The organism is Rhodopirellula europaea 6C, from assembly GCF_000338295.1.
Taxonomy (GTDB): domain Bacteria; phylum Planctomycetota; class Planctomycetia; order Pirellulales; family Pirellulaceae; genus Rhodopirellula; species Rhodopirellula europaea.
Window position 1 is genome coordinate 1 of record NZ_ANMO01000120.1, and the last position, 57,671, is coordinate 57,671.

Here is a 57,671-nt window from a genome sequence, read left to right on the forward strand (position 1 = left end):
GGGCATGCGACGCGGACCTCGAATCACTTGCCGTGCTTGCCGTACAAAGGCAAGTGTCGGTAGTAGACCTCCAAGCAATAGATCGACAAGCAGGTCACATACAGACGTCCTGCCCGGCGGCCCCACTCATCGGCTTGAGGCGACCAGCTGCCCGCCTCGGCACCACGTTTGAGCTGCAATCGAGGCAGCTCGACTCGCATCACGCCATTCCATTTTTGCCACTGTTCTCCGCCGTAGTGGTGCATCGCCTGGGTTGCGTAGTACCAGTAGTAAACGTTGGGGTTGTTGGGATCCAACATTCCGCCATGGACCAAGTCATTGATGCCCTGAGTCATCGCTTCTTCGTCTTGCGGCCATCCCAGGTACTGCCGGCACAGCAACCCTTCCGCAGTCATCGCGTAACTGGCTGGTCGATTGGGTTGATAACTGTACGCCGAACCGTCGTACATCTGGACGGTGTCCAAGTACGTGTTGGCCATCTGCAATGTCGACGAGGGAACTTCCAAACCAGCGGAATGCGCACTGGTGAGAGCCATCACGTACCAACCCGTCACCGACAAATCAGAATCCAACCGAGGCCGATAGCGCCAACCGCCCGCCGCTGACTGAGCGTTCACGCAGTAGTCGACGGCCGCTTGAGCCGGACCACGCAGGGCAGAGTCGTCGGTCATTGCGAACAGTTCACACAACGCGATCGTCGCTTGAGCGTGTCCGTAGGCTTGTTGGTCATCGCCTCGAACGTTCGTCGCCAAAAATCCATCGCGACGCTGTCCCTTCAGCAACGTTCGAAGTCCACGTTCGACGTTCTTTGCGTAGGGGCCTACGAGGTGCGTGTTGCCATCGCCTTGAAATGCCAGCATCGCCATGGCCGTGGCGGCACATCGGTTTTCAGAGAACGGAGCGGCGTCGGAGTAGGGTCCCGCCATGCTCCACGATCCCGATCGTTCCTGATTCTTCGCGAGCCACTGCAAACCGCGTTCGACCGCGTTCAATGTTTCTTGCGTGCCACCATAAGCCGCGATCAATGCACTCTTCATCGCCCCGGATCGACCGCCAAACATTGGCTTGACCGCATCATTCGCCGGACCAACACCAGTGTCGACCTGAACCATCTCCAGCGTCTTCGACGGCAACTCGATCGTCTCCATCAACGACTGAATGTCAGTGTCGACGACCACTTCGCTGTCCAGGTCGCTGGTTGAATCCATCATCGAATCCGAACTTTGGATATTCAAATTCTCCAGCTCAAAGTTTTCCGACTCGGTGGCCTCGCCAAACTCTAGCACCATGCTGCCGATGCCTTCGCCGACCGGAGTGGTCAACAACGCCAACACCAGCAACACGAGCAAGTGAAACACCATGCTCACCAACCAAGCGGGCACCGAACGTTTGACGGGAGCCAACTCGTCGTCTTGGGCCTGTTCGGTTTCGTCCTTTGGTTCAGCTTGAACTTCCGTCCGCCATCGAGATTTGGGCGGCGTCGCTGGCGCCACTTCCACGGCAACGACTTCCGCGATCTCGGGCTGAGCCGCGACAGCTACCTTCGCACCGCGAGCATCCTGTTTCGGCTTTCGCGATTTTGCTGGCTGAGGTGCATTTGGCTGGGGTGCATTTGGCCTAGATGCACTGGGCAACGATCCGTTGGTCGGTCCGACGCCGTTGGTCGAACTGGGTGGCTGTGCAGGAGCAGCGTTAGGACTTGGTGGCTGGACCGGAGGCAAAGTTGCTCGGGGAGGAGCCGGTGGCGGTTGCGGGACCGAGTCCTTTTCCGAGCCGTTCGTGGTGTTCGCGTCTGCCGGAGGCGGAGCAATGGGAGGAGGCGGAACAGGCGGCCCCGGGACTGCGCCGGGAGAGAACGCCCCCGAGGAATCCATGGCATCCGACGAATCGGCAGCGGTCGTATCGGGGGGAAGATTCATACTTGAAAAGACTTGGCGGAGCCGGCGCACAACGTACCAGTCTACGCCAACATAGCGAATCGCTGGCCAAAAAACGAAAATCTCAGCAACAATGCGAACAGCCGCTTGACGAATCTCGATTTGTGACCGATAGTCCTTTCATCGTTGCGACGCCGCCACAAAGTGATTTTTTCGCGAATTTTCGCTACAGAAATTGAACCTTGGCGTCCGACTCAACGTCTCACATACCGCGGGATGGAGCAGCCCGGTAGCTCGCGAGGCTCATAACCTCGAGGTCGTCGGTTCGAATCCGGCTCCCGCAACTTTTGTAACTCTTGCTGAAACCTTCGTTTAGGTTACCTGCCGATCGTCGGCAGTGCGGCTCAGAGCCAGTTGCTAAAGGGTAGTGCTAGGGGGTAATTCCCTAGCACTTACCCTTTTGTCTCCTGACATTGGGTCAAGCACATGCCACGTCTTTATCATCGGCCGCCAAAGTATTGCCTCCACAAAGGCACCATGCAGGCCACCGTTTCGCTCCACGGCGAACGAATTTATCTCGGGCCACACGGTTCTCCCAAAAGCCACGCGGAATACCAAAAAGTTCTGCTTCGTTGGCAAACTGAACGCGACGCCGTTCAGGTCGAAGAGCCGAGCAAAGATTCCGTCGAAAAAGAACTGTCTGGAATCACAGCCGCAACGCTTCGTAAAAAGCGGTTCGCCGGATCTCCGATCACGATCAACGAATTGGCGCTGGTGTTTCGGCGACACGCTCGGCAGTATTACCAGAAAAACGGAAAGATCACGCGGGAAGCGACGCTGATCGATGACGTGATCCGAATCCTGCGAAAACACCATGCAACTGAGTTCCTGGATGACTTTGGCCCCGTCGCACTCGATGCGTTACGTGAAAAAATGATTAGCGACCTTGATTGGTCTCGGAAACACATCAACAAACAGGTCGGACGTTTGGTTCGCATGTTCAAGTGGGCGGCGGGCAAAGAGCTGGTTGACCCTGGGGTGCCGCTGTCACTGAATTCACTCGCGGGACTGAAGAAAGGTCGCTGCGCCGCGAGAGAATCACCCGGCGTTAAGTGTGTCGATGATTCAATTGTAGAATTGACGCTTCCAAACCTCCCTGGAATCGTCGCGGATATGGTCCGACTTCAGAGACTGACGGGAACACGTCCTGGGGAAGTCTGTAGTCTTCGTCCGTGTGACGTAGATCGTTCCGGCGATGTTTGGGTTTACACGCCATCGGAGCACAAAACCGAGCACCACGAGAAAGAACGCGCGATCGCAATCGGCCCGAAAGCCCAGGTGTTGCTTGAGCCGTATCTCGAACGAAGAGCGAATTCTTTCTGTTTCTCCCCGGCCGAATCCGAAGAACGCCGTCGTGCGAAGGCAGCAGCCGCTCGCACGACCCCGCTATCCTGCGGCAATCGTCGGGGGACGAATCGACGCAAGACACCCAAGCGAACCCCTCGTGATCGATACTTCACGGATAGTTACCGTAGAGCGATTCATCGTGCGTGCGACAAACTGAAGATTGAGAAGTGGGCACCCAATCGACTTCGGCATACATCAGCAACACAAGTTCGTCGAGAATTTGGCATTGAAGCCGCTCAAGTAGTTTGCGGCCACGAGAGTGCCGAGGTAACGCAGATCTATGCTGAGCGAGACCTGGAGTTGGCCAAAAAGGTCGCGCGAGCGGTCGGCTGATTTGGCGAAAGCAGCGGTCACAGTCCAGCTTCCCGAAGCGCTTCCTCGATTGCATCATCGAGCGAGGAATCCGCTCTGCTGGCCATTGCCGGTTTGGCGTCAAGGAAGCGACGAACTGCCTCGATAGTCGTGTATCGAATTCCTCCAACCATGACGGATGCCAGCACTCTTCCTCGCGCACCCTTGGTCGTCCAACGGTAGACTGTTGAGTAGTGAACCTTCTTCCCACCACGCTTCGGTACGTACTTTGGGACCTCAGCAAGTGTGATCGGCTGCTCGTTTTGAACGTCAATTTTCATTTGAGATGACCAGAATTAGAAAAGCCGTCGTTCCACTTGGTTGCCGTAAACTGTCCACTGGGTGCGTGGTTGCTCGACGCGACCATAAAGTTCGAGATACGGTCCAGGGCTGACCCGCTCGATGAGCTGTCGGATCGCAAACGGTTTGCTGCTGTGCCGCGTTCTCGGATGAATCAACCAACTACGGCAGGTTTTGTCGACGAATGGCATGCTGCCTCGAACCCCGAGCAGCAAGTACTCGTGTGAAACCCTCCAGTAATTCCCCATTCCAAGTTGTGGCTTGACCCAAACAAGACATGACTTGAATTGAAATCCCCACGCATCGATTACGGTGAATGCCTCGCGAAGGAATCCGTTCGTCGTCCAAAGATGAAGATGTGCGTTCGGCTCCACAAGTTTCGAAACCGGTTCATCGCAGATCACATCAAGTTCAAGCGTCCGGTAATGGTTATCGGCTGCGCCTCTGGCTGCCTTGTTGCTGTAAGACCAAGGCGGGTCCGCATAGACTGTGCTGAATCGAGTATTCGTTTCCACCAACGGTTGAAGGCTCTCCACGATGCTTGGTCGTTGATCCATCATTCGCGTATTCCCTCACAGCTTTCCTCGCTCGCTTCTTGCGACAGGATCCATGTGTGGGCCTCATCGAGCAGAAAGCGAACGGATGGAATATCGTTTCGTCCCAGCCGACTCGATTCGTGCCAAAGGTCACCGTTCCGGTAGAGTCTGTGAATTGACAATTTGTGACGCGTTGCGTCCCCAGACTTTGTTTTGCGAACGCGCACGACCAGCAGGCCATGGCGTAGTTCATGCACCAGTTTGCTTCTCATCGAATCTTGTCTCCTGTGGAATCGTATTCGGTTTTGAGTTTGTCCAGTGCCTCATCAAGAAGCACCGCTACACCGCGTAATTCATCGCGGAGGCAAGTATTCATGCACCCGTCATGCTGTAGCTCCGAAGCAATGACCTGGGTAAGTTTCACCAGGGCGATCACGTCGGCGGGTGCAAACCATTGACTGACACGTCCCGTTCTCGCGTTGAGTCGCGTGATGTTGAACCGGTACTGAAAACCGACCAACTCGTCGCCAGATTTGTACAGAGAGGAGGTCAGGCTCTCGGAGCCGATAACCGCGTACGGTCTATGTGTTTTGCTTGACATTGGTTTCCGGATTTGCTTATTTGAAAAATGTGTGGAGAGCTGTCACCCTCTCCACACGTGTTTGGTTTCTGTCAAATACCTCGAATTAGTTCACGCCAAACTCGCGCTCCAATCGTTCTTCAGGCGATAGCCAACCGGCCTGTTCTGCTTCATCAATCCATTCACGCAAAGTTTCGTTTGCGTCTTGAACTTCTTGATAGCAGTGGACGGGTAGCTTGTACTTGCGACGATCAAGCCATGTGGTTTGAAGGTCGTAAAGTCCGCTGATTGCGTCGAGTAAATCCTCGGGCATCAGCCGTACCAGCAGGTATCTGCGTATTTTCTCTTTCATTTTTTCTCCATGCATGGAGGGAAGTCCGTGTGTGACAGAGGGGTACGAACTCCCCGTTGTAAACTCGCCCCTCCGCGATGGTTGTCCATCACGCAAGAGCGAATTCGTAAAGTGCCAGGCTGGGAAGTCCAGCCTGGCAAAACCTTGGGTACAACCCGGTCGCCACCTGTGCGACAAAAACCGATAGTGCGATTCAGTACTCGTTCGGCAGAAGAATCGTTGTGTGGGAGCGATCATGTTCTGTGATGATCCAAAACCGAGTCCCGTTTGATGCTCGACACTGCGAGACCACTCGGAGACTGCGATTGAGTGCGACGGAATTCGCCGCCCGATCTTCGTCAGAGATGTCACCCCATTCTCCGCGACCATGTTTCAGAATCGCCATCAGCATTTCCTCTGGCGGAATTCGTGAATTTGCAGCCTCGGTCACTAAAATTCTTCCCATTGGAAGGAGTCCTATTTCGTCAATCGAATTCATTGCGTTCACATCCATGAAGCCGGTGGGCTACACCCACCGACGGTTTGTCATCCTTTACTCGCGGCTCTTTGCCTCTTTGCTGGCTTGCGCCTTCTTGAGACACCACGTAAACGCCAATTCGGACGCTTTGGCGACGAACAGCAAGTCATCACGTCGAAACGACGTGGTGTCTTTGAATTCTTCGCCCTCGCGGTAGGTTCGGGTAATCGTGACGCTAAGCCACGAACCATTGTTCTTCGACTGGTTCTCCCAAATCGAAGCCTTGATTCCATTCCCTACTGCGAATCGCTTTATCGGTGCTTTTGACATCCGTACTCCTTGCGTGCTATGCACGCTGTTAGTGAAAGCCGATGGAACAGGCCCTCCTGAATCCACCGGCGGTATGGTTAAGACCGGAACCTCATTGCTCCGGTTACTGCGTTAACTCGCTTACGCGAGCCCGAACGTCGTTGAAGTCTCGGAGCCTCTTCTGAGGTCGATTCTCCGACGGCGTTCTCTTTTTATTGGGTGATGATTCGACTTTCGCGATGGCTTCCCACGTTTGCATTGCTACTTGTGGTGCATGCATGAGCCACAACCCGGCCACCAAGCCAAATAAGGCAAGGCGGATGAGCATCATTGGCCATACAAGCAATACCGCGAATATCCAACGCAGCTCGGACGTCATCCCTCTTCTTCTGAGTAACCACTCAGTCTGCGAGGAGTGTGAACGAGACAGCTTTTTCATTCGTCGAATCACTGAGCGCAGTCCCTTCCAGATGTCACTAAGAACATCCAGAACCGTATCTGCACTCCGAACAAAAATGATCTCAGCTACCCAACGAACCGAGGTCATCTTTCCTTCAAGGCGATCTGTCATCTTTTTCATGACGTAACCTCCTGTTCACGTCGCTGGCTCATTCCAGACGGCGTTTGATTGACAATCCCTTACCGGGCTTGCCAAGCAATTGGAGACGATCACCTACCCATTGTTTTTTCTGCTCTCGGGCCGAGAGTCATTTTCAAACCCGCTGGGGGATTGGAGCGAGGACGTTGAGTAGTTCAGGGATGGCGCAAACGCGGCAGTTGACGCCCGTCAAGACGAGCGGAGCCAATGCTTCGGTTAGTCGGTGTTGCTTGGCCGTTGTTGGAACGATCCATGTGATTTGAAAGCGATTGTCTTTTAGCAACACATTGAAGGCTTCACTTTGTCGATACTTGCGGATCATTTCGCCCGCTCGTACGGTGATTCGTTTGACCTTTGATGCTCCTGTATCAACACATGCACGCCCCAAGCAGGGTGAGTCTGTTTCACAGTCGATGTAATGTCCGCCTGGTAGTCCGTGCCTGAACAGAGAGGGAAAGAATTCATCAATATCGCTGCTGGTAAGCCGGCGCCGTGTCGGTTGTTGGCAGAACAAGAGGAAACCAAGCGAACGCACCAACGAAGAGTCTGATAACGGTTTCGATGCGGAACGAGTCCAGTAACGAAGTCCGCTTTGATGTGTCCATTGGCTGATTTGGCCCATTCGATGAAGACGCTCCAATCCCAGCAAAGCGCGTTCACGGTTATCCGCCGGCAGGTACCGATCAATCGCAATCGTGTGGCGGGCGATATGCTCTAAGAGCAGTGATTCCATTTTCGTTTGGTGCATGTTGATTTTCCCCTACCAGAGTTCGTAAGCGAGTTGCTCGGATTCGCAGTGCTTGTGAAACGATTCGAGTTGTGAGATCGAGTACTTGCCAGCCGATTCGATCACTCGAACGATTTCGCCTTCGTTTCCTACAAGAAACGCGTCGGGATTCTTAATTCCGCGTTCGGCCAAGGTCATCGCATCTTCTCCGACCCAAAGGACACCGGTGTTGGAGAGCACGTCGCGGTATCGGAGATAGACTTCTGAAAGCAACAGGTCGTGATTGCGGTGGTTGAGCGACCGCTTCGGCTTCAGTTTCCCTGATGGTTCGTGATGGCGATTCGGACGAGTCAACTTGTCGTTGATGAAGCAATTCGTGGGCTAGTTCATGGAGAAGAGTGGCAAGGCGTTTCGCATCCGATAGATCGCTCTGAATAACGATCTTGCCTTTTGCTGAGTAGCCATAGCAGCCGCGGTTTAGCTCTTCGTAACGTAGCTCAATGTCTTTGGAAACGATCAACTGTTCTGTACGTTCCAGCCATTCGCCGCAGTCCCCGGTGGGTTGCGTAAAAGACGGAAGTTCGTCACCCTCGGTTTGTTCAATGTCAAAAACATGGACGACTCGAAAGCCACGAATTTCCATTGATTGGTCATCCGTCTTTTCCTTGCGGTAGGCAATTGGTGCAGTGATTCCAATGCCCTTTTCTCCCTTGCGAACCGTCCGGCCCAGCTTTCGCCAGCCGTGAAATCCCAAAACACGCGTTGCATCAGGATTTTGTTGTGCGATCAGCAAGCAGTTGTTGAAACTGTAGTGCGTGAATCGAGCCATGACCGCAAAAAGCCTAGTCAAGTGATCTGACTGTCCCTTCTTGAGGGCATCATTCAGTTCATCCAGACCGGAATCCACTAGTTTTGTAATTTCATCTTTTCTCATCCTTTGTTCCTCGAATTGCGCTGCATCCGACGTTGCAGCAGTAGCAAGTTCACTCAGCCCGTCGGCGGCCTGAACGAAATCGAGCATGGCAAGTCAAGGTGGAGTCTTTCGCGCAGCGACCGAACCGCAGGCGACTTACTGCGGCGATCGTTGGCAAATCCAACGACGGCGAATAGCTCAACTACGAAAGGCCCGCGAGGGCTTGCCGGTAAACTTTGCGGAAGACGCTGCCGAGCAGCGAACGACTTTGGTTGGTGGGTAAGAGGGGGCTTCTACGTTCGCCCCTCAGAAATGATTGCAACTTGCAATCGAAACTATGCCGGTTCTGGCGAACTGGACATACAGCCAAATTCCCTCCCGGTCACACGGGATAGCGACGTGATCCGCAAGGTGAAGAGAATAGCTAACGCAGGAAGCTCTATGGCAGCCGGACGGTTACCGGTGCTTGGCAGTGGTTCGCCGAGTGATTCAAACGCCGTAGAGTGGGAGTGTGGTCTGATTAGAAGTCGAGAAGCCAGTCAGCGGGAGCTTTCTGTGCGACTTGAGCGATGGCTGTGCAAGGCAGTGCAGTCTCGTTGGCGTGATCGGGTGGTGCCGAGAACTTTGCCACGACGAAAGGACTGACGGGCAGCTTATGCGGTTGGTGTTTGGCACTCGTACCGAAGCAGTCGCAATTGCGATCTGCTTCTGTGCGATGCCGGCACTTCGCTGAAATCTGCTGATGATTTTGTGTTGTCGACCGAAACGAATTCAGTCGGCATTTCTTGGAAGGACGCAAGCGGTCACACAAGACTTGTGCGGGAGCACTGGTGTTCTGTGGCGATGACTTTACGGCAGTACCCGACGTGCGTCCGCACTTCAGTGGTTCTGCCGGGAGGTTGTTTGCGTGAAGGGTTGTATGCATTGGCGTGGCACAATACATGAATGTAGTGCCGCGCCGGCATTCAACTCTGACGGGGTATTTCTGCTGTCTGTGCTTTGATCTGCTTGGTCTTTGCGCAGTACAGGCGCCCCAGCATTCTCGCTAGCGTTTTTCGATGGGAGCGGCTCTTGGAACCTGTGCCGCGCGCACCAATTTGGTCGCAAAACAGGTTCCACTTTTTGCTTGCTAGTAATTCGGAGCATGGAGGCTTAGATGCCATATCGAGCGGTGACAACATCAGTGGAAGGATTCGTCCAACAGATCGCCTGTTGCTATTTGCGGCACGGCTATTGGTTCTACGTGAAGGGGAACGTGCCGAAGGGAAAACAACCTGAGGCAATCGACGAGAAGCTAATCGCAAAATACGGAATCGACGTCAGCGAATCGACTCGCGCCCGACGCAAAAAAGTGGGACGATCAAATCTACAATTCATCCGCCACGAACGAACGTTCGTTTTAATGGCCACCAAAGGCGATCATTGCTTCTTCGATCAGGAGGCAAATTTGATCCGAGATATCCGACGCGTACCGATTCGATACGCTGGTTACTCTATCAGCTACAAACCCGGCGGTCGGAAAAAAGACGGCAGCAATGACGAAAAATGGCACTCACACGTTGAAATCGACCGCCAGCGATACCTCGATCTCCGAGCGTGGTTTGCCGAACAGGCGCTACGCCAAAGCCTCCCGCGACTTGCCGTTCAATTGTACGAGATACCGGTCGCACCCTACGCACCGGTGCGTAGGCAAATGCTGATGATTCTTCGCGAAGTCAACCGCGTACGCAAACGGGCAGGCAAGCGGCAACTGCCTGTCGAAGTCCTTCCGCTCCGCCGCCGTGTCGTTCGCCCATTTTCCCAGGATGGTATTCGATCAGTAGGCGTCGAAAATTGAGTCCCGCGTGTTTCGTTTTCTTCTTCGCCTACGCATCAATCGCTGCTGCCGCATATCCCATGGAGTGTGGGCTATTCATTGGGACAAATGTGTTGCTCAATCTTTTGCGTCGCATTTGAAAGTTGGTTCATCAAATAAGATCGTGTTGATTGGCGATTCACATGTAACACAGGAGATGGCGGTCGATTTTGTGTTTCAGCTGAAGTCGATGACCAAGTGTGTTGCCGCGTCGACACCCTCACCTGCGTACGACTCAACGTCGCTCCGAAGTATTTCCGCGACACGGATTGGCACACCGCATCAAGCGTTCGCATGGCCGACCCAAGAATTTCGTTCGTACGCATCTTCTACCTCGCGGTCTTCTCGGGCATCCAAGGTTGGAATAGGTATTCGGTCGGGTTGTACGAAGCAATCAGCACCGTGACGTCCACACCAAACGCAATCGGGCGTCTCTTTTCTCCACTATTTGCGGAATCAGAACGAACGGGGCCGCTACCCCGTGGGAACGAGCCCAATAAGGGTTGTAGAATCTTGAGCTTTACTTGCTAGCGGTTGGAGCCCGGTAACTTTCAACCTGCGTCAATGTCACTATGTCGGCTGCGAAATAAACGATGAAAATCAGCTTCCTGAGTTTCTGCAACTTTCGTTGCTTTGGACCTGCCCCAGTTTCGATCGACTTGAACGATATCTCGGTTTTGATAGGTGAGAACGGGGCTGGAAAGTCCGCCGCTCTTCTCGGACTGGCTCGTTTGTTCGGACTCACCAAAGAGCAACGTTCAATTCGCGCCGATGACTTTCATTTGCCGGTTGGAGTTTCGCGATCTGATGCCGATTTAAAGTCGTTGTCACTTTGGATCGAGGCCAGAATCGAATTCGATGCGGAAGGCGGCGGAGATGATACGTCCGCTATTCCTGAACACTTCAAGCAGATGCGAGTGAATGAACCCGGTGGTCGACCGTATTGTCGAATCCGCCTCGAAGCAGTCTGGCAGAAAGGAAATTTGCCTGAAGGTGAGGTGGAGCAATCGCTGAACTGGATCAAAACGTCGTCTGATATTTCAGATGAAATTGACGACGAATATCGCCAGCCGCTCTCAGCGTTCGAGCGACAGCGAATTCACGTTCACTACATTCCCGGAGCACGTGATCCATCGAAGCATGTCCGCGTTTCATCGCAATCGCTGCTCAAAAGGTTGCTCGATGCCGCTCGTTGGACAGACGACCTTGCCGATTCGATCAACGCTGCGACCGACGGAATTGTAAGCGACTTTAGTCGTGAACCGGCAATTACAGAGCTTCAGCGTTCGCTCAATGAGTCTTGGAACGGGTTGTACAACCGCAGTCGATTCAAAGAACTTGTATTGCACCTCGAAACACAAACCATTGAAGACTTCGTCTCGTCCTTTACAGCAGGAATGAAGACCGAAGCAAAAGATGATTGTGTTCCCGTAGATCGTTTGAGCGACGGCCTGCGATCACTCTTGTACTTTTCGATCGTGAAATCCGCTTTCCAGATCGAGCAAGCCGCAATCGACGACTTCTTTGGCGACCACCCGTTCGACGAAGAACGCCTTGACCCTCCCCTGCTGACAGTGTTCGCGGTCGAGGAACCAGAGACCCACCTCGCACCGCATTTGCTGGGACGAGTAGTAAAAATGTTTCGCGAGATCATCAAGCCACCGAGGGCTCAGGCGATCTTCTCGTCACACTCTCCTTCCGTGCTTGCCCGAATTGAACCCGAGGAAATCCGATACTTGCGGCTAGATTCGACCACGGCGGTCGCGTCGGCTCACAAATTGAGCTTCCCCACGGAACAGTCCGACGCGGACAAATTCATTCGCCAGGCGGTGCGTGCCTATCCGGAATTGTATTTTGCTCGCCTTGTTGTTCTCGGAGAGGGGGACAGCGAGCAAGTTGTGATGGCACGTCTCCTTGATGCAAACGATTTGCCTTCTGATCCCAATGTCATTTCTGTCGTTCCTCTTGGCGGTCGTCATGTGAATCACATGTGGCGACTGCTCAATAGTTTGTCCATTCCCCATCTCACATTGCTAGACATGGATTGCGATCGAAAGGGCGGCGACTGGGGGCGGATTCACTACGTCTGTGAACAACTCATCGAACTTGGTCATAAGCGAGAAGAAATTCTTGAAGTTGTCGATGACGATAACACCTCTGTCATGAGTGACGAGACCTTTGCAGAAATGCCTGATTGGGGCTTACCCCATGATGACTTCACCGGATGGGTTAAGAGCCTTCGCAAGTACGGCGTCTATTTTTCTGACCCCCTCGATCTGGATTACTCGATGTTGCGAAAGTTCCCTGAGCAATACCAGGAGACTGCCGACGGCGCACCACGGATACTTTCCAAAAAACCTGAGCTGAGGAGTGCTCAGATCAATGGTCTATTTCGAACGGTTTTCGGAAAGAAAAACATCGCTGAACCCGAACGACTAGAAACTCAGGTTAAAAGCCTTCGATGGTATCGCTACCTCTTTCTTCAACGCAGCAAACCCGCGACGCACATGGCGGCTCTTGCTGAAATTGAAGACGAAGACTTGCTGGCGAAATGTCCTGACGAATTAAAGAGTCTGATTCGCGCGATCAAGAGGAAAATTTATAATGGCTAGACTGCGCAATCGAAATCTGAAGATTGAAAAGCAGTCTTGGCAGCCCGTTGGAATCGAGTCTTTAGAAGACAACGCCCTGATCGCTGTTAAAGCTGAACGGAGCAGTATCGTCGTTGCTGGCCCAGGTGCCGGTAAAACTGAATTGCTGGCTCAGCGAGCTGACTATCTGCTGCGAACGGACACAAGCAAGTCACCGCGCCGAATCCTCGCAATCAGCCTAAAGCGTGATGCTGCGAAGAATTTGCAGGATCGTGTCGGGAAGCGTCTGCCTGCGGAACTTGCAGAGCGATTCGACTCGATGACACTCGACGCGTTCAGCAAGAATCTTGTCGATAGATTCCGCCTGGCAATTCCAGAATTCTGGCGACCAAACGACGACTATCGTATTGAATTCAACATAAAGGAGGAGCGTGCAGACCGTATGATCCGAGAGGCGGCCCAACGACTCAATTGCGAACCCGCTGACGTGGCGGGCATTGGACCAATCCGGTGGTATCGGGAGTGCTTTTCACTTCGGCTCCCAATCGACGGAAGTGCGATCCTGGAAAACGGTTCCATACGCGAACAATTGGCCGTGTCTCAGTGGCAGCACTATCTTCATGGAAAATACCGCTACCTCAACTTTCACATGATCGCTCGTCTTGCAGAGCTGGTGTTGCGAACCAACCCGGCAGTTTTGCACGCAATGCGGGCAACCTACTCTCACGTTTTCCTCGATGAATTCCAGGACACGACAAACCTTCACTACGATCTTCTACGAACCGCATTTCTTGAATCAGACTCAGTCTTGACCGCAGTGGGCGATACGAAGCAGTGCATCATGACTTGGGCAGGGGCATTGGCCGGAATCACGAAGCGATACTCGGAAGAATTCGCTGCAGATCCCTACGTGCTTCGAGCCAACTATCGTTCAGAACCCGAACTGATCCACATCATTGGATCACTTGCCCAGCAGATCGAGCCCGAGGCGATTCTCCCCATTTGCGGACGGGGGCGTGAGTCTGGAAACGGCCAATGTCGTGTCATCGCGTTCTCGGATGATGCAGAGGAGGCGATCGCAATCGCATTGGTATTGAATGAGCTGGTCGAGGATGAAGGTGTCGAACCGCGAGACATCTGTGTGATCTGTCGGAAATTTGTCGGTCAATACTCATCCAATCTGGTCGAGGCGTTGCAGCAGATCAACGGTTTGGCGAGAGTGCGCGATGAAACAAAACTACAGGACTTGCTGGCTGAGCCCCTTGTCGAATTGGTTGTAGATGCTTTTCTCGTCGCGGTAAGCGATGAGCCTCAGCCGGATTCATGGTCCCGCCTTCAATCAGTACTAGAGAAGACTGGACGCAGTGACTCCACTCAACAGCAGAGGATTCGCAACAAACTGCTTAGCACTTTGATCGACTGTTTGCGGCTATCACTTCCGCAGTGTGAAAAGACAGACGATGGGATCAAGGTCGAAGTGAATCGAGTCATCGACGCAATTGGAGAAAAGTCGTTTAGACAAAGTCATCCACAATATCGACAAGGCACCTTCTTCGAGGAAACTGTCTCCAACGTAGTCAAGCAACTTGGGTACCGCTACGGCGACGAACCACATCAGTTTGGAACCTGGACCGATGTGATCGGCGATCTACTGGGCGAGACTTCAATTCCGGTGATGACAATTCATAAAAGCAAAGGACTGGAATATCACACCGTTATATTCGTCGGGCTTGAAGATGCTGCATTCAACAACCTCAAAGACCCAGCCGGAGACGCGAATGCGTTTTTCGTCGCCTTCTCACGAGCGAAACAACGCGTGCTTTTCACTTTCGCAAAATCTCGGTTCAGGCGGAAGCAAAGCCGTAAGAACGTCAATCTGTTGTACGGTTGGCTAGAAGAAGCCGGCGTCGGTATCGAAAACGCATCGGACATCAAATTCGACGAGTCGATTTGGTGATGGTCTGACGTGGTAATCCTTTTCTCGTCCGCTGCAGCAATTGCACCCTTCCGTGGTTCTTGCTGGATCGTGCGAACGAAGTTGAACATCTAATGTGTTAGCTTGGGTTTCATCCAGGCGTACAGGAATATTCCGGTCAGGGCTCCGGCGAGTGTGAATAGGGCCATCCGCGCGTCCGCCAATCTGGGCGTAGATTGGGCCGAGGCATGCCCCGGTGATTGTTCATCCAGCTCCGAAAATCATCCCGCCGATGACGACACCCGTGTGAAACGGCTTCGGCTCGTATTCAATTGGTTTGCTCTGAACCGATTTCGCATGCACGGATTTCAGAATCACCATCGAGATTTCTGCGACGATGATGCCGGTGCCGATAGTCAAATATATGAACGGCTCTTGGAACAGAAACATGTCGTGGACTCTTTGCCCACGAACGACTTGCGACTCAAATCCAGAATGCGTCGATCTTGGTTCGTCCTGAGAGTTGCGACCGAAAGAACTTCGCCTCGGCATGGACGACATTCCATGACTGCGGTCTTTTCATCTTCGGCACCATAGAACACAGGCTTGCCTGCCTTTTTGATGCGTCCAGCACCAACACACTTGTTGGGCAGCATTCGATCCTTCTCGTAGGGAGCAAGATCTGTATCCTGAACATTTAGCGACAAGTGGCCACGTTGCGCGCGACAAATTTCCTTCGCGGCCGGATAGCCTTCGATGAATTCATCCATCGAGGCTCGAACGGCATCGACAAAAGTCTGGGCAAGTGGAGTCAGGAAGTGTTCGGTTCTTTCGCGAATATCTGCTTCAAAAAGTCCATATAAAAAAGGCCGAAGTGGCCATTGTTGGGCGTTTCCCTGGACATTGCATTCTCGTGACACAAAATTGACCGCTGATCCCTTCAGCAGTCCGATCACGATACGACAAAACGTCGGCGTACCCTATTCAGGAGTCGGCGTTTTGCGTCCCAGGTCGTTTTATTCGGTGCTATGCAGCCATCGAAGAACAGCTTTCTTGGCATTTGCGGCAGCACTCGACGCACTTGTCCATGTTGCCGACCTTTTCGCAACTGTCTGCACACGCTTTGCAGATCTCGGCGCAGGCTCGGCAATACAACGTGTGGTTGTCGCTGTTGCGGCTCATGAAGTCGACGCAGGCGGCACAGGCGGCGATGCAGTCGAGCATTAGTTTGACGTGGGTTTGCTCGACGTGGTCGCCGCCTTCGGAAAGGCAGTGGCTGGTCAGCATGTCTGCACAGGTCGTTTGGCATTCGTGGCAGTTTTGAAGGCATTCTTTCATGGATGCAGTTGCGGTACTCATTAGCGTCTCCAGTGGAAATGTTTGTGCGGCCGCGTTGCCGCTTCCTTTTCGGAATGCAACTTGCATACCATAATGGGGTATAGTGAGAATTGTCAAAAAGACAGCCCAAGGAGCCAGCATGTCCACGACCCAAGCCGATGCAACCGATCCGGTCTGCGGAATGACCGTCAATCCAGCCGAATCGCTTCGTAGCGAGCATGACGGGAAGCCATATTTCTTCTGTAGCGACGGATGCCTAACGAAGTTTGAGAGCGATCCGGCGGGCGTGCTGGCGGAGCGTGCTCAGAAGGAGGCGGGCAAGGAGACCTCATGCTGCGGTGGCGGAGCGGCTGTGCATCAAATCGGCGAGCAGCCACCGGCGTCGTCGTGCTGCGGTGGTCACTCATCATCCAAGGCGAGCGATACGCCCGCAGACCCGACAGCGATCTACACCTGTCCAATGCACCCGGAGATCGAGCAGGTTGGCCCCGGGGACTGCCCGATCTGTGGGATGGACTTGGAGCCGAAGTTTGTCGACATGGCGGACCATGGTGATGACGAACAGTACGCCGATATGAAGCGGCGATTCTGGGTCGGCGTTGTTCTGTCGGTGCCGCTGTTGGTGATCGCAATGGGGCCGATGGTGGGCTTGCGCGTGGCGGACTGGATGAGTCAATCGGTGTTCGGTTGGTTGCAACTCGCGCTCGCAACGCCGGTGGTGTTTTGGTGCGGTTGGCCGTTGTTGGTGCGAGGTGCAAAGTCGTTTCGCAGCTTTAATCTGAACATGTTCTCGCTGATTGCGGTCGGAACACTGGCGGCGTACTTTTTCAGTTTGGTCGTCGTGCTGTTGCCTGGCGTGATTCCGGAAGCGTTTTATGAAAACGGTGTTGCCCCGCTGTATTTCGAGGCTGCTGCCGTGATCATCACACTCGTGCTTTTGGGGCAAGTGTTGGAACTGCGGGCCCGCCAGCAAACAGGTGGTGCGATCCGTGAGTTGATGCAACTCGCTCCGGAGACCGCCCATCGAATCACGGAGGACGGTGAGGAGGAGGTGTCGTTGGATGCGGTTCACCGAGGAGATCGTCTGCGAGTCCGGCCTGGTGAAAAGGTTCCTGTGGATGGTCGCGTCATGAGCGGTTCAAGCAGTGTTGATGAGTCGATGTTGACCGGTGAGCCGATCCCTGTCCAGAAGATCGAAGGGGACGAGATCACCGGAGGGACATTGAATCAAACGGGTGCTTTGGTAATGGAAGCGGTCGGGGTGGGCGGCGATACTGTCCTCAATCGAATCGTGCAAATGGTCGCCGACGCTCAGCGAAGCCGTGCTCCGATTCAGAAACTGGTCGATGTGGTTTCTCGATACTTCGTTCCCGCAGTAATTCTTTGCTCAATTCTTGCGTTTGTTGGCTGGGCTGTGTTTGGTCCCGAACCACAGCTCGCCCATGCCTTCGTAGCGGCCGTGGCCGTGTTGATCATCGCGTGCCCCTGTGCTCTCGGACTCGCCACGCCAATGTCGGTCATGGTCGGTGTGGGGCGAGGCGCGAAGGAAGGTGTGTTGATCAAGAACGCCGAAGTGCTAGAGGTGATGGAGAAGGTTGATACGATCGTCGTCGACAAGACGGGGACACTGACGCAGGGGCGACCGGAAGTCACAGCGGTCGAGACATTCGGTGACTGGGGTGAAGACGACGTGTTGCGGATGGCTGCGGCCGTCGAGAGCCAGAGTGAACATCCGCTTGCTCAGGCGGTTGTCCGGCGAGCAAAGAGCGACGATCTGCAATTGGCTGAGGCGAGCGATTTCAACAGCATCACGGGTGGCGGTGTCCATGCCCGAGTCGGTCAGCACGAGGTCGTGATTGGCAAAGCGGACTTGCTTGACGAACAAGGCGTGACCGGTGTCGACGCGGGCCGAGAGAAAGCAGGTTCGCATCAAGCCGAAGGTGCAACGGTCGTGTTTGTCTCGATTGATAACTCGCTCGCCGCGATCCTTGCCATCACCGATCCGATCAAGGAAAGCACGCCGGCGGCTCTGAAGACGCTGCATCATCTCGGGCTAAAGGTCATCATGTTGACCGGTGATGCTGAACCGACCGCGAGGGCCGTGGCCACTAAGCTGGGAATCGACGAGTTTCATGCGGGCGTTTCACCTGAGGACAAACACGATTTTGTCCAGAAACTCAAACGTGAAGGCAAGATCGTCGCGATGTGCGGTGACGGAATCAACGACGCACCGGCACTTGCCGAGTCCAATGTGGGGATTGCGATGGGGACCGGAACCGGCGTCGCGATCGAATCGGCGGGTGTCACACTGGTGGGTGGTGACCTGCGGGGCGTCGCGGCGGCCGGAAACTTGAGCCGAAAAACAATGAGCAACATTCGGCAAAATCTGTTCTTCGCGTTTATCTACAACGCCCTCGGAATTCCCGTTGCAGCAGGGCTTCTGTACCCGTTCTTTGGCGTTTTGCTGAGTCCCATGATCGCGGCGGCGGCGATGAGCTTGAGCAGTGTTTCGGTGATCGCGAACGCATTGCGTCTTCGCGCAGCGAAGCTGACCTAAACGGCTTTCGCTTGAGAAACGAAACCTTCACGGATTTGTTCCACTTTTCGTGAAGAAACAACCTGCGGAGATCATCTAAACTCTGCACATGGTTGGAAATTCGCACTCCCGTGGCGAAACGTCGCCTAAAGGAGTGCTGATGTTCGTAAGCGAAGCGGTCATTGAGCGAGCAATCGACGGTGAGTCAGAGGCTCAGCGTGAGATCTATCAGGTGTTTTATCCTCGCGTCTACCGGATGGTCCGGCGGATCGTCGGTGAAACAGATGCAGATGATGTGAGCCAAGATGCGTTCATGCAAGTGCTGTCAAAGTTAGACTCCTACAGTGGGAACGCCGCATTCGCGACTTGGGTGCATCGTGTCGCGGTCAATCAGGCTCTGCAGCACGTCCGCTCTCGCAATCGGCATCCAACCGAACCATTCTACGAGGATTCGATGACTGGAAAGGATACGCGAAGGCGGGCCGGGTTGTCCGAGCTTCTGGACGCGGCGTTGCGTCGCATTGACGTCGAGCTGCGAATAATCTTTCAGCTCAAGGAGATCGACGGGCTAGCCTACGCAGAGATCGCGCAGACGGTCGGCATCCCTGAGGGAACCGTGGGTTCCCGGCTGAATCGAGCCAGACGAGAACTTCAAGCACAACTGATTGATTTAGGGTGGGAGCCTTAACATGGAATGCCAAGACGCCGCCGCGCAGCTATCGGCTTACTTCGACAACGAACTCGCCAGCGAGATGGCTGACCGAGTCAATCAGCACGTGGAGTCGTGCCAGACCTGCCAAGCGAAACTGCAATCCTTTGCGGGGATTCGCAAACTGGCGACGCAATATCGCGAACCAGCGGCCGAAGCCCCTTCCTGGGAGACGTTTGCCGCCCGAATGAATAGGGCGCAACCAACGGTGCAGCTCGCGCCCGATCACACGCCCAGCGGTCGGCGAAGGCTAAGGGATGTTGCAATCATTGTCGCCGCGTTGGCGGCATCTGTCTTGATCGTGTTGTCTGTTCGACAGCCTGAGCCTTCGGATGAACATGCAGTCGCACAACAGCACTCGCATTCTCATGCCGGAGCGATGGCTGGCATGCCTTCAACGCCCATCGACTTTCAAGACGTGGTGCTGGGCTTTAGCCAAGATTCCAATCTCGCGGTGAATTCGTTCGCCTCCAAGTACGACGGAACCGAGGTGTCGATTGACGATGCAGAACAGGATTTAGGGTTCCGGCCTCAGGCAAAAAAGTCGCTTCCGACTGGCGTTCAGTTGGTTTCGACTCGCTTGTTGACGTTGCCGGAATGCAACTGTGCCGAAGGCGAGTGCCTCTGTGGCCCCGACGGGTGCAACTGCGTCGCGTGTGTCTGCCAGCGTCCTGATGGATCGACATACATGCTGGTCGAAAAGTGCAAGTCGCAAAAGGTGAGCTTCGGCGATCTTCCAGTGCAACTTGTTCGTCGCGGTGACAAGACGCTCCAGGTTGCCAAAAGCAAGGATGGAATCGCGGTCTCGTGGGAAGGCTCTCATGCGAGGATGACCGCAATTGGTTTGCGAGACGCATCCGAGTTGGATGTGCTGTTGGCTGCTAATTAGGGACCAATCTGTTTTCTGGTTCGTTGTTTGACGCGAGTGAGTTGCGAAGGCGAAGTTATGATTGGTTGTCAAACGCATGCCGCCCCTGCCAGGGTTTTGTTTGATTTCCAACGGATCGCTGATTAAAATCCGGTTACCCCGCAAGGGTATGTGCGGGGGTTGGCAACACCGTACCCGAATCCGTCACGCAATCGCGGGCGTGCCGGTGCATAGAATCCTAGAACCGAAACCCTGACCGGAACACCATGACTAATCCAGAGGACCGACGTAAATTCTTGAAAGTGGGAACGATTGCCGCCGCTGCGGGACTGGCTGGCAAAGCGATGGCCCAAGAGGGCAACGCGGACTTGAATTTGCCCAATGACCCGGATGCTCCGTCGCCGATCGGGAACGCGTCGGCTGAACCCAGCATCCCCGACGGATCAGACGCGGTCGCGGAAATCGATGGCTTCAGTCGGTTCAAGCCGTCTCGCGGTAACGATCCGGATTCGGAATATTACATCGGGAAAAAGATGCCGGGCTTTCGTCCCGCGTCGGCAGGTCCGGCCCCGTTCGAGGCTCCGGACTTGGATAAGCTGCCTTGGAAGATGGTCAACGGCGCGAAGGAGTTCCAATTGGTGCCGATGGCAGTCGAGCGAGAATTCCTGCCGGGCTATCGGATGAATGTCTATGGCTACAACGGCAGCATGCCGGGGCCGACGATTGAAGTGACGCAGGGTGATCGCGTACGCATTGTCGTAACGAACGAATTGCCGGAAGACACCTTTGTCCATTGGCACGGGTTTGAATTGCCGGTCCAGTATGACGGAGCGGCGACGCTAACGCAGAATCCGATCAAGCCGGGGCAGACAATGGTGTTTGAATTCGATGTCCATGAGGAAGGCACGTTCTTCTATCATTCGCATGTCCCGATGCAAGAAGCGTTTGGACAGGTCGGTTGGTTCATCGTTCATCCGAAAAAGGTTTACGATCCGCCAGTTGACCGTGACTTCGGCCTGATCTTTCAAAACTTCTTTGTTGAACCGACGCAGACCGTTGCTGATAGCTGGAAGATGGATTGGAACTGGCATACGATCAACGGACGTAGCGGGCCGCTCACCACACCGCTGGTCTGCAAACATGGCGAACGTGTCCGCATTCGCTTGATGAATTTTGCTCCGATGCAGCACCACCCGATCCACTTGCATGGGCACACGTATTGGGAAACGGGCCACGAAGGAGCACGAACTCCGAGCAGTGCTTGGATTCCTCGCAACAACTCACTTGTGGGGATTGCTCAAGCGACCAACTTTGAGTTCATCGCCAACAACCCTGGCGATTGGATTTTCCATTGCCACATGGTTCACCACATGATGAACCACATGACACGGCAAGTTGGACCGCGGATTCGCAAAGGTGTGAACGTGGATCGTTACTTGCAGGACACATCGACGCGGCCGGCCGTTGACTTCACTCGCAATGATCCAGGCTTCAACACACCCGGCTATCCGCAAAAGATGTTGGGCATGGAGCGAACGATGCCCCAGATGGAGGCGATCTGGAATCGTCGCGAGGTCAGGGGCATGCGGGCGAACTATCCGATGGCGGTGAAGGGCTTGATGACCGTTCTGCGAGTCTTGCCGGATGACCTTTACAACTTGGTGATGGAAAGCAACGAGCCGGTCGAAAAAGGGGCCGTGTTTGCCGAAATTGTACGTCGCTTCGGCGACCCAGAGCGTTATGAGGCCGCTCCCAAGATGATGGGCATGAACATCTAGCTGGGGATGCCGCGACGGGCAAAACCATCTACACTAGGGTTTTAAGCCACCAATCAGGGTGAAAATCAGCCGCTATATGCTGAGCGAAGACGACAAAAAACGAATTCATCATCGGATTCGGAGAATCATCGGACAGGCCGAGGCCGTCGATCGCATGGTGCAGGAAGAAGCACCATGCGTGGATGTCGTCATGCAGATTAGTGCCGCGTCGGGCGCACTTTCTAAGGTAGCCCAGCTCGTCCTTCAGGACCACCTCGCTGGCAGTCTATCGGACGCGGCGTCGTCCGAAGATGCTGCCCAGCGGGAAGCGATCTTGCAGGAGCTGATCGTGCTGTTTGACAAGTACGCGTCGACGAAATAGATGGGGAGACAAGGAGAAAACATGCTCCGTGTCTCCCAGACTCCCCCTCTTCTTCCTACCTCGGTTTCGGTACTGCCGAGATGTGTCCCGGAGGCTGCGGGCCAGTCGGGGCCATCAAGCCGCCGTTGAGCAGGTAACCGGCGATCAGCGTTTCGTTGCTGCGCCACGCGACCAGGTGATTGATGTACTGTGCTCGCAGGCGGTAGTACTTGATTTGACTTTCGAGGACTTGTGGCCAATCGACACGGTCTTCCTCGTAGGCGTCGAGTAAGACTTCGTAGGCCAGTTTCGATTCTGGCACAATCACCTCCTGGTAGCTGCGAACGTTTTGCAGCGCGGTGAAATAGATTTGGTAGGCGCGAGCAAGGTCGCGTTGCAACGTCAACTCGACCCGGTTGATTTCGCCACGTTGACGCACAACGTCTGATTCAGCTTGACGAATCGTACCCTGATTCCAATCGTACAAGGGAACCTCGATTGCCAATCCAGTCATGTGAGAGTTGTCGTTGGCTTCAAAGTTACGACCGAACCCGTAGTTCACAACCAAGTCTGGAATCGGTTCGACCGTTTCACGTTTGACCTTGATTTCGTCGGCGACCAATTTGGCACGAGCGGCCAAAATCTGAGGGCTTTCGCTGAGCAGACGATCCAAGGCCACATCGAAATCAATCAGGTTGACTTCACCTTCCAACGTGCCAACTAACGGAGCGGGTTGCATTCGCTCACCGGCAATCGAGATCATTTCCCACCAGTTCTGGCGAAAATTGTTCTGGGCGAGCATCAGGTCCAAGCGAGCTTGCTGTAGCAGGACGTTGGCATCGTGCATGGCCGCACGAGTCGCTTGTCCGGCGTTGTATAATTCGCGAGAGGTGACGACGGCGTCTTCCGCGTTCTTCAAAATGTCTTGGTGGATTTGGATAAGCTCCTGTTGTCCCAGAGTCATCCAGAAACTGATCCGCAAATCATTGAGTACTTGGTACTGTTGCTCCAACGCTCGCCACTCCGACACCCGAGTCAATTGCACGAACTTAGCACGGCTGAGCTGCAACTTTCGAGCAGTGACGATGCGTTGCGAAAACACAGCCCCCTGCCACTCTCCAGCGGTTCCGCCGACGCCAACCTGTTCGCCGACGTATCGCAAAGTCGGGTTCGGAATTAAACCGGCTTGGATTGCTGAGCCCAGATCACTTTGGATCTGCGCTTGTGCCTGCGTCAGGGTTGGGTTTCGACTGCATGCCATCGACTCTAATGAGGCCAATGTCAGGGCGACTTCGTCGCTGACAATCATGCCTTGGGAAAGCGATTCGGGAACCGGTGGAACCGGTGGTGGCTCGGTAAACTTCTCGCCGATGCGAGGACGAAGGTCTTGCGGCGATGTCGGCGGATAGGGGTTATTCACGTCCGTGCCGCGTCGTTCGATGCGTTCGGAATCGGTGATCGGTTGCTGGGCCGTGGCAACCGCGGCGGAAACAAGAAGGGACGTCGACGCCAGGAAGCGACCGACACGACTGAGCGTTGACATTGAAAACTCCGTTGTAGCGAAAGGATGAGTCATTTGCTCATCGCGGCCATCTTGGCCTATAAAAATGCTGGGTAAGTGTTGTGGTGACGAAACTACTTGATCGCTTCGGTGATCGCTTTCTTCCGCGTCACCATGTCAAACGCGTGTTGATACCAGTGTTTGGTTTTCTTATCGTTGACGGACTGGTACAGGGGCAAAATTGGGTCGTCGTCGCACGGATTGGTGCCGTAGTAGATTCGTTTGGTACAGCCACAAAAGTCGGGACCGGTGCAGTCAATGATCGGACGTGGATTGCATCCGTTGCCGCACATGGGAAGCGGATCGAAGACGAAAGCCCCACCGGTTGCCGACGGCAGGATGCCGCTTGGATTGGTGATGCTGGCGGGCAGCTCAGCGACACTGCGGTTGGTCGGCGTGATGGCGTCGGACATTTCGAGCGTCGAAGTTGAGTGCAACATGTCGGACATTGCGGTCATGTCATCCATCTCGGGCGCGGCCAAGGTGACTGGCTGTGGTAACGATTGTCCAAACGAGTCTTGAGCGGTCGCCGTGCAGGACGTGACACCAATCACGACCGTTGCGATGACCCAGTGAACTTGTGACGAATACACGGTCATTTTTCTTTCTTGTGCGGAGGGAACAATTCCTCTGTCCTATCGGCGTTACCGTGGTGGGGTATACAAAAGAAGGTTCTGGCTGCGGTGAGACGTTCCGCTTCTGTTGCCGATTGTTCCGATTATCCCAGATACTCCAATCAGAAATGCAGCACGATGAACATGTGGCTACTCACCATGCTGGGGACGATCCTTGTCGCTCTGAGCATCCTGGAAACGTTCATGGCGGTGCTGCATCCGCGAGCGGTTACCGGGCCGGTCACTTCGATTGTGAACCGGATGTTTCACAAGTTGTTGAAGACATCAATCGGGCAGTCGAACTATGTCACCTTGTTGAGTGGCCCGGTGTTGATCGTAACTCAGGTGATCTGCTGGGCGTCGCTGTTGTTGCTTGGCATCAGCCTGATTGTTTGGCCACAGTTGGGAAGCGGCATCGTTGCCAGTTCTGGGAAGCCGACGGAGACGACTCTTTGGACAGCCATCTACTACGCCGGTTTTACCGTGACCACTCTTGGGGTAGGTGATCTCGTTCCCAAAACCGCAGCGATGCAGCTTTTGACCATCCTGGCGGCTGGGCTTGGTTTCAGCTTTTTCACCCTGGTATTGGCTTACGTCATCTCGATCTATTCGACGCTTTCTCGTCGCAATCAATTTGCTAACGAGATTGATTACCGAACTGCACAGACGGGTGATAGCCTGCGATACTTGGTTCCGTATCTTTCGTCCGATGAGATGTCACTGTTGAACCAAGACCTTTACACACTCTCGGCAAACATGGCGGAACTATTGGAGTCGCATCATTTTTATCCATCGCTGCACTATTTTCGATTTGCCGAAGACCGTTACGCCATGAGCCGCATGTTGCGATTTTGTTTGGAGGTGGCGTCGTTGATTAAAGCAATGCAAGAGACGGGTGGCCCCGCCGCGAATGCAGTCACGGAGCCTGCTGACCGATTGTGGCACGCCAGCCTGCAAATGCTTCGCGACACTGAAAAGCATTTTGTCGTTTGCAAGTCGCAAGAACCGCCGGAGGAAGTGGGAACAGCGAACCGGTTGATCTCGCAGATGGCTCAAGCAGATACTAGCCAACGGGTCAGCAATGAAAACGCCTTCGTGGATCGCTACGCTCAGTTAGCCAACACTTGGTCAACGGACTTACATTCGCTTGTGCTTTGCATGGGCAGTCAGATTGATGGTCGCTTAGATGACCAGCATCCCAATCGCCATCGCAATCATGACGCTGTTTTCGATGATAGTCACTGAGGACATGGGCAGGTTGAAAGCGGTTCCCAGGCAGGCGCACTGGATCGCCTGCTTCTTTCGCACGGCCATGATTACCCCCACCAAGCCAATCGACATGATCGCAGCAGTCAGAATGTTTGCGACAGTCAAGAGGCTTCCCGTTACGAAGAGTAGACCCAACGCGACCTCGATCCAGGGGTACGAAATCGCATACGTTCGTGATCGACGAGCGATCACGTCGTAGGTGGCGAACGCATCCGCAAATTTTCCGATATTGAGCAATTTGAAAAAGGCGAAGCCGAGGAAAGACAGACCCATGAAGTTGCTCATGAATCGCATCCAATTCCATTGATCCTGGCTTGACTCCAATAGAAACGCACCGCCGAAGACGTATGAGACAACCAGGAAGAGTGGTTTGTAGGTCTTGAGACTAAATGTCGCTTTTCCATCATCGACCTCATCTGGTTGCGGGGGTTCTGATTCGCTAACGACTTCCGCACGGAAACCTGATTCATTCATCAGCTCAACGATTCGATCGGGGCTTCCCTTGGACGAAAGCTCGGCTCGAATGATTTTGCGAGGGTCGTTAAGATCGGAATCCCAGCTTGCGATTCCCGGATCTTTATCAAGCAAGGGACTAACTTTTGCGAGGCATCCGCCGCATGTCATGCTCGTTGAAACGGTTACTGTCATGGTTCTACTTTGGTTGGTGGTTGCATTTGATTGATTCATGGATGATTGCTTCGATGATCGGACAACCGACCAGCGAGCGGCGACCATTGCAATCTTGGACAAGCCCCGATAGCGTGGTCTCCATCTGCTGAAGGTCGGCGAGTTTTTGCCGGATTGCGACGAGCTTCTGCTCGGCGAGCTGCTTCACTTTGCCCCGAGATTCATCGGGAATCTCTGAAAGTGCGAGTAGTTCGCCAATCTCTGCGAGTGTAAATCCAAGATCCTTCGCACGCCTGATGAAGCGGATTCGGTCAACAGTGCTCTCCGGATACTCCCGGAATGACGTCCTCACCGGCGATGGCTCGGCAAGCAATCCGCGACGCTGATAGAACCGCACGGTTTCAACGCCGACGCCAGCGGCTTCTGCGACTTTCCCGATCGTAAAACGACTCATCGGATCCTCCTGTGCAACCAGTATCGACTCCGTACCGTGGTACGGAGTCAAGCCAAATCGCTGATTTTTTTGGCGGAGGAAAGTGGAGCAAGTTGGCTGCGATCGTCGCTAGTCGGTATCCGCAGGGTTTGGGCAGACGGTCTCGGATCGCTACGCGACTGCGTTAACACCCGTTAGGCGGGCACTTGGGCAGAAAGGCGTGAAGAATCCGTGCCGTCTCGCCATCTAACGGTTTGGCCGCCAGTCTTATGGCTCATTTTTCAATCTAGGTATCAAGATGCTATGAAGCGATTAAGAACACCCTTGTTTTGGAGGCGACTTCCCTTGGCCCGTCAATTGCTCCTGGCGGTGAACTCGTTTCTGCTGATCATGGTCAGTGGTTTCTTGGTGGTGGACCACCGATTGCGGGTGCGGCGTGAGGTTGGGCAAACCAGAATCGCTTTGGCCGAAGAAGCCAAAACGTTGTACGAATCTGCTGTTGCTGTCGAAGGCGAGAACACAGACGCGGTGCAGAAATTGGTCGATAGCGTTTGTGCGAGGATGAACTCGGACGAATCGCCTGGGCACCACATTGCGCTGCAATGGGGAGGTGAACTGCTGCAAGCGAAATCGCACGGGCGTTCATCGCCGGAGATGTTTGATGCAATGATGGCAGCGGCCCATGGACACGTCGACGCGGAACCAATGGCTGAGGCGATGGTGGTCGGCGCGTTTCAGGGACCGGCCGGGCAGGTACTCGTTTCGGAACAGCGGTCGAACATTCTTGCCGTTGCTCGCGAGGCTCTGATTCGTCAAATGATCGCCGTGTTTCTCGCCGGTTCGCTTGCCGCATTTTTGGTGAACCTTGTCTTGCGGAAGATCGTGACCAAACCGATCCGTCGATTGGTGACGTCATTGCAGAGCGTTGGCGATGGAAATCTGGAATCACGAGTCGACGTGCATAGCTGTCGAGAGCTGACCTATCTTGGCGAGCAATTCAACGACATGGCATCGAAATTGGATGCGGCCGAACGGGACCGTCGCGTTCACATGACGAAAGCCAGGGCGATCCAACAAAACCTTCGGCCAAGTTCGGACGCCATCCCGGGACTAAACATTGCCGCGCTGTTCAAGCCTGCCGACGATGTCGGTGGCGACTACTACGACGTCATCCGGCTAAACGATGATTCGACGCTGTTGTGTATCGCCGATGTTTGCGGACATGGCGTGCCTGCGGCGATGGCGGCGACGCTGTTGAAGGCGTTTGTTGCTGAGGCGGCTAAGCAGTCTCATCATCCGGCAGAAATTCTGACGCGTGTCAATCAGCAGTATTACGAGTACGTGATTTTAGGTTACTTTGCCACGATGGTGCTCGTGCGGGTTGACATGGCGGAAAAGCAACTGGTCTACGCGAATGCTGGTCATGAACTTCCGTTTGTACAATGTGACCAAGAACCGGTCCAGCGGCTGGACCACAGTGACCTGATACTTGGCGTCGAAGCGGATACAACGTACGAAGAATGCTGTCGTCCAATTTGCAGCGGGACCAAATTGGTGTTGGTCAGTGATGGCGTTACCGAAGCTTTCAACCCTGACGACGAACAGTTTGGTACTGAGCGAGTCAGCGACACGATTGCGAGGGCAATTGGTGAACACGCTTCGGACTTAGTCGTGCGATTCGATTCGGCACTCGAAGCCTTTCGTGATGGGCGTCAGGCATTCGATGACACGACGCTGGTTGTTGCCGAATTGATGAAAGAAGAAGGCCGTTCAAGCGAAGCAGCAGGTTGAAAAGTCTCTTGCGAGCTTCAGCCTTCAATCATTAGGTCTTTCGTGGGGATCGCCGACGTATGTGCCGGTGCGGACTCCGCCGAGGAAAGGCTGCTCCGGATAGCCGACACTGCAGAGCGGTCCGACCTTGATCAACCACGCACGACCGACTTGGCGAAAGCCCATCCGACCGACGCTGCGAAGCGCAGAACGATTGGTGCATTCTGTCGTCAGGACGAGCTTTTCGATGCCCCGGTTCGGTAGTTGATGTGCTGCCGAGGACATCAACGCGGCATACAAACGCCGACCACGATAGCTAGGCAAAATGAAGACATGGAAAACGAAACCAGTATCGTCTGGCAGGAAGAGAGGCAGCTGCGTGTCGGGGTGGCCATCGTGATTCATTTCTCCTGGAACATCGCCGTGGGCAATCCAGGCGAACCCTGCGAGCCTTTCGCCATCCATGACCGCGAAGCAAACCGCCTGATCGTCGCGGAGCCAAACGGCATGCCCTTCGTCGAGGTAGTTTTCCTCACCCAAATGCTGCCGAAGATCGTCCTCAGTCCATTGCACCACCGTCAAGCCTTCCGGGCAGGGAAAATGCGAAAGGCTTGCAAGATCGCAGCCAAAGAACAGTGTCCGGTTGGCGATCGCGATACGACGCATCACCCGGTAAGGCAACTGTTTTAGACGAGCGAGCAAGGGCATCGGCTGACTCCGCAGTCGGACTAATGGCAACAACTGCCGCCCCCGCCCGATGACGCACTTTTGGGCGGACTGGTGTAGCTAGCCGACGGTTGAGGGCTTGGTGTGTAATCCTGCGAGAAGTCAACATCCGAGGTGTTGTACTCGATGTTTGTTGCCGCTTGCTGGGCGTACTGCTCAGCCGTCATTTGCTGAGCGACTTGTTTTTTTCGCCAGGGCAATCCACCGGTGCATCCGGTTGTGCTGATGGCCGCCGCGACGACCGTGAGCGTAACGAAGCGAGATAGTTTTGCGTTCATGGGAACGTCCTTGTTGTGTGAAGTGAAATTCGTTTCCACTTGAGATTTGAAGCATGCCGAAACGCTCGACATAAAAGGGCGGGGACGGCGTGTAAGCGTCATCACCGAAGTGAATCAACCGGGACACCGCCCCCGCGTTTTCAAGAAAATGGATACAAGGCGCTTTCGTCCGGTGAGCTACCCTGACAATCCATCTTCTACTTCCGCCTAACGAAGCGTCGGAGCGTTGACCCCCTGCTGAGCGAGAACGGCGAGCCACTTTTGCGGTTCCGCCGCGATTTTCTTTGCACAGCCAGGGCAGCAGATATAGATTGCTTTGCCAGCGGCATGAACCTTGTAGGGACCGCCCATTGCATCGAGTGGTTCATCCATCACAGGGCATTTCTTTTGAGCAGCGATGAACGGTGCGTCCTCGGCACTGACTTTGAAGATGCCTGCGCGGACTTGGTCTGTCCCGGCTGGCACCGAACCCGCTGAACCGCCACCGTAGACCATTGCCATGTACTTTGCTGGATCAGCTTTGATCTTCTTGATGCAACCCTTGCAGCACAAGAAGATCGGTTTGTCGCCGACCATGACCTTGATCGGATTCCCCATGCTCCCGAGTGGTTCATCCATGACCGGGCAAACCTCCTGGCGAGCAATCAAAGCCGCGTCCGCCTGAGTCGAAGAGGTCACGGAAATGTTTAGAGCCGATGCTGCGGCAACCGCACTTCCAACTTCTTCAGTCCCCTTCTGATCCCCGTAAACCATCGCCAAGTACTTTGCCGGTTCCGCTTGAACCTTCTTGATGCAGCCTTTGCAGCACAGATAGATCGGCTTGTCGCCAACGGAAACTTTGATCGGTGTGCCCATGCCACCGAGCGGCTCGTCCATTACAGGACAGACTTTCTGTTGCGCGATCGCTTGCGCGTCTGCGGCCGTTGAAGTTGCGACGGTTATTTGAGGACGTCCGGCAGCGTACTTCGCCGGATCCGACTTGACGGCGTTCACGCAACCACCGCAGCAAACGAAGACACGTTGGCCGTTCACATCTACGGCCACGGGATCACCCATGCTGCCGAGAGGTTTGCCGCTGACGGGACAAATTTTTTGACGTGCGATCGCGGCGGCGGCGAGTTGCATTTCGCTGGCCGGCACTGTTGCCACTTCCTTCAGGCTGAGCGGTTGTCCGCTACTCGCTTCGATACCGACGAGTTGGACGTCAATCTCGATCTGACGTCCGGCAATCTGGGAAAGGTTCACCGGGGCGGTCAGGCCACCCTTGCCATCGGGCAACAAATCGTAGCGGTAACGTTTCGCGTTGCCCTCAACGCGAAGAGACGCGGCTCCGCGACCTTGATTGACCGACACGGCGCGGCCGTTGCGGTCGTAAACGAACATTTGGATGCCGCCTTGTGAAACGACCGTTTCCAATTGAACGCCACCGGCTTGTTTCAAAGAACCGCCGTGGGGTCCGGCGACCGGACGGGCCAATTCAGACGCCATCGCCTGACCCGGCATTGAGTGGTTATGACCAGCATGATTGTGCTGAGCAACCGCCGTTGAGGCCAAAGCGACCGTGAACAAGGCGGCGAGTAGGGTTTCGTACTTCATCGAAATTCATTCCTTTCTAAGCGTATGCGACCGATTCCTTTGGCCGCTTCGGTTGTCAGTTGGATGCCTGGCGACCAGGAATCCTTCACGTGTTTTGAAAAAGTTTTAGAGTTGGGAGTTTCCCATCTCTTCTAAGCTGCTCTGGTCAGTTCCTCCGTTGGTTTTTCTTCGGTTCCTTCCCAAAGCTCATCTTGAAACCCGAATCGCATCTTCATTTCCAGATAGGCGCTGTAGAGCGTTGGGACAATGAACGACGTGAACGGCTCGGCAAGCATGCCACCAAAGACCGGGATCGCCATCGCGCGGGCCACGTCGGCTCCGCGGCCGGTTGCGATCAACACAGGGACCAGAGCGGCCAGGGTCGTCACCGTCGTCATCATGCAGGGTCGAATGCGTTTCAACCCTGCCTCGTAAACGGTGTCACGGATTTCTTGAACAGAAGTGACCTTTCGTTTTTGCAGCAACTGATGGATATAAGTTGCCATCACGACGCCATCGTCGACAGCGAGGCCGAACAACGCGATGAAACCAACCCAGACCGCAGTGTTGAGTTCCACGTCCATCCATGCGACCAGGACCATGCCGCCCGCAAACGCCACCGGAATGCCGGTGAATACCGCCATCGCGATCGGCAAGTTGCGAAATTCAAAGTAAATCAGCAGCAAGTTGATTACGATCACCACGGGGATGATCCACATCAGTCGCAGGTTTGCCTCAATTTGGTTGCGGAAACTGCCGACAGCTTCCAGCGAGTAACCGGTTGGCAAAGCAAGGTGTTTGGGGTTTGACGGTGGCAAGGCTTGCGCTTCACGAAGTTGTTCCTCAATCGCGGTCACTGATTCCAAATCTCCCTTGGAACCATTGGTCATGAACGAGACGTGGGCAACCAGTCGTCCGTTCTCGCTATTGATCGCGCCCGGCCCCCAGGTTGTTTCAAGCGTTGCCAGTTCTTGAAGCGGAACCACCGCTCCGCTGTGTGTGACGACCGGTAGCCGATTCAACTGATCAATGCGTTCACGAAGATCGCGGTTGTAGCGCAGGCGAACTGGGTAGCGTTCACGGCCCTCAACCGTTTTGATCAAGTTCATTCCGCCGAGCGCGGTCTCAATCACTTGATTCACCATCGAAGCACTCATCCCGTAACGAGAAGCGGCTTCGCGTTCGACCGTGAACTCGATATAGGGTTTCCCCAACACGATGTCTGGATTGACTGTTCCCGAATTAATGAAGGGCGATTCCTTTAGTGTCGCTGAAACGTCCATTGCCGCAGTAGCAAGAGTTTGCAGATCGTCACCATAGACGCGAATCGCCATCGGTGCCTTGATACCACTTTGCAACATCACAACGCGACCTTCGATCGGTTGCAACGCGGATGCCGGAGTAACACCAGGCAGTGTCGCGACTCGATTGATCTCGTCCCAGATGTCTCGCGAAGTCACGCCCTCACGCCATTCGCTTTCTGGCTTCAGCATGACGTACGTTTCGACCATCGCCGCGGGAGCCGGGTCCAGCGCCGACTCAACCCGACCGATCTTGCCTAAGACGTCCTTCACCTCGGGAATTTGGCCGATCAACACATCCTGCGTTTGCAGCACCTGCATCGCCTGTGAAAAGCTGGCTGCCGGATACAGCGTCGGCATGTAGAACCAACTTCCTTCATCCAGGGCAATCCAGTCATCGCTTTGTAATCCGGTAAAGACGTGTTTGGCATCGACGTAGCCAGGGAAATCATTCAGCTCGGCCCCAAATACGCGAGCAACCTTTTCGACAGGCTGCAGCACCATTGGCATTCCAAAGAAGGCCCCAACCCCAATCACCAACAAGATCGCTGGAAACGACAAAGCGAATGCTTTGTGGTTCAGTGCGTGACGTAGTCGAGCGGCATAAATCCAGCGAACAAATCGGCTCGACGGAATTTCTTCGATCGGACGAATTCGCTCACGAAGCAACTGCCAACCGCCGACCAGTCCGATCACGCTCGCTACGAGAGTGATGATCCAGGTTTCCAGACCAAAATAGCCGCCCAGATCATCACCCCACATGAAGTGCGACATCGCGGCCAACAATACCGAGAGCGAAATCGCGGCCATCGCCGCAGACAGCTTTCGATAGTTCGCGCTTCGCAGCATGATACGACTGAGTGCGGGAACAATCGTCACCGCCGTAATCATCGCGGCGGCAATCGCGAATGTCTTCGTATACGCCAACGGAGAAAACAGTCGGTAATCGCGCCCGGTCAAAAAGAAGACCGGCAAAAAGCTAACAATCGTCGTCAGGACAGCCGTGACGACAGCGGGAGCGACTTCAATAGTTGCCTCGTAGACGACTTCGGTTCGCGACTTCTCCCGATCTACTCCACTCTTTATCTCCCCGTCCTCCTTCTCCCAATCCGCTAAATGCTGATAGATATTTTCGGAGACGATGATCGCCATGTCGACCATCGTACCGATCGCGATGGCAATGCCCGCTAGCGACATGATGTTCGCCTCGACTCCAACGAAGTGCATCGCGATGAAGGACATCAAAACGGCGGCGGGCAAACAGATCGCGACAACAAAACTGCTGCGAATGTGGAGCAGGAACAGCAAGATGATGATTGCGGTGATGATGATCTCGTCGCGCAACGCGTGAGTCAGCGTCGCCATCGTCTCGTCAATCAAACCGCTACGGTCGTACACGCCATGAATCTTGACACCCTTGAGCGCCGGCTCGATCGCCGCGATCTTTGCTTTGACACGGTCGATGACCACACGAGGGTTCTCGCCGTATCGCATTACCACAACGCCACCGACAGCTTCGGAGCCGTTGTAGTCCAAGGCACCGCGACGGAAGTCCGGACCGAGTTGCACTTCCGCTACATCGCTTACGCGGACCGGGACGCCCTCGCGTTGCAAAATAACGGTGTCTTCGATGTCAGAAATGGCCTTGGACTTGTCGCCATCGGTTCCCAGGAAACCTTTTCCGCGAACAATAAATTCCATTCCCGTTGATTCCACCGTCTTGGCACCAACGTCAACGTTCGAACCCTTGATCGCCATCGCAAGTTTATCGAGCGAGATGTTGTGGAACCGCAGTTTGTCGGGGTCGACCTCAATCTGATACTGCCGAACGTATCCGCCGATGGAAGCAACTTCGCTAACACCTTCGACGGCTTGCAGTTCGTACTTGACGACGAAGTCCTGCATGCTGCGAAGTTCGGCGAGACTCATGCCCTCTTCGGGCGGCTGCAGCGTGTAGTAGTAAACTTGCCCGAGTCCCGTCGCGTCGGGACCGAGCTGCGGCACAACGCCTTCGGGCAACTGAGACGCAGCGGAACCGAGTTGCTCAGAGACACGACTGCGTGCCCAGTAAAAATCGATTTCATCCTTGAACGTGACTTGAACAAAGCTATAGCCAAACATGCTCTTGCCGCGTACCGACTCCGCACCAGGAACCGCCAGCAACGAAACACTCAACGGGTACGTGACTTGGTCTTCGATGTCTTTGGGTGATCGACCAGGCCACGGCGTTAGCACGATGACTTGGTTCTCGCCGACGTTCGGGATTGCGTCGATGGGAACCGATTGGAACGCGAACCAGCCACCAACCGAAGCACCGATCGTCAGCATGACGACCAGCCACGGTTCTTTGACGCAAAAGCGTATGAGTAGATTTAGCATCGTCGGCCTTCCTGCGGTTTACTGGTTGTCATTGCATGCGTCTGACGCAACTTTGATCGCTCGTTCATTGCATCTCTCCGGTATCCGTGCCGAATCCAACCACCTTGAAACTCACTTCTTGTCCATCGCCGTTGGCGGCATTCATGGCCAAATCGCGAACGGTCTCGCCGCACGTCAGCATCTCGCTGCCCCAGTACGGGTTTTGCAGTTCACCACCGGGCTGCATCCAATCGCCGCCGCCACCTGGGACCATCGGGCAATACATGTGGACCAGCGACCGTGCTGTTTTGGGACCACGCGCAATCGTCGCCGCCTTCAACAATGCATGGCTAACACTTCGGTAGGCCTCACGGGCGGTCTCAAGCGAACCGTCCATTCGCGATGCCCCGCGACGAGCGCTGGCGAAACGACTTTGAGCCTCATCGGGCACTTCGGAAAGCATTTCGAGTCTTGCCAATGCATCCAACAGAGTGTTCAGGGCGACTGGCGGCGGAGTTGTGTCGGCCGACATGGCACACTGAATTTCAAAGTAAGCGTCGTAAGCACGGTCGAATTGAGCTGCGGATTGACCTGCCAGCATCACCGGTGTCGTTTCGGGCAACTGCAATGGTCCGGGTGAGTAGCTCGGTGCTTTGCTGGGGTCCATCAACGAAGGATTCCCGGCGAGTTGCATCTGGGAGTCGATCAGGAAATTGCCGTTCGTTGCGACCGTCTCGCCCGCCACCATTCCCTCGACGATGATGGCTTCGGTGTCATTCATCTGACCGACCGTGACACGACGAATCTCAAAACGACCCGGCTCCGTTTCCACATAGACAACTCCGTTCTCGCCAGTCAACAAGACCGCATCGCGTGGAACTGTGACGACACGCTGTTGAGGCTGTGGCTCGGTGGCGTAGCCGAGTTGCGATGTCGGCACCAAATCCATGCCGCATAAGGGACACATGCCCGGTTCTTCGCGAATCACCTGAGGATGCATCGGGCTGATGTACTTCCCGGACAAGGCGGGGTCGTAGACAAAGTCCGTCGAGATCGCGGGGACTGTAATGCGAGCGGTTGCGTAGTCGCCTGGACGCAATTTCCCGTCATAGTTCATGACTTCGACGCGAACGCGAACCGTTCGGGTCGTTGGATTGACGGTTGGGTCGATGAAGGCAACGCGCCCCGTGAAGACTTCGCCCGGCATCGACTGAATCTCCGCTTCGACCTGTTGACCAAAGCGTACCGAAGCCGCGTCGTCCGGAAACAGATCAAGCATCAACCAGACGGAAGTCAGATCAGCGATGCGGTAGATCTTCTGTCCTGTTTTGACATAATCACCTTCGACGGCGGCTTTCTCGAGCACCGTGCCGGTTTGCGGTGACTTAATGCGAATACGGGAGTTTGGCTTACCGCTTTTCTTTAGTGCTGCAATTTGCGAATCGGTCATTCCGAGTTCGCTTAGGTTTTCGCGAGCCATTTCTCGCAGATCGGAACTGTTGATGCTAAACCGACCGACCGACTTGCTCTCCATGCTGGCGATGTATTCGGTTTGAGCTGAATACAATTTGGGGCTGTATATTAGCGCGAGGTCATCGCCTTCGGTCACCTCCACACCAACGTAATCGGCGTAGAGTTCTTCAAGCCGACCGTCGATGTAGGCAGAGATCGTTGATAAACGACTCTCGTCAAAATCAATCGAACCAATCGTTCGGATGGTTCGTGTCACTTCGCCAAATCTGCTGGTTGCCGTTTGGATTCCAACCAACCGCCGAGCTGCAGACTCGATCGTGACCGAAATCCCATCGCCGCCACCGCCGCCAGTCGCTTCGACCAACTCCATTGCACATACGGGACATCGGCCTGGTTCGGTCGATGGCGGGGTACACATCATCGGGCAGATATATCGTTTTTCCTCGCCGCCGCTCGCATCGGCGACCGCTTCTGACTCGCCGCCGGAGAAACCATTGGCGGTCACCCATTCGGATCGTTGTGCGAATCCGATCATGACCAAGATCAATGCGGCCACGGCGGTGACGACAGCCGCGTTCACTCCGACACGCAACAACCACCCAAAGCCACCGACTTTCGTTTCGGCCAACGCGGCCGTTGAAGCAGGTGTGTCCGGCGTGCTGACTTTGGTCGGTGAATCCGGCTGGCTTGCTGTGTCGGGCGTCGCGTCTGATGACTTCGTTTCCGCTGACACGTCCTGCTCCTCGTTCGTACTCGGCTGATGATTCTTATTCATGCTTGACGCCTCCTTGTTTTCAGGCACGGATGCTTCGCTAGTTGATTGAGCGACTGGCTCGGAACGCGTCTCCGCATCCTCGGCCGCTGTTGTTTTTTTGTTTTGATGATTGTGATTTGACATATTGATGAGCTCCGCATCGCACAATCATTGGCGATGAAGCGAAAGGGGTAACGGATCGACGACAAACCGGAGGGAATTTGCCGCCGATCAGTCACCTACCTTTAGGCTGTGAATGGTCGGACGGGATTCAACCGTCGATGGAAATGGATTCAGCAAAGAAGGGCCACGAGCAAACGAGTCATCGTTTGGAACATGCACGCTCGCGTTGTGGAACGCGCATGAAACTGCTCAGGCAGGCAGAATCACAGTCGCCAAATACAGAGATGGATTTGGGAGAAATGTGCTGGCGAGTCTGCCGCTCCGTCCCGCAGGAGACGCGGCGGCCTCGCATGGGTATCGCCAAAGATGGTTGCCAAGTCGGCGAAACGAATCGCCACCGAGTCACGACGCTCAATCGTGGGACGCGAAGGCGAGGAGTCGCCCAGCGGCTGGCTTTCCATACCGCAATGACAAGCCGACGTGACTTCGCGGGCCTGACTTTCGTCGACTGCATCCGCATCGGTCGTGCTGATGACGATGACCTGCAGTTCGAGCGTTTCGCTCGCCGCGAGGTCTTCGACCGTCATCTCATCATCGGTCCATTCCTGTTCGGCCCAACTATGTTCAACTGCTTCCGACGTCGACAAGCAGCAACTACCGTCGCCATCTTGTTCGCCATCGCAGCAGCCACATTTCTCAGTCGGAGAAGCAACTTCGCAGCAGCCACAGCCTTCGCACACGAAGCCGGAGGCACACTCGGCTCCACAATCGCTTGCAAAAACCAACGCCAACCCCGGCTGAATCATCATTGCGACGATCAGTGAAAGATTAACGACGGTGCGAGTTAAACGCGAGCGAAACACGTGGACCTTCCGAAACAGATACCTAGGACCGGTATTGGGAGTATATCGGAAATACACTCAGAAAGTTCAAGACGAATCTGATTCATCACGGAACTTTCCCTTTTGAAAGGATAGCTGGAGGGAGCCAGTTTGTCATGTACATACGAAAAAGCACCGTGTTTTCGCGAAATCGCAAGCGTCATTTGCTGGCCTTGTCCCTAGTCACGCTCTCCGTTGGCGGTTGTGCCAGCGGTCCCGTTCGCCCCAACGGGTCGCGGCACGCGGCCGTATCGCGACCGGCCGTCAGCGAAGAGTCATTAAGTGACGAACTCCCGCAGCCAGCTCCGGATGCTAGCAATGAATCGAATTTTCGGACCGTCGGGTATGGCCAGCCGCCACAGAGAGGTGAGGTCGTCCTGGCGGCACAACTAGATCTGGCGGCACCCATGCGTCTAGGAGATGAGGAAGAAGACGAGCCAAAGACGCTTGGAGAGATGCTTGAAATCGAGGAAGAAGATGGTGAGCAGGACGCCGATGACGAGGAAACTGCTGACAACGACTCCCAGCTCTCAACTCCCAACTCCCAACTAAGCACCGGGCAACCCGTCGACTACTTCATCTCTCAGGCCCTGGCGGCTCACCCCAGCATCCAGGCCGCACGCCAGCGTGTTCAGGCGGAACTGGAACGGATTCCACAAGTCACCGCATTGCCCGATCCGCAATTCAATAACACTTTCTGGCCGCTACACGACAACGCCTTGCAAACCGCGGGTGGGCGGATTGCCAACCAGATGTCATTGCAACAGGGCGTTCCTTTCCCAGACAAGTTGCGGACGAAGGGAGCAATCGTCAGCCGCGAAGCCCAGATTGCCCAAGCCGAGGTGGAACGCATCGAACGGAAGATCACTGAATCGGTTCGCTTGTCCTATTACGAAGTCTGGTACGCGACCCGTGCGATTGCGATCATTGAAGAATCTCGCGACCTGGTGGACGACCTCGCCAAGGTAGCCGAGGCTCGCTATCGCAGCGGTGGAACCCAGCAGGACGTGCTTCGCGCCCAGTTAGAAATCGACCGACTCGATGATCAGATCATACAGCTAACGAAGCAGTTGGAAATGTCACAGGCCGACCTCGCCGCGTTGTTGCAGCAACCCGTGTCTTTGTTGCCGCAAGCGACCGAGGAACTCGGCATTGCCGACGCTCCCATGCAACTGGACGCTTTGATCTCTCAAGCCGAACAATGCAACCCGAGCCTGCGAGGTTTGGCCGCAGAGATTCAGCGTGATCGCCAGAAACAAAGACTCGCTTGTTTGCAGCAATACCCCGACTTTATGGTTGGACTGAACTGGGGAATTGTCAGTGACAATCACGATGTGATCAGTCCTGTGGCCAACGGCAATGACAATCTCAGTATCACGTTCGGAACCACGCTTCCGATTTGGCGTGAGAAGATCAATGCCGGTGTTCGTGAAGCTTCACGACGAACAAGCAGCACGCAACAACGCCTGGAAGCCGAGCGTGACGAAATTTATGGTCGTCTGCGTCGTTTGCTTGCTCAGGCCGACTCACTCGTCGAGCAAACCGACATCTATGAAGATCGCATCATTCCAAGAACCGAAGACACGTTGAAGTTAGCGATCGCAGACTATCGTGGCGAACGCACCGACTTTTTCACCTTGATCGAAACGTATCGCGAATTATTGATGTTTGAGACGCAGCTTGCTCGCATCAACGCGTCCCTGGCCGGCGCGATCGCCCAGATTGATCGCACGGTCGGGTGTCCGTATTGATTGAAGATTGACGAACGAAGATTGATTTCCAGGTAGTTCTTTTCCAATCTGCAATCTTCAGTCGCCAATCTTCAATTCTCACTCATTCCCAACCAAGCTGCAGCAAGGCTTCACGCAGATCGGCACGAGCACGGTTCAACCTCGAACCGACCGTGCCTTCTGGAATGCCGACCGCGTCGGCGATCTCGCGGTATGACAAATCCTCTTGCTCCTTGAGCACCAAGACGACCCTCAGCTCTGGGTCGATCTTTGACAACGCAACGTCCAGCATTTCAGCTTGCTCCGTCTGCTCTCTCATGTCGTCCGAATTCCCCGTGGGATCATCGAGCAACGAGTCCGTCGAGTGACGAGACCTGGAACGAATAAACTGCAAGGCTTCGTTGCTAGCCAGGCGGTAGACCCAAGTCTCCAACTTCGACCGACCATCGAATTTATCCAACTTGCGGAACAGGTGGATGAATACTTGCTGCGTCGCGTCGTCCGCATCCTGAACGCCGACCATGCGGACCATCTGCGCGTACACGCGCTGGCTACAACGCTCGTATAGCATCCGCATCGCGTCCTGATTGCCCGCAATGCAAGCAGCCACCATTTGCTGCGTGGAGTCTTGGTCCATTGCTGCAAAGTCATCGGACGCAGGTTGGTCGCGCTGGCGGCTATTCAAACAGTGGCTCCTTGACGTTGCAGGTTGAGCGAAGTTCGGACGACGTACGCGAACACACGCCATTGCCATCACAATTCTGCGGCAATTTCGTGAAGAACGCGAATCGGGCAAGCATCCAATTACCCGATTGAGGAAACGACCTCAACGAAGAATTCTCCCCTCTCCTCAATAAGGAAAACAGATGTCCACGAAACACGTCGGTAAGTTGGTTCTTGGTTTGGCAGTCATGTTCGCCGCCACCTCCCTTGTTCCGCAACCCGTCTTGGCACAGAGCAAAATTCGATCGCCAGCCGAACGACGGCAGCACCCAGGCGGCGGATTCTGGGCCAACCAGCGAGCTTCCCGCAACATTCAGCACGCCCGGAACTACTCGCAAAGTATCCAGCGATACGCGACTCAGGCCCCGGTGATTCAACCGCAGGTCACTCAAGCGGAATCGCAACTGCTCGGCAACCAAATCCAGAGTATTCAGCGAGAGATGGTGGTCATTCGCGACCAAAACGTGAGCAACCCGCAGGTCGTCGAGCAGGTCAAGGCGATCGAAACGAAGCTGTCCAAGGCGGCCGACACGCAGGAAATGCTGCACGCCGAATGCTGCAAAGACTCGCCCGACGGAAAGGTCTGCGGCGACATGTCGACAAAAATCACCGCCACGCTTGACCAAATCGCCAAAGACCACGCCAAGCTGATGAAGACGATGGGCCACGAGGACGCCGCCCATGACGCGATGAAGCACGACTCCACCACCGAAGGCGAAACGCCAGCGAAAAGCGGTGAGTGAGAGCGTCCAGGACATTGCGTTTCATCGAAGCGAATTGTTTTGAAAGTCGCGATCCGCTTGGTGATTCGTCGCCAAGTGGATCGTTTTTGCCATTCATACGACAGATTTTAACTTACCCCGCCAGGGTATCAAGGGCGGCAGATGAACTGCCAACCTTCGCTGCATTCTTCATTCCTACGTAAACCAACAAGGGATTTCCCCATGAAATTCACATCACCGTTCGGCAAACGGACCGTTTCAGCCGCTTTGATCGCCAGCAGCCTACTCTTGTCCTCTCCTTCGTTGTTTGCACAAACTAAAACAGATCCGCATGCCGCTCACCCAGCCGCTTCAGAAACTGCGGACGGCGATCTTGCCACTCAACTGCAAGCGTTACGCAAAAAAGTGGCCGACCTAGAAACAACCCTGCAATCGCAACATACGACTCGCTATGGCACGGATGCGAAGTCCGGTGCGATGTCGAATATGAGCATGGATAAGGGTGCCGACGATCCGTCTTCTGGTTCGGACTCCGCAGGCATGGGCGGAATGAAAAGCATGGACAGCATGAAAATGGGTGGAATGAAAAAAAGAATGATGAAAGGGATGGGCGGCATGAGCCAAGACACATCCGATGCGTCGATGTCTTCCGGCGGAATGAGTGGCATGGGTATGGGAATGAAAGGGAAGTCCGGTGGCATGGGAATGATGTCTGGCATGGGCGGAATGTCCGGTGGCATGGGGATGGGCAAAGGTATGGGAATGATGAAAGGCATGGGGATGATGGGTCGCAACCCCGCCATGAAATCATCCATGAATGGAATGGGCTCGATGGGAAGCATGAGCATGCCTTCCGCCCTGCCTGGCTTTGCCGGCGCGTCGCACCTGTACCACATCGGTGAGACCGGATTCTTTCTGGACCATCCACAGCACATCACCCCATCGGACGAACAACAACTCAAGCTCAACCAACTCAAGGAAGCCGCCCTGCTGGCAACGGCCACCGCGGAACGCAAAATCGACGAAGCCGAGCAAGAACTCTGGACATTGACCGCCGAAGCCCAACCCGACATCAACAAGATCGAAGCGAAAGCAAGAGAGATCGCCAAACTGCAAGCCGACAATCGCATCGCGTTCATCCGATCGGTTGGCGAAGCAGCGGAAGTGTTGACTAAAGAACAACGGCAAACGCTCGTCGGAATGGCAAGCCCGAGTGAAACTGTCCCTGCTAGGTGAAAATGGGATCAACGTCGAGACTAAGTCAGCGAACCACAGAAAAGGAAACAACGATGAGTCACCGAGCCGATGAAGAAATCTTTCAGAACGCCATTGGCCGGCTCGATAACGCTGCTGAATTCTCCAGTATCGGACCCGAGGCGTTGGAGCGGTTGCGGTATCCAAAGTCGATGCTTCAAGTATCCATCCCCCTGAGAATGGATGACGGTTCGCTGCGTGTGTTTCAGGGATACCGAGTCCGTCACGATGACACACGCGGGCCGACCAAGGGTGGCATTCGATTTCATCCCGATGTCCACCTGGGCGAAGTCAAAGCACTCGCGTTCTGGATGACGTGCAAGTGCGCTGTCGCCGGGATTCCCTTTGGTGGCGGAAAGGGAGGCATCATCGTGAATCCGAAAGAACTGTCACGGCTTGAATTGGAGCGACTCAGTCGCGGGTTCATCCAGCGTGTTGCCGACTTTATCGGACCTGAAACGGATATTCCTGCCCCCGATGTCTACACCAATGCCATGATCATGGGCTGGATGATGGATGAATACTCCAACATTCAACGACGTCGCACACCAACCGTGATCACCGGCAAGCCGATACCGCTGGGTGGTAGCTTGGGTCGCGATGATGCCACAGGGCGTGGAGCGTACTACTGCATCAAGGAACTGGAGCGTCTGAAAGCGTGGAGTCCACCAGAAGTTCGCGTCGCCGTGCAAGGTTTTGGAAACGCGGGGCAGCACGTCGCTCGGCTAATGCACGCCGACGGTTACCGAATCGTCGCGATCAGTGATTCGCGAGGTGGCATCTTCCGCGACGAAGGCTTGGACATACCCCGCGCCATTGAATTGAAGCAGCAACGTCAGGACTTGTCCGAAGTTTACGCCTCTCGAAGCGTTTGTGATTGCCCCGAATGTGGCTGTGTTGAGTGCCATTGCCAACCCGACGATGCAGGAAGCGGGAAAATAATCACAAACGAAGAGCTTCTGGAACTCGACGTCGATATCCTCATTCCCGCTGCGCTCGAGAATCAACTTACCGCTGAGAACGCCGAACGAGTCATGGCACCGGTGATTGTCGAAGTCGCCAATGGTCCCACGACAACGGAAGCAGACGCAATTTTCAACGCGAAGGAAACCCTCATCGTTCCAGACATTTTGGCGAACGCCGGTGGTGTGACGGTCAGCTATTTCGAGTGGACACAGAACCGAGCCGGATATTACTGGACGGTCGAGGAAGTTCATCAACGGCTCAGTCAGATCATGAAGCGAGAATTCAAACTGATCTATGAGTTGATGGTCACCAACCAGATTGACATGCGCACGGCGGCTTACGCTCACGCCCTGAATCGTATCGGTGAAGCGATCGAGTCCCAAGGCACAAGCACATCTTTTCGACTCAACCGACAGTGCAGCCGATATCATGACTTCAGACAAGAGCTTAGGTTCACCTCTCACGGACGAACAACTTCAGTGCATGGACGCCTACTGGCGAGCCGCGAACTACCTGTCCGTGGGTCAAATCTATCTGTTCGACAATCCGCTGCTAAAGGTGCCGCTGCAGATCGAACACATCAAACCCAGATTGCTCGGCCACTGGGGCACGACACCTGGTCTCAATCTCATCTACGTTCATCTCAATCGGGTCATCAAGGAACACGACCTCAATGTGCTCTATGTAACCGGTCCCGGTCACGGTGGCCCGGGCCTGGTCGCGAACACCTATCTCGAAGGCACCTACAGCGAACGGTACTCGGATATTTCGCAAGACGAAGATGGATTGCGACGGCTTTTCAAACAGTTCTCATTTCCGGGTGGGATTCCCAGCCACGTCGCCCCCGAAACGCCAGGCTCGATTCACGAGGGTGGCGAGCTTGGCTACGCCTTGTCACATGCGTACGGAGCCGCGTTCGACAATCCTGATCTGATCGTGTCTTGCGTGATTGGCGACGGTGAAGCCGAGACGGGACCACTGGCGACGAGTTGGCACTCCAACAAATTTCTTAATCCGGTGCGTGATGGTGCCGTGCTCCCGATCTTGCATCTCAACGGCTACAAGATCGCCGGCCCAACCGTCTTGTCTCGCATCAGCCGCGAAGAGCTGGAACAACTGTTTCGCGGGTACGGATACACGCCCTACTTTGTTGAAGGCAGCGATCCGGAAGACATGCACCAATTGATGGCGGCGACGTTTGACAAGGTGTTCGCGGAAATTCGTCAGATTCAGCAAGACGCTCGCGAGAATGGTTTTCATTCGCGACCGCGCTGGCCAATGATTGTGCTGCGGACGCCAAAAGGCTGGACCTGTCCCCCGGAAGTGGACGGGAACCAAGTCGAAGACTCTTGGCGTTCTCACCAAGTGCCGATGGGGAAGATGGCAGAGAATCCTGCGCACGTCCAATTGCTCGAATCTTGGATGCGGTCATACAAGCCCGATGAACTCTTCGATGATACCGGTCGGCTACGATCTCAGATTGCGGACTTAGCACCGAAGGGTGATCGACGGATGGGCGCGAATCCTCACGCCAATGGCGGCACGCTGCTCCAAGACCTTCGCATGCCTGATTTCCGAGAGTTCGCGGTGGACGTTTCGCGTCCCGGCAGTGTCACGGCGGAAGCGACGCGTGTGCAGGGGCAATTCATCAGCGAATGCATGAAGCTGAATTTGGACGCAAAAAACTTCCGTGTGTTCAGTCCTGATGAAACAGCATCGAATCGTTGGAACGCGGTTTTCGACGTGACCGACCGTTGTTCGACAGCCCAAATCCTACCGACAGACGATCACGTTTCGCCCGATGGTCGCGTGATGGAAATGCTCAGTGAACATCAGTGCCAGGGCTGGCTGGAAGGCTACTTGCTGACTGGTCGCCACGGATTCTTTTCCTGTTATGAAGCGTTCATTCACATCGTTGACTCGATGTTCAATCAACATGCGAAGTGGTTGAAGGTCTGTCGCCACATTCCTTGGCGACGACCAATTGCCAGCTTGAACTATCTGCTCACGTCACACGTCTGGCGACAGGATCACAATGGGTTCAGCCATCAAGACCCTGGATTTATCGACCATATCGTCAACAAAAAGGCAGAGATCATCCGGGTCTACTTGCCGCCCGACGCAAATACCTTGCTGAGTGTCACGGACCACTGCCTGCGCAGTCGCAACTACGTCAACGTGATCGTGGCTGGAAAGCAACCGTCACCGCAATGGTTGACCATGGACGCGGCGGTGAAACACTGCTCGGCGGGCCTGGGGATTTGGGATTGGGCGAGCAACGATCAGGGCGGTGAACCCGACGTTGTGATGGCTTGCTGTGGTGACGTGCCAACATTGGAAACCTTGGCAGCAGTGGAATTGCTCAGAGAGCACGTTCCCGATCTAAAAATCCGAGTCATCAATGTCGTGAACTTGATGAAATTGCAACCGCAATCCGAACACCCACATGGACTAAGCGACAAAGACTTTGACCTGCTGTTTACGACTGACAAGCCGATCATTTTTGCATTCCACGGCTATCCATGGCTGATTCATCGACTGACGTATCGCCGTACAAACCATCGAAATTTGCATGTGCGAGGCTACAAGGAAGAAGGAACCACGACAACTTCGTTCGACATGGTCGTGCTCAACGAATTGGACCGATTCCACTTGGCCGGAGATGTAGTCGATCGTGCTCAAACAATCGGCTCGGAAGGGGCTTACATCAAGCAGGCGTTGCGCGACAAACTCATCGAACACAAGCACTACATCGAGACTCACGGCGAGGACATGCCGGAAATTCAGGATTGGAAGTGGAAGGGGTGAATGTACTGACGATCAATGTCGGCTCCAGCAGCCTGAAGTGCAGTTTGATCGAGACAGCTGACGACCACACTCATGCCAGCAGTCACACCGATTGGGCAAGCGAGCCAACTCGCTACACATTCACATCAACCGAATCGCCAGCCGTTCTCAGCGAGGTCGGTTGGTCGGACGTGAAGCCCGCAATTGGTCGAGTCGCAGCCGATCTCCGAGTCAACACAAACGAAGAGATTGCAGCGGTCGCTCATCGAGTCGTCCATGGGGGAACTCGTTTTACACAACCCGTGCTGGTGACGGCTGAGGTTGAAGACGCCTTGCACGAATTGACCCCTTTGGCACCGCTGCACAACCCAAGCTGCCTCGAAGGAATCGTTGCGGCACGAGAAGTATTCCCCAACCTCCCGCATGTGGCCGTATTTGACACGGCCTATCATTCGACGCTCGCTCCAGAAGCGTATACGTACGCGATACCGCAAGCATGGTCAGACGAGTGGGGCCTGCGTCGCTTTGGATTCCACGGGCTGAGTCATGCGTACTGTTCCCAACGGGCTGCACAGATACTGGATCGACCTTCGATCGGTCTACGTGTTGTCATCGCACATCTTGGACACGGCGCGTCGTTAGCGGCTATTCGCGATGGCAAGTCGATTGACACGACGATGGGTTTCACACCTCTTGAGGGTCTAATGATGGCGACTCGTAGCGGGTCCGTTGACCCAGGACTATTGTGTCATCTACTTCGAGAGAATCGCTTCTCCGCAAATCAACTTGATCATGCGCTCAATCGAGAGTCTGGGCTTATCGGAGTCTCCGGCGTCTCGTCGGACATGCGAACCGTATTGCAGGCCGCAGAAGCTGGTAACGAGCGGGCAAAACTTGCGATTGCAATTTATGTTCATCGACTCCGCCAAGGTATTGGAGCGATGGCGGCGACGTTGGGCGGTCTCGATGCCTTAATTTTCACAGGCGGTGTCGGTCAGCATTCCGCAACGATCCGCGCCGCAGCGTGTGCGCGACTTGCTTTTCTAGGGCTCGAACTCGACCCGATCGCAAACGCCGCGGTCACAAGTGATATGGATGTCTCGACGACTGGCACGAAGGGCAGAATCCTCGTCATCGAATCGAACGAGGAATTGATGCTGGCACGAGAGTGCGAACGAGTCTTCAACTAGGTTCGCCGGAATCTCATCCATCAGACTTTTGAAGTCTGACGAAAGATGTTGAACGACAACAAACGCGAGGTCAGTGTCCGGTGGCAGCTTGTCGAACAATTGCTGCAATGCCTCCAATCCGCCCGCCGATGCACCGATGCCCACTATCGCTCCGAGCGGTAAAACGGCCCCGAACGATCGGTTCGATCCGGATGATCGGAGTCTTTGCGGCAGGATCGGACGAAGCAAGAAGGTTTGGTGAAGGAATGGCGTGAAACTCGCATCTAACTCTCACAACACGAAGCAGTCGCACGGTCTGCTTCATTGCCAAGCTTCATCCAAGCGATGTTTCGCTGGACATTGGTTTCCTCCCACCCGATAAGGCGATGAACGATGACGAATCCATCCAAATTGAAACTGTTTGCAGGTCTCACAATTTTGACGGGCGCAGTCATGCTCTCCTCAACAGCCATGGCTAGCGGCGGTCACAGTGGTGGCGGGCATGTCGGAGGCGGTGGTCACGGCTTCGGCGGAGGACATGGATATGGCGGCCACGGACACGGAGCCGCGTACTACGGAATTGGTCTCGGATACGGCGTTGGCTACAGCGGCATCGGCTACGGAGGGTTTGGCTACGACAGCGACTACCCACGTTCGTATTCCAGCTATTACCCTTCGTACACAGCCCACCGAGCAACCTACGTCGCTCCGCGTAGGATTCTGCAGCGACGAGCGTACTCGCGTTGCGGTCGCTAGAAAGATTCGTCATGCCGAAAAATATCCCACTGGCTCGACAAACTCGGACTGGCTGGAAGTTCAGACGCGATGAGCGTTCAACGAGTGGATGTGCGGTGACTTACTAGCGAAGAAGCCAAATGACAGAGCATTTCTGTCCGCCTGTTGGCTCTCCTTCATTGCTCATCTACATTGTTGAGCATGTCCGAAGATAGCGAATCCGCCCCTGATTTCCCGCTCTGCGATACGCTGATTCTGACAGCGGTATCGTCGGAGTTGGATGCATTGTCGCAGCAGTGTAAACAGTTTGGGATATCGTTTAAGAAACGACACCATCCATTCCTGGGCAGCTACTACGACTTGGGTTTGATCGGGTTTGAAAATGTGATTGCGGTTCGATCCAGGAGCATGGGGCCACTTGGGTATGGCGGGTCGGCAGAGCTGGCTTCGCGTTTCCAAAGAGCCACCGGTGCAACTTCAGTCATTCAACTCGGCATGGCGTTCGGGATGGAGGAGTCAACGCAGCAGATCGGTGACGTCCTCGTCTCGACGGAAGTCATTCCGTACGACCATCGCCACTACCGCGACGCGTTGTCCGAAAACGGATATCTAGTCAACTATGACTCAGCGACACGCATGAATGCAGCGGAGAAGACCGTCAATGCTTTGCGTCAATTCAGGATTGAAGAACCGGCCTCCGACTACAATGTCTATTTTGGGGCAATCCTCTCTGGGGCGGCGATTGTGCATTCATCGGCATTCCGGGACGAGTTAGTGCGACTTGTGCCCGCCGGAAATCACCGTATCGTCGGAGGAGAAATGGAGGGCATTGGACTGCTCGGCGTGACGAAGCATCCGATCTGGTGTGTCGTCAAAGGCATTAGCGACTTTGCCGATGCGAACCGCGACCGTATCATTGAGGAGAGTCGAGAGATTGCATGCCGCAATGCCTCCCACTTCCTGTTGTCGTCTATGACCAGCAGCAATCCCGTTACTGCGGCAGAGCATTCTTAAGGAATGTAGACAATGAACCAGCCCGAGCCTTTTCCTATGACAACATCCGCGAACCATCCATTGCTTGCGCGACTGGTTGCTGAAATTCAACACGGGCAAAAATTCGTGGTTGATGTTCGCAACGAGGACGAATCGTTTGGATTGGATGGATATCAACTTTCAATCTGGAGCGTCGGGAGCGACAAGCCGATTTCGATATTCCCTTGGGACTCTGAGATCAACGAGGAATTGATTGACCTGAAGGTGAGATCCAAGGATTTAGAATCAGAGACCAGCCGATTTGCGATTCGACTTCGTGACGAACTGGCAGCAACCGAGTCTCGGTATGGAAATGGTTTCTTCAATCGCGTTCTCGTTGACCTCGTTACCGAGAGTTACCTTGACAAGCATCCTGACATCAAAGATGCACTCGATCGAGCGCATAGCAGACAGGTGGAACGAAACTCTGTCTATCACGAGTGCCGCGACACGATTGCATATGTGATTGGCAAACGGTCCAGAGAGCTAACAAGGCAGCTCGATTACGATGAAACGTCGATGCGAAAAATACTCTCCAAAGCGATTGCGAGATACATCGACAATCGCTTTTCATTGAGTCAACGGAAGCAGATGGGTTTGCTGTAGCGTTGGCTTGAGTCAATCCAACTTTTCACGCCACGCTTGCGCGCTTGGGTTCGGCCTGTCCAGACGATTTGTTAGCGAGCAATTGACGAACCTGCTTTGACAACCGGAAAACGTCGCCGCCGTATTCGATCAATTGCTCGATGCCAAGAAAATCGGCCATCGCGTAGTCGTGAACCTCGATCGCATGATCGTACAGCCAAACGCGTGTGTCGCTGTCGAGCAATGCCAATTTGGGAGCCATCTGCCACGCCTTTCGTTCGGACAACGAAATGTTTGCCAGGACCAAACGCGGGCGATATTTTCCGCATGCCTTCAGGGCATCGGTTACCGTAATCGCTCGTACGACGCGAAAGCCAGCCTCGACCAGATCGCCCGCCAACCGTGCATAGACTTCGTCGCGTGGTTCGATCAGGAACGCGACCGGTCGTTGGGCATTGGTGTGAGCTTTTGTCTTTGTTTGCGTACCAAACCCTGTCTTTGATCGTCGGTGGCCGTCCAACTTGAGGATCGGCTGTTCGGTTTTGGGTTGAGGATGATCCGCGTTGGTGGATCGGGCAATCTTGCTGCCATCCATCAACTCGCTGACGACAAAGGTTGCCGAGCAGTGCCCGCAGGCGAGTTCAGTGTCGAGCCACTGTGTTCGCACTTTCGCAGCACGACCGCATGTCGGGCAGCCGACCAAATGCACCTTGTCGTCTTCGTCACAAAGTATGGTCGCTTGATTTGAGTAGGTCATTTCTTGCATCAACATCGTTATTCCATCCATGTTTTCGTTTGGTTCATTGGCAAAGAATCGAGATTGCGAACGCGCACCGGTGTTTAAGACCGAAGACTTCGCGATTCTTGCACGCTACAAACGAAACCGGCAGAGCGCAATGCACAGAGAGACGCCAGGTATCGAGCGATCACGCTGAGCCGTTACCGACTGAGGCCTGGTGACCGACGAGAGAAACCATGTCGTCGTGTCACTGGCGACAGTTTCGACCTGAGGCAATTCGGATTGCGGTTCGATACTCTGGTCAGCCGGCGTTTGCCGGCAACCACAGGGGCAACGCTCGCCGGGAGCGACAGGGCCGTCGTCGCAACAGCAATCACTCGAAACCATCTCGTCACAGCAAGATTGATCGTCGGATTCAACAGTGACGCTGGCATGTTGAGGGCAATGCGGGCATCGACACATCGATCGCTGCACCGGTTGGACGGAGAACACGGCCACGGCTAGCAATGCAGCAAACTTCATTGGTTGGAAAAGCATCGCGTTCATGAATCCGCCGTGATCACCGTGGGCTTAACATCCTGTTTTCGACCAGTTCGTTTGGTTAGATGCACGCTGCAATCGAATTCTTCGCGGCGAATAAAAATATTTTCAGCACTGATGACGGAGAAGTTGTCCAGTTTCACGAAACGACCATGAAGAAATGGCCAGCCCGACTCATCCAACCAATCGACGAACTGATTCCCGATACGGAGACGATTGTTGATGAAACGGTCAAGCGATGCCTCTTTTTCCATCATGGTTGCTTTGGTTGCGATCGCATCCGCGCTGGCGTCACCTTCGGCTTACGGCCAGATTTCGCCAGAGGAGCACGCCAGCCATCACCCGGAAGAAGCCGCGTCTGGCGGTGCTGATTCGGGGATGGGGAAAGGTCCGAAAGGAATGGGCTCCATGGGGAAAGGCGGGCCGCCCGAAGGTGCCGGGCCAGGCATGATGGGCGGCGGAATGATGGGGGGCGGCAAAGGTGGTGGCGGAATGATGGGTGGGGGAGGGATGGGTGGCATGATGGAAAAGATGGGTGCGCCTAAACCCAAAGACCTCTATCCTTCGCTGATGGAACTGCCTGACTTGCCGATGGAACGTCGCGGCGAACTTGAACAGGAGGCTCACCAGCGGATGATTGCGGGCACGCGAGTGCTCAGTGAAGGCTTTGACCAACTATCCACATCCGCCGGAAGCGATGATTTTGCCGCGATGCAGGCTGCGACGGACAAAATTCGCGAGGGGCTCGGTGACTTTGAGAGCGGACTGGCCGCGCATCGAGCGCTCCGCGAAGGTAAGGCCCCGCGAAACGTTGCCCTGCAGTGGTTCAAGAACGAAATGAATCTGAGCGACGCAGCTCCGGTGGCATCATCCAACGCGATGCTGTGGGGAATGACTCCCTTTCATTCCATCGTGATGGCAATCTTGGTCCTCTTTGCCGCCGCAATGATTTGGATGTATTTCTTCAAAATGCGCCGCGCCGCCACGTTGCTTGAGAAGCTTGCTGTGGCTGGTGGAGGACCTGGGAGTGGAGAAGATATGGAGTCTGGGAGTCCGGGAGTCGGTGAGAAAGCAACGGTGTCCAACTCGAACTCCCAATCTCCCCCGCTCCGAGACTCCCCATCACCGACCTCCCCATCTTCGTCAAGCGACTGCTGCGACACAGACGATGGCTGCGTCACCGAAACAGCCGCCGAGGAAATTGACTCCGGTGGCTTGCTTCCGGTGGCCAAGAAAAAACTCTGCCGGTTGCGCGTCGCCAAGATCACTCAGGAAACCGACGATGTCAAAACATTTCGTTTGGTAGCCTGCCACGGTGGCGGCATTCCCTTCAGTTACTTGCCCGGTCAGTTCCTAACGTTCACGCTGCCCACCGCCGAGAAACCGATCAAACGCAGCTACACGATTTCGTCTTCACCAACGCAGGGTTACTACTGCGAAGTAACGGTGAAACGCGAAGACGAAGGAGCTGGCTCACGCTACTTGCACGACCAGGTGAAGGTTGGAGACACGTTGGAGGTAAGAGCGCCTAGCGGTCGGTTCACCTTCACTGGCCAAGAATCCAGCGACATCGTACTGATCTCCGGCGGTGTTGGAATCACGCCCATGATGAGTATTGCCCGAGCGCTCACCGACATGGCGTGGTCCGGCGAGATTCACTTTGTCGTTGCCTGTCGTGATCCAGAGCATTTTATCTTTGAGTCGGAACTGCAACGATTGCAAACCGAGTTTGAGAATCTACATGTGCATGTTGCGATGAGCCGTATCGACGGTGACATGAACGGCTACCGTAGCGGACGACTTAGCAAAGAGATGCTAACCGAATGGATTCCCGACATCGCGAAGAAACGAATTCATATCTGCGGTGCTCCCGCCATGATGGAAGCGACCAAGGAGATGCTGGCCGAGTTGGGCGTTCCGGCGGATAACATTCACTCGGAAAACTTCGGCTCCACTCAAAAACCGAAAGCGAAAGTCGCAAAAAAGCAGGAGTCCAAAGAAACAGCGACTTCCGGCGCGCGGGTCAAGTTTGCAATTTCGGACAAAGCGACGGAGTTTCAAGCCGACGAAACCTTGTTGGAGGCCGCCGAACGTATAGATGTTGACATTGACTACTCCTGCCGAGTCGGTACTTGTGGGATGTGCGTTGTCAAACTTCTGTCCGGCGACGTGACGATGGAAGTCGACGATGGCCTGGAACAAGAAGACAGGGAAAAGGGCATGGTTTTGGCGTGCCAGGCAAAGGCCGATCAGGACGTTGAGGTGGAAGCGTGAAAGAACGCGAAAAGATTGTCGTCTCCGGCCTCGTCATGCTCATGCTTCTCGCATGGCTGGGCTTTCCACTTCATCACTCGCATCGCTTCGCCGGAAGTTTCTGGGGCGGTGCCCTTGGTGTGTCTGGCGCGCTGCTGATGCTCGTTCCCTTGGCCTACTTGATCGTTAAACGCAACAAGAAGTTGAAGCAAGCCGTTACCAAGCATGTTTCGATGCGAACTCTGTTGGCTTGGCACATCTATGCCGGAGTCCTGGGGCCGATCCTGGTCATCATTCACAGCGGTCACAGGTACAACAGCCCGCTCGGTATCACATTGACTGCGATGACCCTGTTGGTCGTTGTCAGTGGTTTCGTCGGACGCTATCTGATGTCGGGATTCACCAAGGAAATCAGAGCAAAGAAGGCGATGTTATCGGAGTTGCAATCCGCGTATGACCAAGCTGCTACCGACATTGCTTCCAACCCCGCGACAGCGCGAAGCCTGAGGCCGTTCACGGGTTTCTTCAGTCGGCTAGCGGCAAGTTTCTTTTTGGCGGAATCGATCAATGAGTCTCAAGCCACCTCTCATGATTCGATCACCCTAGTTCGTTTAGCTGAGTCCATTGCGGATGTCGAATACGCCATTGCGACTCATGAGGATTTCAAAAGGTGGTTCGGCAAGTGGCTTAAGTTTCATATCGCGATCTCGTTTGCCCTGTACGCATTAATGTTCGTGCACGTGTACTACGCCGTGTACTTCGGCTTGCGATGGCTTGAATAATCCCATTCGTTCCCTTGACTGAGGCAATTCCATGAAGATATTTCCAATCTGTGTTATCGCAATATTGTTGTCTGCCGAAACTTCGACAAATGTAGTCGGACAGCAACCGATCGATTCGCAACGGGAGGACGCCCCGCAACTTAGCGACTTGCGAGCGAAACACATTACTGCTCTCTCGGAACTGCTTCAGGCGCGAACGAAAGCATACCAACGCGGCGAGTCTACAATTGCGGCAGTTCTGGATACGAATAGGCAACTGCTTGTTGCACGTCTTGCAGCTGAATCTGACGCGGATGCGAGGGCGAAAATAATCGCTTCATCGATCGGCGTGGCAAAAGATTTTCAGACATCGTTAGAATCAAAGTATCGTTTGCGTGAAGCTTCTGTCTCTGACGTATTACTCTGCAAGGCGGAGCGTTTGGAAATCGAAATCGTTGCTGCGAATGAGGAGTCACGGCATCGCATCTTGAAATTGCATGAGGAACGCCGGGAGATACTTAGAGAACTATTGCAAGTGCAATCGAAGGAGTACAAGAACGGAGGCTCAGAAATCGAACCGCTTATTCAGACTCAACAGCAACTGCTCGCTGCTGATCTTGAACTTGCTATCGGGAAAGACTCGCGAACGAAGCTTATCAACACACAGCTCGAAATCGCAACAGACCTAAAGAATATAGCAGAAGCGAAATTCAAGGCTGGGAAAGCTTCTGTCGTGGACGTTCTTCGCTCCCGTGCAGGCCGCCTGCGACTGGCGGTTGCCGCTGCGTCTGAGTAACCCGTTGAGCCGGACTTACCTCTTCGTTCGTAAACTGCTTTGCAAACTGTTGGGAGTTGTATCTATGAAACGAATCGCGATCGTGTTAGTCGTAACGACTGCTGGATTGGCGATCACATATGCCTCTGGGCTGATACCCAAAACCGCCATCGACTCAGTTTCAAACTCCCTGCATCAATCCGTGAATCCTGGCGTGCTCTCGGCCGCACATGCGAACCTGACCGACAACTGCCAAGCTTGCCACACGCCGCTGACGGGGGTGGATACGGTCAAGTGCATCTTGTGCCACGCCAACAACGACTCCATTTTGCAACGGCAGCCGACCGCATTTCACGCCAGCGTCGGGACGTGCAAGGAATGTCATCAAGAGCATCGCGGACTCGACGCCAATTTGTCCGAGATGGATCACTCGTTGCTGACATCCATCGGACTCAAAGTTTTGGAGGATGCCGAGCCGGGCAGTGAAGAGCAAGCGGCCCGAGTCGGTCTGGCCGACAAACTTAAATTTGCCAACGCCCCTCATGACCGGATCACATTGCAAGAATCGGTGCTTGACTGCAAATCTTGTCATTCCAACGACGACCAACACCAGGGGTTGTTCGGAAACGATTGTGCGCAGTGCCACGCGACCGACCGTTGGATGATTCCTGAATACAAACACCCGTCAACGAGTTCGACCGACTGCAACCAATGCCATCAAGCCCCACCGAGCCACTACATGATGCACTTCAAGATGATCTCCGCGAAGGTTGCCGGTAAACCGCACGCCCGCGTCGAGCAGTGTCATCAGTGTCACCAAACGACGAGTTGGAATGACATCAAGCGGGCCGGTTGGTACAAGCATCACTGACGAAGCGGGGAGGTGGGAGAGGGGGAGTCTGAGAGATAGAAAATGGTTGAGTGAAGACTGTCGCAAATGCTCCGTGTCTCCCACCTCCCCACTAAAAAAAGCCAATGAACGACCTATCCGTCCTCCTTCTATTTCTAAGCTCGTTGCTTCTCGCACTCATGGCGATGCGGTGGCTGTGTGATTGGCTGGAGCAACCGTCGGTCTTAGGCGAGCTGGTGCTGGGCGTGATCGTTGGCAACGTTGGTTTCTGGTTCGGGTTGCCGCTCTTTGCGGTCTTGATGAATCCCGAGTCAGCAGAGACGCTCGTCGAGACTTCACCCGTGGCAACTCACGTCGCAACGATCTTTGCAGCGTTGGCCGAGCTTGGTGCCATCTTGCTGTTGTTTTCAGCCGGACTGGAAACCAGTGTCGCCAAGATGAAACGTGTCGGTGGACGGGCCGTGTTGGTCGCAGTGATCGGTGTTGTTGCACCGTTCGCGTTGGCGTACGGGACCTGCGTCGCCTTGCACGTTCAGATGTCGGTTGCCGGGCATCTCTTTCTGGCGGCAACACTTAGCGCAACCAGCGTTGGCATTACGGCAAGCGTTTTGAAGGATTTGCAGGCCATGGACCGACACGAATCCGAAATCATCTTGGGTGCTGCCGTCATCGACGATGTGCTTGGACTAGTGCTCTTGGCCATCGTGTCGCGAATCGCAACGAGTGGCGATGTTGACCCTTGGCTGATTGCCCAAACCAGCGGAACGGCATTGCTATTTGTCTTCCTCACCCTGATCTTCGGTGAAGCCCTTGCGGCTCGCGGGGCGAAGTTGTTTCAATCGCTCGACAAACAGAACGGCCGAGAGTTTTTTGCATTGGCATTCACCTTCGGATTTGCTTGGTTAGCGCAGGCCGTTGAGTTGGCCGCGATTGTGGGTGGGTTCGCAGCCGGACTGGTGATGCGGGACCACGTTGCTCCACTTCGATCTGCGTCCGAGAACGGACGAGTTGTCCCAACGATTTCGACGACGATCGCACCGCTGGAGCGGTTCTTGTCACCGTTGTTCTTTTTGTTCGTTGGAATGCAAGTCGATGTCACGTTCTTCTTCGACAGCATGACGTTGCTGCTGGCGGCGATCTTCACGCTGTGTGCCGTGATCGGAAAGCTCCTGTCAGGTATCGTCGCTGGAGGCAATCTCAGTCGGCTCGCGGTTGGAATCGGAATGATTCCACGAGGAGAGGTCGGGCTCGTTTTTCTAGGTGTCGGTCGTGGACTGGGTGTTGTGAATGATTCGCTCTTCGCAGCCCTTGTCATCGTCGTGTTCGCGACGACGATCGTGACGCCACCGCTACTCAAATGGTCGCTGGGTCGTTCTGATGCTTAAGGCGTTCGCTTCGGCTCCCTATCGCAAACCCATCCCGCCAAACGCATCAATTTCGTTCGGTCGGGCTAACTGAATTTTGCGTCCGGTGAACGCTTCGAGTTTTTTGTGCAAGCTGCCGATGCGCTGTTTCATACTGGACAAAAATTGGTTTTGATCCGCGTTGTTCTTGGGCATTGCCATCGAATTGCTGAAACCCATTGACTCCATCTCGGCAAAGTGGGACTCATCGTACGTCGGTTGAACCAAATTAGCCAACTCGCCATTTCGCCACATCGTCGCTTGCTCAAGGTGGATTGTGGCCGCATTGAGTTCCCGGCAAACGCAGGTCACATCGCCTTCATTCCCATCCTTCTCTAGCTGGCAACAACAAGAGTCGCTTTGGACGCAGTGGTGTGACGCGAGTGCGACGTGAGCTTGGACAAAGACTCGCTGTAGCTCGCTGTACGCACGAACTTCACCACGCTCAACCGCCGACGCCAACTGCTCCAATTCACGAACCGAGGTTTCGATCGCAACCCGAGACGTCGCTTCGGCCCGAGCCGCTTCGAGACGCAGATACGCCGACGCGGTTCTCAAATGTCCTGC

At 54.7% G+C, this 57,671-nt stretch carries 51 protein-coding genes, 1 tRNA gene and 2 pseudogenes (1 of these 54 running past the window's edge); 26 read left to right on the forward strand and 28 right to left on the reverse strand.

Features of this window, described 5'->3' with window-relative positions; translation table 11 throughout:
* Nucleotides 1-23 precede the first annotated feature (23 nt).
* Nucleotides 24-1,919, reverse strand: coding sequence for a prenyltransferase/squalene oxidase repeat-containing protein (locus RE6C_RS12675; protein WP_236618168.1), 1,896 nt, complete (start codon nt 1,917-1,919; stop codon nt 24-26).
* Between the two features lie 228 nt (nt 1,920-2,147).
* Here RE6C_RS12675 and RE6C_RS12685 point away from each other — a divergent pair.
* Both RE6C_RS12685 and RE6C_RS12690 read left to right on the forward strand, forming a co-directional pair.
* Nucleotides 2,148-2,221: transfer RNA gene (locus RE6C_RS12685), tRNA-Met, on the forward strand.
* Between the two features lie 142 nt (nt 2,222-2,363).
* Complete coding sequence (locus RE6C_RS12690; protein WP_039961919.1) at nt 2,364-3,617, forward strand: tyrosine-type recombinase/integrase; 1,254 nt, start codon at nt 2,364-2,366, stop codon at nt 3,615-3,617.
* A gap of 17 nt (nt 3,618-3,634) precedes the next feature.
* On the opposite strand, the gene RE6C_RS33490 is transcribed toward RE6C_RS12690, so the two are convergent.
* The 9 genes from RE6C_RS33490 to RE6C_RS12740 all read right to left on the reverse strand — a co-directional run bounded on the left by RE6C_RS33490 (nt 3,635) and on the right by RE6C_RS12740 (nt 8,515).
* Nucleotides 3,635-3,916 (reverse strand): DUF1580 domain-containing protein, encoded by a 282-nt coding sequence (locus tag RE6C_RS33490; protein WP_039961920.1) that lies wholly within the window; start codon nt 3,914-3,916, stop codon nt 3,635-3,637.
* A gap of 15 nt (nt 3,917-3,931) precedes the next feature.
* Nucleotides 3,932-4,495, reverse strand: a complete 564-nt coding sequence (locus RE6C_RS12700; RefSeq protein ID WP_008657079.1) for an MT-A70 family methyltransferase — start codon at nt 4,493-4,495, stop codon at nt 3,932-3,934.
* Nucleotides 4,496-4,739: 244 nt separating this feature from the next.
* Nucleotides 4,740-5,072, reverse strand: coding sequence for a hypothetical protein (locus RE6C_RS12710; RefSeq protein WP_236618169.1), 333 nt, complete (start codon nt 5,070-5,072; stop codon nt 4,740-4,742).
* Between the two features lie 85 nt (nt 5,073-5,157).
* Nucleotides 5,158-5,403 carry a hypothetical protein gene (locus RE6C_RS12715; protein WP_236618170.1) on the reverse strand — a complete coding sequence of 82 codons (246 nt, stop codon included), beginning with the start codon at nt 5,401-5,403 and terminating at the stop codon, nt 5,158-5,160.
* Nucleotides 5,404-5,935: 532 nt separating this feature from the next.
* Nucleotides 5,936-6,190 carry a hypothetical protein gene (locus RE6C_RS12725; RefSeq protein ID WP_008657083.1) on the reverse strand — a complete coding sequence of 85 codons (255 nt, stop codon included), beginning with the start codon at nt 6,188-6,190 and terminating at the stop codon, nt 5,936-5,938.
* 103 nt (nt 6,191-6,293) lie between these two features.
* Nucleotides 6,294-6,749 (reverse strand): hypothetical protein, encoded by a 456-nt coding sequence (locus RE6C_RS12730; RefSeq protein ID WP_039961924.1) that lies wholly within the window; start codon nt 6,747-6,749, stop codon nt 6,294-6,296.
* A gap of 133 nt (nt 6,750-6,882) precedes the next feature.
* A complete protein-coding gene (locus RE6C_RS12735) occupies nt 6,883-7,515 on the reverse strand; it encodes a hypothetical protein (RefSeq protein ID WP_039961925.1) in 633 nt (210 codons plus the stop codon).
* Between the two features lie 12 nt (nt 7,516-7,527).
* The gene (locus RE6C_RS32190; protein WP_160167201.1) at nt 7,528-7,692 is read right to left on the reverse strand and encodes a hypothetical protein; all 165 of its coding nucleotides are present in this window, start codon (nt 7,690-7,692) and stop codon (nt 7,528-7,530) included.
* Nucleotides 7,667-8,515 (reverse strand): ArdC family protein, encoded by an 849-nt coding sequence (locus RE6C_RS12740; protein ID WP_008657090.1) that lies wholly within the window; start codon nt 8,513-8,515, stop codon nt 7,667-7,669. The genes RE6C_RS32190 and RE6C_RS12740 overlap by 26 nt, the downstream gene beginning before the upstream one ends.
* A gap of 1,048 nt (nt 8,516-9,563) precedes the next feature.
* On the opposite strand from RE6C_RS12740, the gene RE6C_RS12750 reads away from it, so the two are divergent.
* The 3 genes from RE6C_RS12750 to RE6C_RS12765 all read left to right on the forward strand — a co-directional run bounded on the left by RE6C_RS12750 (nt 9,564) and on the right by RE6C_RS12765 (nt 14,810).
* Nucleotides 9,564-10,244 carry a hypothetical protein gene (locus tag RE6C_RS12750; protein WP_008657091.1) on the forward strand — a complete coding sequence of 227 codons (681 nt, stop codon included), beginning with the start codon at nt 9,564-9,566 and terminating at the stop codon, nt 10,242-10,244.
* A gap of 611 nt (nt 10,245-10,855) precedes the next feature.
* Nucleotides 10,856-12,874, forward strand: a complete 2,019-nt coding sequence (locus RE6C_RS29470; RefSeq protein ID WP_008657094.1) for an ATP-dependent nuclease — start codon at nt 10,856-10,858, stop codon at nt 12,872-12,874.
* Nucleotides 12,867-14,810 (forward strand): UvrD-helicase domain-containing protein, encoded by a 1,944-nt coding sequence (locus RE6C_RS12765; protein ID WP_008657096.1) that lies wholly within the window; start codon nt 12,867-12,869, stop codon nt 14,808-14,810. The genes RE6C_RS29470 and RE6C_RS12765 overlap by 8 nt, the downstream gene beginning before the upstream one ends.
* Nucleotides 14,811-15,032: 222 nt before the next feature.
* Here RE6C_RS12765 and RE6C_RS31625 read toward each other — a convergent pair whose 3' ends face one another.
* From RE6C_RS31625 to RE6C_RS12775, 3 genes are all read right to left on the reverse strand, one after another.
* Nucleotides 15,033-15,218 carry a hypothetical protein gene (locus tag RE6C_RS31625; protein WP_008657097.1) on the reverse strand — a complete coding sequence of 62 codons (186 nt, stop codon included), beginning with the start codon at nt 15,216-15,218 and terminating at the stop codon, nt 15,033-15,035.
* Complete coding sequence (locus RE6C_RS33495) at nt 15,185-15,538, reverse strand: RES domain-containing protein (protein ID WP_144054741.1); 354 nt, start codon at nt 15,536-15,538, stop codon at nt 15,185-15,187. The genes RE6C_RS31625 and RE6C_RS33495 overlap by 34 nt, the downstream gene beginning before the upstream one ends.
* Nucleotides 15,539-15,794: 256 nt before the next feature.
* The gene (locus tag RE6C_RS12775) at nt 15,795-16,127 is read right to left on the reverse strand and encodes a four-helix bundle copper-binding protein (protein WP_039962011.1); all 333 of its coding nucleotides are present in this window, start codon (nt 16,125-16,127) and stop codon (nt 15,795-15,797) included.
* Between the two features lie 118 nt (nt 16,128-16,245).
* Between RE6C_RS12775 and RE6C_RS12780 the strand changes: the two genes are divergently transcribed.
* From RE6C_RS12780 to RE6C_RS12800, 5 genes are all read left to right on the forward strand, one after another.
* Nucleotides 16,246-18,663 (forward strand): heavy metal translocating P-type ATPase, encoded by a 2,418-nt coding sequence (locus RE6C_RS12780; protein WP_039961929.1) that lies wholly within the window; start codon nt 16,246-16,248, stop codon nt 18,661-18,663.
* A gap of 139 nt (nt 18,664-18,802) precedes the next feature.
* Nucleotides 18,803-19,330: an RNA polymerase sigma factor gene (locus tag RE6C_RS12785; RefSeq protein ID WP_236618171.1), complete on the forward strand. Its 528-nt coding sequence runs from the start codon at nt 18,803-18,805 to the stop codon at nt 19,328-19,330.
* 1 nt (nt 19,331) lies between these two features.
* On the forward strand, nt 19,332-20,240 hold the full coding sequence (locus tag RE6C_RS12790; RefSeq protein ID WP_008657102.1) for an anti-sigma factor family protein: 909 nt from the start codon (nt 19,332-19,334) through the stop codon (nt 20,238-20,240).
* Between the two features lie 245 nt (nt 20,241-20,485).
* Entirely contained in the window at nt 20,486-21,997 is a 1,512-nt protein-coding gene (locus RE6C_RS12795) for a copper oxidase (RefSeq protein ID WP_039961930.1), read from the forward strand.
* 58 nt (nt 21,998-22,055) lie between these two features.
* A complete protein-coding gene (locus RE6C_RS12800) occupies nt 22,056-22,358 on the forward strand; it encodes a metal-sensitive transcriptional regulator (protein ID WP_236618172.1) in 303 nt (100 codons plus the stop codon).
* A 55-nt stretch (nt 22,359-22,413) separates the two neighbouring features.
* Here the strand turns inward: RE6C_RS12800 and RE6C_RS12805 are convergent, their stop codons facing one another.
* The gene (locus tag RE6C_RS12805; RefSeq protein ID WP_008657105.1) at nt 22,414-23,880 is read right to left on the reverse strand and encodes a TolC family protein; all 1,467 of its coding nucleotides are present in this window, start codon (nt 23,878-23,880) and stop codon (nt 22,414-22,416) included.
* 92 nt (nt 23,881-23,972) lie between these two features.
* Nucleotides 23,973-24,497 carry a hypothetical protein gene (locus tag RE6C_RS12810; protein ID WP_008657106.1) on the reverse strand — a complete coding sequence of 175 codons (525 nt, stop codon included), beginning with the start codon at nt 24,495-24,497 and terminating at the stop codon, nt 23,973-23,975.
* 153 nt (nt 24,498-24,650) lie between these two features.
* Between RE6C_RS12810 and RE6C_RS12815 the strand changes: the two genes are divergently transcribed.
* A complete protein-coding gene (locus RE6C_RS12815; RefSeq protein ID WP_085980238.1) occupies nt 24,651-25,757 on the forward strand; it encodes a potassium channel family protein in 1,107 nt (368 codons plus the stop codon).
* On the opposite strand, the gene RE6C_RS12820 is transcribed toward RE6C_RS12815, so the two are convergent.
* Entirely contained in the window at nt 25,695-26,429 is a 735-nt protein-coding gene (locus RE6C_RS12820; protein ID WP_236618173.1) for a MauE/DoxX family redox-associated membrane protein, read from the reverse strand. The genes RE6C_RS12815 and RE6C_RS12820 overlap by 63 nt on opposite strands.
* 4 nt (nt 26,430-26,433) lie before the next feature.
* Nucleotides 26,434-26,862: a MerR family transcriptional regulator gene (locus RE6C_RS12825; protein ID WP_008657109.1), complete on the reverse strand. Its 429-nt coding sequence runs from the start codon at nt 26,860-26,862 to the stop codon at nt 26,434-26,436.
* 324 nt (nt 26,863-27,186) lie between these two features.
* On the opposite strand from RE6C_RS12825, the gene RE6C_RS12830 reads away from it, so the two are divergent.
* Entirely contained in the window at nt 27,187-28,632 is a 1,446-nt protein-coding gene (locus RE6C_RS12830; protein ID WP_236618174.1) for a PP2C family protein-serine/threonine phosphatase, read from the forward strand.
* 24 nt (nt 28,633-28,656) lie between these two features.
* Here RE6C_RS12830 and RE6C_RS12835 read toward each other — a convergent pair whose 3' ends face one another.
* The 6 genes from RE6C_RS12835 to RE6C_RS12860 all read right to left on the reverse strand — a co-directional run bounded on the left by RE6C_RS12835 (nt 28,657) and on the right by RE6C_RS12860 (nt 38,062).
* Complete coding sequence (locus tag RE6C_RS12835) at nt 28,657-29,319, reverse strand: GNAT family N-acetyltransferase (protein WP_008657111.1); 663 nt, start codon at nt 29,317-29,319, stop codon at nt 28,657-28,659.
* A 20-nt stretch (nt 29,320-29,339) separates the two neighbouring features.
* Complete coding sequence (locus RE6C_RS12840) at nt 29,340-29,615, reverse strand: hypothetical protein (protein ID WP_144054742.1); 276 nt, start codon at nt 29,613-29,615, stop codon at nt 29,340-29,342.
* Nucleotides 29,616-29,822: 207 nt separating this feature from the next.
* On the reverse strand, nt 29,823-31,211 hold the full coding sequence (locus tag RE6C_RS32865) for a hypothetical protein (protein WP_008657113.1): 1,389 nt from the start codon (nt 31,209-31,211) through the stop codon (nt 29,823-29,825).
* 131 nt (nt 31,212-31,342) lie between these two features.
* On the reverse strand, nt 31,343-34,870 hold the full coding sequence (locus RE6C_RS12850) for an efflux RND transporter permease subunit (RefSeq protein WP_039961931.1): 3,528 nt from the start codon (nt 34,868-34,870) through the stop codon (nt 31,343-31,345).
* 64 nt (nt 34,871-34,934) lie between these two features.
* Nucleotides 34,935-37,220, reverse strand: coding sequence for a heavy metal-binding domain-containing protein (locus tag RE6C_RS12855; protein ID WP_008657115.1), 2,286 nt, complete (start codon nt 37,218-37,220; stop codon nt 34,935-34,937).
* A 242-nt stretch (nt 37,221-37,462) separates the two neighbouring features.
* The gene (locus RE6C_RS12860; RefSeq protein ID WP_008657116.1) at nt 37,463-38,062 is read right to left on the reverse strand and encodes a hypothetical protein; all 600 of its coding nucleotides are present in this window, start codon (nt 38,060-38,062) and stop codon (nt 37,463-37,465) included.
* A gap of 134 nt (nt 38,063-38,196) precedes the next feature.
* On the opposite strand from RE6C_RS12860, the gene RE6C_RS12865 reads away from it, so the two are divergent.
* The gene (locus RE6C_RS12865) at nt 38,197-39,831 is read left to right on the forward strand and encodes a TolC family protein (RefSeq protein WP_008657117.1); all 1,635 of its coding nucleotides are present in this window, start codon (nt 38,197-38,199) and stop codon (nt 39,829-39,831) included.
* Between the two features lie 82 nt (nt 39,832-39,913).
* On the opposite strand, the gene RE6C_RS12870 is transcribed toward RE6C_RS12865, so the two are convergent.
* On the reverse strand, nt 39,914-40,495 hold the full coding sequence (locus RE6C_RS12870) for an RNA polymerase sigma factor (RefSeq protein WP_236618175.1): 582 nt from the start codon (nt 40,493-40,495) through the stop codon (nt 39,914-39,916).
* Nucleotides 40,496-40,676: 181 nt separating this feature from the next.
* Here RE6C_RS12870 and RE6C_RS12880 point away from each other — a divergent pair, with 181 nt between their 5' ends.
* From RE6C_RS12880 to RE6C_RS12900, 5 genes and pseudogenes are all read left to right on the forward strand, one after another.
* The gene (locus RE6C_RS12880; RefSeq protein ID WP_008657120.1) at nt 40,677-41,276 is read left to right on the forward strand and encodes a hypothetical protein; all 600 of its coding nucleotides are present in this window, start codon (nt 40,677-40,679) and stop codon (nt 41,274-41,276) included.
* A 201-nt stretch (nt 41,277-41,477) separates the two neighbouring features.
* Nucleotides 41,478-42,491, forward strand: coding sequence for a periplasmic heavy metal sensor (locus RE6C_RS12885; RefSeq protein ID WP_008657122.1), 1,014 nt, complete (start codon nt 41,478-41,480; stop codon nt 42,489-42,491).
* A 197-nt stretch (nt 42,492-42,688) separates the two neighbouring features.
* Nucleotides 42,689-43,801 (forward strand): annotated as a pseudogene (locus tag RE6C_RS12890) (Glu/Leu/Phe/Val family dehydrogenase); the annotation flags it as partial.
* A gap of 103 nt (nt 43,802-43,904) precedes the next feature.
* Nucleotides 43,905-46,283 (forward strand): phosphoketolase family protein, encoded by a 2,379-nt coding sequence (locus RE6C_RS12895; RefSeq protein ID WP_039961934.1) that lies wholly within the window; start codon nt 43,905-43,907, stop codon nt 46,281-46,283.
* Nucleotides 46,280-47,452, forward strand: a complete 1,173-nt coding sequence (locus RE6C_RS12900; RefSeq protein WP_236618176.1) for an acetate/propionate family kinase — start codon at nt 46,280-46,282, stop codon at nt 47,450-47,452. Before RE6C_RS12895 ends, RE6C_RS12900 begins: the two co-directional genes overlap by 4 nt.
* A gap of 9 nt (nt 47,453-47,461) precedes the next feature.
* On the opposite strand, the pseudogene RE6C_RS33235 reads toward RE6C_RS12900, so the two are convergent.
* Nucleotides 47,462-47,599: pseudogene (locus RE6C_RS33235) on the reverse strand (chemotaxis protein CheB); the annotation flags it as partial.
* 285 nt (nt 47,600-47,884) lie between these two features.
* Here RE6C_RS33235 and RE6C_RS12905 point away from each other — a divergent pair.
* From RE6C_RS12905 to RE6C_RS12915, 3 genes are all read left to right on the forward strand, one after another.
* Nucleotides 47,885-48,187, forward strand: coding sequence for a hypothetical protein (locus tag RE6C_RS12905; RefSeq protein WP_236618177.1), 303 nt, complete (start codon nt 47,885-47,887; stop codon nt 48,185-48,187).
* A gap of 180 nt (nt 48,188-48,367) precedes the next feature.
* Nucleotides 48,368-49,180 carry a 5'-methylthioadenosine/S-adenosylhomocysteine nucleosidase family protein gene (locus RE6C_RS12910; RefSeq protein ID WP_008657130.1) on the forward strand — a complete coding sequence of 271 codons (813 nt, stop codon included), beginning with the start codon at nt 48,368-48,370 and terminating at the stop codon, nt 49,178-49,180.
* A gap of 36 nt (nt 49,181-49,216) precedes the next feature.
* Nucleotides 49,217-49,804, forward strand: coding sequence for a hypothetical protein (locus RE6C_RS12915; protein ID WP_008657131.1), 588 nt, complete (start codon nt 49,217-49,219; stop codon nt 49,802-49,804).
* Nucleotides 49,805-49,829: 25 nt separating this feature from the next.
* Here RE6C_RS12915 and RE6C_RS12920 read toward each other — a convergent pair whose 3' ends face one another.
* Both RE6C_RS12920 and RE6C_RS12930 read right to left on the reverse strand, forming a co-directional pair.
* Nucleotides 49,830-50,555, reverse strand: coding sequence for a response regulator (locus RE6C_RS12920; protein ID WP_201766876.1), 726 nt, complete (start codon nt 50,553-50,555; stop codon nt 49,830-49,832).
* 509 nt (nt 50,556-51,064) lie between these two features.
* Nucleotides 51,065-51,319, reverse strand: coding sequence for a hypothetical protein (locus RE6C_RS12930; protein WP_008657146.1), 255 nt, complete (start codon nt 51,317-51,319; stop codon nt 51,065-51,067).
* Here RE6C_RS12930 and RE6C_RS12935 point away from each other — a divergent pair.
* The 5 genes from RE6C_RS12935 (at nt 51,285) to RE6C_RS12955 (ending at nt 57,086) form a co-directional block, all read left to right on the forward strand.
* Entirely contained in the window at nt 51,285-53,336 is a 2,052-nt protein-coding gene (locus RE6C_RS12935) for a 2Fe-2S iron-sulfur cluster-binding protein (RefSeq protein ID WP_236618178.1), read from the forward strand. The two genes, RE6C_RS12930 and RE6C_RS12935, sit on opposite strands and share 35 nt — an antisense overlap.
* Complete coding sequence (locus RE6C_RS12940) at nt 53,333-54,097, forward strand: hypothetical protein (protein ID WP_008657148.1); 765 nt, start codon at nt 53,333-53,335, stop codon at nt 54,095-54,097. Before RE6C_RS12935 ends, RE6C_RS12940 begins: the two co-directional genes overlap by 4 nt.
* A 31-nt stretch (nt 54,098-54,128) precedes the next feature.
* Complete coding sequence (locus tag RE6C_RS12945) at nt 54,129-54,872, forward strand: hypothetical protein (protein ID WP_039961939.1); 744 nt, start codon at nt 54,129-54,131, stop codon at nt 54,870-54,872.
* A 64-nt stretch (nt 54,873-54,936) separates the two neighbouring features.
* Complete coding sequence (locus RE6C_RS12950; protein ID WP_008657153.1) at nt 54,937-55,722, forward strand: cytochrome c3 family protein; 786 nt, start codon at nt 54,937-54,939, stop codon at nt 55,720-55,722.
* Nucleotides 55,723-55,826: 104 nt separating this feature from the next.
* Complete coding sequence (locus RE6C_RS12955) at nt 55,827-57,086, forward strand: cation:proton antiporter (protein ID WP_236618179.1); 1,260 nt, start codon at nt 55,827-55,829, stop codon at nt 57,084-57,086.
* A gap of 18 nt (nt 57,087-57,104) precedes the next feature.
* Here RE6C_RS12955 and RE6C_RS12960 read toward each other — a convergent pair whose 3' ends face one another.
* Nucleotides 57,105-57,671, reverse strand: the 3' portion of a protein-coding gene (locus tag RE6C_RS12960; RefSeq protein WP_236618180.1) for a hypothetical protein. Its footprint extends 198 nt past the window's final position; 567 of the gene's 765 nt are visible here — the last part of the coding sequence; its start codon lies beyond the right edge, outside the window; the stop codon is at nt 57,105-57,107.

Excerpts from the sequence above, each read along its gene's own strand:
- RE6C_RS12910 (WP_008657130.1), top strand. The coding sequence starts at position 48,368 with ATGTCCGAAGATAGCGAATCCGCCCCTGATTTCCCGCTCTGCGATACG.
- RE6C_RS12955 (WP_236618179.1), top strand. The coding sequence starts at position 55,827 with ATGAACGACCTATCCGTCCTCCTTCTATTTCTAAGCTCGTTGCTTCTC.
- RE6C_RS12920 (WP_201766876.1), bottom strand. The coding sequence starts at position 50,555 with ATGTTGATGCAAGAAATGACCTACTCAAATCAAGCGACCATACTTTGT.
- RE6C_RS29470 (WP_008657094.1), top strand. The coding sequence starts at position 10,856 with ATGAAAATCAGCTTCCTGAGTTTCTGCAACTTTCGTTGCTTTGGACCT.
- RE6C_RS12700 (WP_008657079.1), bottom strand. The coding sequence starts at position 4,495 with ATGATGGATCAACGACCAAGCATCGTGGAGAGCCTTCAACCGTTGGTG.
- RE6C_RS12835 (WP_008657111.1), bottom strand. The coding sequence starts at position 29,319 with ATGCCCTTGCTCGCTCGTCTAAAACAGTTGCCTTACCGGGTGATGCGT.
- RE6C_RS12765 (WP_008657096.1), top strand. The coding sequence starts at position 12,867 with ATGGCTAGACTGCGCAATCGAAATCTGAAGATTGAAAAGCAGTCTTGG.
- RE6C_RS12885 (WP_008657122.1), top strand. The coding sequence starts at position 41,478 with ATGAAATTCACATCACCGTTCGGCAAACGGACCGTTTCAGCCGCTTTG.
- RE6C_RS12750 (WP_008657091.1), top strand. The coding sequence starts at position 9,564 with ATGCCATATCGAGCGGTGACAACATCAGTGGAAGGATTCGTCCAACAG.
- RE6C_RS12905 (WP_236618177.1), top strand. The coding sequence starts at position 47,885 with ATGCTCTCCTCAACAGCCATGGCTAGCGGCGGTCACAGTGGTGGCGGG.
- RE6C_RS12785 (WP_236618171.1), top strand. The coding sequence starts at position 18,803 with ATGTTCGTAAGCGAAGCGGTCATTGAGCGAGCAATCGACGGTGAGTCA.
- RE6C_RS12880 (WP_008657120.1), top strand. The coding sequence starts at position 40,677 with ATGTCCACGAAACACGTCGGTAAGTTGGTTCTTGGTTTGGCAGTCATG.
- RE6C_RS12795 (WP_039961930.1), top strand. The coding sequence starts at position 20,486 with ATGACTAATCCAGAGGACCGACGTAAATTCTTGAAAGTGGGAACGATT.
- RE6C_RS12735 (WP_039961925.1), bottom strand. The coding sequence starts at position 7,515 with ATGCACCAAACGAAAATGGAATCACTGCTCTTAGAGCATATCGCCCGC.
- RE6C_RS12935 (WP_236618178.1), top strand. The coding sequence starts at position 51,285 with ATGAAACGGTCAAGCGATGCCTCTTTTTCCATCATGGTTGCTTTGGTT.
- RE6C_RS12915 (WP_008657131.1), top strand. The coding sequence starts at position 49,217 with ATGACAACATCCGCGAACCATCCATTGCTTGCGCGACTGGTTGCTGAA.
- RE6C_RS12810 (WP_008657106.1), bottom strand. The coding sequence starts at position 24,497 with ATGACCGTGTATTCGTCACAAGTTCACTGGGTCATCGCAACGGTCGTG.
- RE6C_RS12780 (WP_039961929.1), top strand. The coding sequence starts at position 16,246 with ATGTCCACGACCCAAGCCGATGCAACCGATCCGGTCTGCGGAATGACC.
- RE6C_RS32865 (WP_008657113.1), bottom strand. The coding sequence starts at position 31,211 with ATGAAGTACGAAACCCTACTCGCCGCCTTGTTCACGGTCGCTTTGGCC.
- RE6C_RS12865 (WP_008657117.1), top strand. The coding sequence starts at position 38,197 with ATGTACATACGAAAAAGCACCGTGTTTTCGCGAAATCGCAAGCGTCAT.
- RE6C_RS12710 (WP_236618169.1), bottom strand. The coding sequence starts at position 5,072 with ATGTCAAGCAAAACACATAGACCGTACGCGGTTATCGGCTCCGAGAGC.
- RE6C_RS31625 (WP_008657097.1), bottom strand. The coding sequence starts at position 15,218 with ATGTTTCTGTTCCAAGAGCCGTTCATATATTTGACTATCGGCACCGGC.
- RE6C_RS12895 (WP_039961934.1), top strand. The coding sequence starts at position 43,905 with ATGACTTCAGACAAGAGCTTAGGTTCACCTCTCACGGACGAACAACTT.
- RE6C_RS33495 (WP_144054741.1), bottom strand. The coding sequence starts at position 15,538 with ATGGATGAATTCATCGAAGGCTATCCGGCCGCGAAGGAAATTTGTCGC.
- RE6C_RS12805 (WP_008657105.1), bottom strand. The coding sequence starts at position 23,880 with ATGTCAACGCTCAGTCGTGTCGGTCGCTTCCTGGCGTCGACGTCCCTT.
- RE6C_RS12725 (WP_008657083.1), bottom strand. The coding sequence starts at position 6,190 with ATGTCAAAAGCACCGATAAAGCGATTCGCAGTAGGGAATGGAATCAAG.
- RE6C_RS12815 (WP_085980238.1), top strand. The coding sequence starts at position 24,651 with ATGAACATGTGGCTACTCACCATGCTGGGGACGATCCTTGTCGCTCTG.
- RE6C_RS12850 (WP_039961931.1), bottom strand. The coding sequence starts at position 34,870 with ATGCTAAATCTACTCATACGCTTTTGCGTCAAAGAACCGTGGCTGGTC.
- RE6C_RS12790 (WP_008657102.1), top strand. The coding sequence starts at position 19,332 with ATGGAATGCCAAGACGCCGCCGCGCAGCTATCGGCTTACTTCGACAAC.
- RE6C_RS12950 (WP_008657153.1), top strand. The coding sequence starts at position 54,937 with ATGAAACGAATCGCGATCGTGTTAGTCGTAACGACTGCTGGATTGGCG.
- RE6C_RS12930 (WP_008657146.1), bottom strand. The coding sequence starts at position 51,319 with ATGATGGAAAAAGAGGCATCGCTTGACCGTTTCATCAACAATCGTCTC.
- RE6C_RS12855 (WP_008657115.1), bottom strand. The coding sequence starts at position 37,220 with ATGTCAAATCACAATCATCAAAACAAAAAAACAACAGCGGCCGAGGAT.
- RE6C_RS12820 (WP_236618173.1), bottom strand. The coding sequence starts at position 26,429 with ATGACAGTAACCGTTTCAACGAGCATGACATGCGGCGGATGCCTCGCA.
- RE6C_RS12840 (WP_144054742.1), bottom strand. The coding sequence starts at position 29,615 with ATGAACGCAAAACTATCTCGCTTCGTTACGCTCACGGTCGTCGCGGCG.
- RE6C_RS12740 (WP_008657090.1), bottom strand. The coding sequence starts at position 8,515 with ATGCTCGATTTCGTTCAGGCCGCCGACGGGCTGAGTGAACTTGCTACT.
- RE6C_RS12945 (WP_039961939.1), top strand. The coding sequence starts at position 54,129 with ATGAAGATATTTCCAATCTGTGTTATCGCAATATTGTTGTCTGCCGAA.
- RE6C_RS12690 (WP_039961919.1), top strand. The coding sequence starts at position 2,364 with ATGCCACGTCTTTATCATCGGCCGCCAAAGTATTGCCTCCACAAAGGC.
- RE6C_RS33490 (WP_039961920.1), bottom strand. The coding sequence starts at position 3,916 with ATGAAAATTGACGTTCAAAACGAGCAGCCGATCACACTTGCTGAGGTC.
- RE6C_RS12715 (WP_236618170.1), bottom strand. The coding sequence starts at position 5,403 with ATGAAAGAGAAAATACGCAGATACCTGCTGGTACGGCTGATGCCCGAG.
- RE6C_RS32190 (WP_160167201.1), bottom strand. The coding sequence starts at position 7,692 with ATGACCTTGGCCGAACGCGGAATTAAGAATCCCGACGCGTTTCTTGTA.
- RE6C_RS12730 (WP_039961924.1), bottom strand. The coding sequence starts at position 6,749 with ATGAAAAAGATGACAGATCGCCTTGAAGGAAAGATGACCTCGGTTCGT.
- RE6C_RS12675 (WP_236618168.1), bottom strand. The coding sequence starts at position 1,919 with ATGAATCTTCCCCCCGATACGACCGCTGCCGATTCGTCGGATGCCATG.
- RE6C_RS12775 (WP_039962011.1), bottom strand. The coding sequence starts at position 16,127 with ATGAGTACCGCAACTGCATCCATGAAAGAATGCCTTCAAAACTGCCAC.
- RE6C_RS12825 (WP_008657109.1), bottom strand. The coding sequence starts at position 26,862 with ATGAGTCGTTTTACGATCGGGAAAGTCGCAGAAGCCGCTGGCGTCGGC.